The 57,671-nt window shown below is 41.5% G+C and carries 58 protein-coding genes and 1 tRNA gene (2 of these 59 only partly in view); 33 read left to right on the forward strand and 26 right to left on the reverse strand.

Features of this window, described 5'->3' with window-relative positions:
• Positions 1-522 carry the final stretch of an IS481 family transposase gene (locus ACMXI2_RS04805; protein ID WP_483777119.1) on the forward strand. Its footprint begins 531 nt before the window's first position, so the window shows 522 of its 1,053 coding nt (coding positions 532-1,053); the start codon falls outside the window, past its left edge; its stop codon occupies positions 520-522.
• Between the two features lie 173 nt (positions 523-695).
• Here the strand turns inward: ACMXI2_RS04805 and ACMXI2_RS04810 are convergent, their stop codons facing one another.
• The 3 genes from ACMXI2_RS04810 to ACMXI2_RS04820 all read right to left on the reverse strand — a co-directional run bounded on the left by ACMXI2_RS04810 (position 696) and on the right by ACMXI2_RS04820 (position 5,169).
• Positions 696-1,946, reverse strand: a complete 1,251-nt coding sequence (locus ACMXI2_RS04810; protein WP_483780565.1) for a TIR domain-containing protein — start codon at positions 1,944-1,946, stop codon at positions 696-698.
• A gap of 1 nt (position 1,947) precedes the next feature.
• The gene (locus tag ACMXI2_RS04815; RefSeq protein WP_483780566.1) at positions 1,948-4,476 is read right to left on the reverse strand and encodes a sacsin N-terminal ATP-binding-like domain-containing protein; all 2,529 of its coding nucleotides are present in this window, start codon (positions 4,474-4,476) and stop codon (positions 1,948-1,950) included.
• A gap of 498 nt (positions 4,477-4,974) precedes the next feature.
• A complete protein-coding gene (locus ACMXI2_RS04820) occupies positions 4,975-5,169 on the reverse strand; it encodes a hypothetical protein (protein WP_483780567.1) in 195 nt (64 codons plus the stop codon).
• A gap of 821 nt (positions 5,170-5,990) precedes the next feature.
• Between ACMXI2_RS04820 and ACMXI2_RS04825 the strand changes: the two genes are divergently transcribed.
• Entirely contained in the window at positions 5,991-6,542 is a 552-nt protein-coding gene (locus ACMXI2_RS04825; protein ID WP_483780568.1) for a hypothetical protein, read from the forward strand.
• 13 nt (positions 6,543-6,555) lie between these two features.
• Here the strand turns inward: ACMXI2_RS04825 and ACMXI2_RS04830 are convergent, their stop codons facing one another.
• Positions 6,556-6,765, reverse strand: a complete 210-nt coding sequence (locus ACMXI2_RS04830) for a hypothetical protein (protein WP_483780569.1) — start codon at positions 6,763-6,765, stop codon at positions 6,556-6,558.
• A gap of 18 nt (positions 6,766-6,783) precedes the next feature.
• Between ACMXI2_RS04830 and ACMXI2_RS04835 the strand changes: the two genes are divergently transcribed.
• The 20 genes from ACMXI2_RS04835 (at position 6,784) to ACMXI2_RS04930 (ending at position 24,655) form a co-directional block, all read left to right on the forward strand.
• Positions 6,784-6,969: a hypothetical protein gene (locus tag ACMXI2_RS04835; RefSeq protein ID WP_483780570.1), complete on the forward strand. Its 186-nt coding sequence runs from the start codon at positions 6,784-6,786 to the stop codon at positions 6,967-6,969.
• Entirely contained in the window at positions 6,966-7,448 is a 483-nt protein-coding gene (locus ACMXI2_RS04840; protein ID WP_483780571.1) for a hypothetical protein, read from the forward strand. The genes ACMXI2_RS04835 and ACMXI2_RS04840 overlap by 4 nt, the downstream gene beginning before the upstream one ends.
• A gap of 10 nt (positions 7,449-7,458) precedes the next feature.
• Positions 7,459-9,243, forward strand: coding sequence for a hypothetical protein (locus tag ACMXI2_RS04845; protein ID WP_483780572.1), 1,785 nt, complete (start codon positions 7,459-7,461; stop codon positions 9,241-9,243).
• 36 nt (positions 9,244-9,279) lie between these two features.
• A complete protein-coding gene (locus ACMXI2_RS04850) occupies positions 9,280-9,924 on the forward strand; it encodes a hypothetical protein (RefSeq protein WP_483780573.1) in 645 nt (214 codons plus the stop codon).
• A 33-nt stretch (positions 9,925-9,957) separates the two neighbouring features.
• Positions 9,958-10,674 carry a hypothetical protein gene (locus ACMXI2_RS04855; protein ID WP_483780574.1) on the forward strand — a complete coding sequence of 239 codons (717 nt, stop codon included), beginning with the start codon at positions 9,958-9,960 and terminating at the stop codon, positions 10,672-10,674.
• 8 nt (positions 10,675-10,682) lie between these two features.
• Positions 10,683-11,240 (forward strand): glycoside hydrolase family 24 protein, encoded by a 558-nt coding sequence (locus ACMXI2_RS04860; protein WP_483780575.1) that lies wholly within the window; start codon positions 10,683-10,685, stop codon positions 11,238-11,240.
• Between the two features lie 69 nt (positions 11,241-11,309).
• Complete coding sequence (locus ACMXI2_RS04865) at positions 11,310-11,687, forward strand: hypothetical protein (RefSeq protein WP_483780576.1); 378 nt, start codon at positions 11,310-11,312, stop codon at positions 11,685-11,687.
• A gap of 11 nt (positions 11,688-11,698) precedes the next feature.
• Entirely contained in the window at positions 11,699-12,187 is a 489-nt protein-coding gene (locus ACMXI2_RS04870) for a hypothetical protein (protein WP_483780577.1), read from the forward strand.
• On the forward strand, positions 12,180-12,494 hold the full coding sequence (locus tag ACMXI2_RS04875) for a hypothetical protein (protein ID WP_483780578.1): 315 nt from the start codon (positions 12,180-12,182) through the stop codon (positions 12,492-12,494). The genes ACMXI2_RS04870 and ACMXI2_RS04875 overlap by 8 nt, the downstream gene beginning before the upstream one ends.
• A 1-nt stretch (position 12,495) precedes the next feature.
• The gene (locus ACMXI2_RS04880; protein WP_483780579.1) at positions 12,496-13,293 is read left to right on the forward strand and encodes a hypothetical protein; all 798 of its coding nucleotides are present in this window, start codon (positions 12,496-12,498) and stop codon (positions 13,291-13,293) included.
• 6 nt (positions 13,294-13,299) lie between these two features.
• Positions 13,300-13,482, forward strand: a complete 183-nt coding sequence (locus ACMXI2_RS04885; protein WP_483780580.1) for a hypothetical protein — start codon at positions 13,300-13,302, stop codon at positions 13,480-13,482.
• A 32-nt stretch (positions 13,483-13,514) separates the two neighbouring features.
• Positions 13,515-14,213, forward strand: coding sequence for a hypothetical protein (locus tag ACMXI2_RS04890; protein WP_483780581.1), 699 nt, complete (start codon positions 13,515-13,517; stop codon positions 14,211-14,213).
• Between the two features lie 17 nt (positions 14,214-14,230).
• Positions 14,231-15,295, forward strand: coding sequence for a peptidoglycan-binding domain-containing protein (locus ACMXI2_RS04895; RefSeq protein ID WP_483780582.1), 1,065 nt, complete (start codon positions 14,231-14,233; stop codon positions 15,293-15,295).
• A gap of 32 nt (positions 15,296-15,327) precedes the next feature.
• The gene (locus ACMXI2_RS04900; RefSeq protein ID WP_483780583.1) at positions 15,328-15,711 is read left to right on the forward strand and encodes a peptidoglycan recognition protein family protein; all 384 of its coding nucleotides are present in this window, start codon (positions 15,328-15,330) and stop codon (positions 15,709-15,711) included.
• A 32-nt stretch (positions 15,712-15,743) separates the two neighbouring features.
• Positions 15,744-16,376: a hypothetical protein gene (locus tag ACMXI2_RS04905; RefSeq protein ID WP_483780584.1), complete on the forward strand. Its 633-nt coding sequence runs from the start codon at positions 15,744-15,746 to the stop codon at positions 16,374-16,376.
• A gap of 79 nt (positions 16,377-16,455) precedes the next feature.
• A complete protein-coding gene (locus ACMXI2_RS04910) occupies positions 16,456-16,674 on the forward strand; it encodes a hypothetical protein (RefSeq protein WP_483780585.1) in 219 nt (72 codons plus the stop codon).
• A 43-nt stretch (positions 16,675-16,717) separates the two neighbouring features.
• Entirely contained in the window at positions 16,718-17,371 is a 654-nt protein-coding gene (locus tag ACMXI2_RS04915; RefSeq protein ID WP_483780586.1) for a hypothetical protein, read from the forward strand.
• Between the two features lie 198 nt (positions 17,372-17,569).
• Complete coding sequence (locus tag ACMXI2_RS04920; RefSeq protein ID WP_483780587.1) at positions 17,570-18,406, forward strand: hypothetical protein; 837 nt, start codon at positions 17,570-17,572, stop codon at positions 18,404-18,406.
• A 72-nt stretch (positions 18,407-18,478) separates the two neighbouring features.
• The gene (locus ACMXI2_RS04925) at positions 18,479-23,218 is read left to right on the forward strand and encodes a strawberry notch C-terminal domain-containing protein (RefSeq protein WP_483780588.1); all 4,740 of its coding nucleotides are present in this window, start codon (positions 18,479-18,481) and stop codon (positions 23,216-23,218) included.
• A 9-nt stretch (positions 23,219-23,227) separates the two neighbouring features.
• Positions 23,228-24,655, forward strand: a complete 1,428-nt coding sequence (locus ACMXI2_RS04930; RefSeq protein ID WP_483780589.1) for a hypothetical protein — start codon at positions 23,228-23,230, stop codon at positions 24,653-24,655.
• 405 nt (positions 24,656-25,060) lie between these two features.
• Here the strand turns inward: ACMXI2_RS04930 and ACMXI2_RS04935 are convergent, their stop codons facing one another.
• The 5 genes from ACMXI2_RS04935 to ACMXI2_RS04955 form a co-directional block, all read right to left on the reverse strand.
• Positions 25,061-26,158 (reverse strand): nuclease/transposase family protein, encoded by a 1,098-nt coding sequence (locus ACMXI2_RS04935; RefSeq protein ID WP_483780590.1) that lies wholly within the window; start codon positions 26,156-26,158, stop codon positions 25,061-25,063.
• On the reverse strand, positions 26,109-26,951 hold the full coding sequence (locus ACMXI2_RS04940; protein ID WP_483780591.1) for an RNA polymerase sigma factor: 843 nt from the start codon (positions 26,949-26,951) through the stop codon (positions 26,109-26,111). Before ACMXI2_RS04940 ends, ACMXI2_RS04935 begins: the two co-directional genes overlap by 50 nt.
• Before the next feature lie 313 nt (positions 26,952-27,264).
• On the reverse strand, positions 27,265-27,495 hold the full coding sequence (locus tag ACMXI2_RS04945; RefSeq protein WP_483780592.1) for a hypothetical protein: 231 nt from the start codon (positions 27,493-27,495) through the stop codon (positions 27,265-27,267).
• A 2-nt stretch (positions 27,496-27,497) separates the two neighbouring features.
• Entirely contained in the window at positions 27,498-27,776 is a 279-nt protein-coding gene (locus ACMXI2_RS04950; protein WP_483780593.1) for a hypothetical protein, read from the reverse strand.
• On the reverse strand, positions 27,773-28,234 hold the full coding sequence (locus ACMXI2_RS04955) for a hypothetical protein (RefSeq protein ID WP_483780594.1): 462 nt from the start codon (positions 28,232-28,234) through the stop codon (positions 27,773-27,775). The genes ACMXI2_RS04950 and ACMXI2_RS04955 overlap by 4 nt, the downstream gene beginning before the upstream one ends.
• A 728-nt stretch (positions 28,235-28,962) precedes the next feature.
• Between ACMXI2_RS04955 and ACMXI2_RS04960 the strand changes: the two genes are divergently transcribed.
• Both ACMXI2_RS04960 and ACMXI2_RS04965 read left to right on the forward strand, forming a co-directional pair.
• Positions 28,963-29,199, forward strand: a complete 237-nt coding sequence (locus ACMXI2_RS04960; RefSeq protein ID WP_133812409.1) for a helix-turn-helix domain-containing protein — start codon at positions 28,963-28,965, stop codon at positions 29,197-29,199.
• A 181-nt stretch (positions 29,200-29,380) separates the two neighbouring features.
• A complete protein-coding gene (locus ACMXI2_RS04965) occupies positions 29,381-29,620 on the forward strand; it encodes a hypothetical protein (protein WP_483780595.1) in 240 nt (79 codons plus the stop codon).
• 57 nt (positions 29,621-29,677) lie between these two features.
• Here the strand turns inward: ACMXI2_RS04965 and ACMXI2_RS04970 are convergent, their stop codons facing one another.
• The 4 genes from ACMXI2_RS04970 to ACMXI2_RS04985 form a co-directional block, all read right to left on the reverse strand.
• On the reverse strand, positions 29,678-30,784 hold the full coding sequence (locus ACMXI2_RS04970) for a site-specific integrase (protein WP_483780596.1): 1,107 nt from the start codon (positions 30,782-30,784) through the stop codon (positions 29,678-29,680).
• A gap of 417 nt (positions 30,785-31,201) precedes the next feature.
• Positions 31,202-31,285 (reverse strand) — tRNA-Leu (locus ACMXI2_RS04975).
• A 79-nt stretch (positions 31,286-31,364) separates the two neighbouring features.
• The gene (locus tag ACMXI2_RS04980; RefSeq protein WP_483780598.1) at positions 31,365-32,324 is read right to left on the reverse strand and encodes a DUF5996 family protein; all 960 of its coding nucleotides are present in this window, start codon (positions 32,322-32,324) and stop codon (positions 31,365-31,367) included.
• 120 nt (positions 32,325-32,444) lie between these two features.
• Positions 32,445-33,158 (reverse strand): Crp/Fnr family transcriptional regulator, encoded by a 714-nt coding sequence (locus ACMXI2_RS04985; RefSeq protein ID WP_483780600.1) that lies wholly within the window; start codon positions 33,156-33,158, stop codon positions 32,445-32,447.
• Between the two features lie 94 nt (positions 33,159-33,252).
• Here ACMXI2_RS04985 and ACMXI2_RS04990 point away from each other — a divergent pair, with 94 nt between their 5' ends.
• The 6 genes from ACMXI2_RS04990 to ACMXI2_RS05015 all read left to right on the forward strand — a co-directional run bounded on the left by ACMXI2_RS04990 (position 33,253) and on the right by ACMXI2_RS05015 (position 38,082).
• Positions 33,253-33,657 carry a glycine cleavage system H family protein gene (locus ACMXI2_RS04990; protein WP_483780601.1) on the forward strand — a complete coding sequence of 135 codons (405 nt, stop codon included), beginning with the start codon at positions 33,253-33,255 and terminating at the stop codon, positions 33,655-33,657.
• Positions 33,658-33,659: 2 nt separating this feature from the next.
• Positions 33,660-34,256, forward strand: coding sequence for a methyltransferase (locus ACMXI2_RS04995; protein WP_483780602.1), 597 nt, complete (start codon positions 33,660-33,662; stop codon positions 34,254-34,256).
• 23 nt (positions 34,257-34,279) lie between these two features.
• On the forward strand, positions 34,280-34,561 hold the full coding sequence (locus tag ACMXI2_RS05000) for a hypothetical protein (protein ID WP_483780603.1): 282 nt from the start codon (positions 34,280-34,282) through the stop codon (positions 34,559-34,561).
• Positions 34,561-34,977 carry a DUF983 domain-containing protein gene (locus tag ACMXI2_RS05005; protein WP_483780604.1) on the forward strand — a complete coding sequence of 139 codons (417 nt, stop codon included), beginning with the start codon at positions 34,561-34,563 and terminating at the stop codon, positions 34,975-34,977. The genes ACMXI2_RS05000 and ACMXI2_RS05005 overlap by 1 nt, the downstream gene beginning before the upstream one ends.
• Before the next feature lie 53 nt (positions 34,978-35,030).
• Positions 35,031-36,707, forward strand: coding sequence for a SulP family inorganic anion transporter (locus tag ACMXI2_RS05010; protein WP_483780605.1), 1,677 nt, complete (start codon positions 35,031-35,033; stop codon positions 36,705-36,707).
• Positions 36,708-36,840: 133 nt separating this feature from the next.
• Positions 36,841-38,082 carry an aminotransferase class I/II-fold pyridoxal phosphate-dependent enzyme gene (locus tag ACMXI2_RS05015; protein ID WP_483780606.1) on the forward strand — a complete coding sequence of 414 codons (1,242 nt, stop codon included), beginning with the start codon at positions 36,841-36,843 and terminating at the stop codon, positions 38,080-38,082.
• A gap of 112 nt (positions 38,083-38,194) precedes the next feature.
• Here ACMXI2_RS05015 and gcvT read toward each other — a convergent pair whose 3' ends face one another.
• Together gcvT and ACMXI2_RS05025 are read right to left on the reverse strand one after the other, a co-directional pair.
• The gene (gene gcvT, locus ACMXI2_RS05020; RefSeq protein WP_483780607.1) at positions 38,195-39,286 is read right to left on the reverse strand and encodes a glycine cleavage system aminomethyltransferase GcvT; all 1,092 of its coding nucleotides are present in this window, start codon (positions 39,284-39,286) and stop codon (positions 38,195-38,197) included.
• A gap of 71 nt (positions 39,287-39,357) precedes the next feature.
• Positions 39,358-39,972, reverse strand: coding sequence for a methyltransferase domain-containing protein (locus ACMXI2_RS05025; protein ID WP_483780608.1), 615 nt, complete (start codon positions 39,970-39,972; stop codon positions 39,358-39,360).
• 164 nt (positions 39,973-40,136) lie between these two features.
• On the opposite strand from ACMXI2_RS05025, the gene ACMXI2_RS05030 reads away from it, so the two are divergent.
• Complete coding sequence (locus tag ACMXI2_RS05030) at positions 40,137-40,844, forward strand: Crp/Fnr family transcriptional regulator (protein ID WP_483780609.1); 708 nt, start codon at positions 40,137-40,139, stop codon at positions 40,842-40,844.
• 45 nt (positions 40,845-40,889) lie between these two features.
• Here the strand turns inward: ACMXI2_RS05030 and ACMXI2_RS05035 are convergent, their stop codons facing one another.
• The 10 genes from ACMXI2_RS05035 to ACMXI2_RS05080 form a co-directional block, all read right to left on the reverse strand.
• Positions 40,890-41,624, reverse strand: a complete 735-nt coding sequence (locus ACMXI2_RS05035; protein WP_483780610.1) for a YoaK family protein — start codon at positions 41,622-41,624, stop codon at positions 40,890-40,892.
• A 41-nt stretch (positions 41,625-41,665) separates the two neighbouring features.
• Positions 41,666-42,262 (reverse strand): methyltransferase domain-containing protein, encoded by a 597-nt coding sequence (locus ACMXI2_RS05040; protein ID WP_483780611.1) that lies wholly within the window; start codon positions 42,260-42,262, stop codon positions 41,666-41,668.
• Between the two features lie 409 nt (positions 42,263-42,671).
• On the reverse strand, positions 42,672-44,174 hold the full coding sequence (locus tag ACMXI2_RS05045) for a RagB/SusD family nutrient uptake outer membrane protein (RefSeq protein ID WP_483780612.1): 1,503 nt from the start codon (positions 44,172-44,174) through the stop codon (positions 42,672-42,674).
• Between the two features lie 28 nt (positions 44,175-44,202).
• Positions 44,203-47,340 carry a SusC/RagA family TonB-linked outer membrane protein gene (locus tag ACMXI2_RS05050; RefSeq protein WP_483780613.1) on the reverse strand — a complete coding sequence of 1,046 codons (3,138 nt, stop codon included), beginning with the start codon at positions 47,338-47,340 and terminating at the stop codon, positions 44,203-44,205.
• 384 nt (positions 47,341-47,724) lie between these two features.
• Positions 47,725-50,913 carry a PVC-type heme-binding CxxCH protein gene (locus ACMXI2_RS05055; RefSeq protein ID WP_483780614.1) on the reverse strand — a complete coding sequence of 1,063 codons (3,189 nt, stop codon included), beginning with the start codon at positions 50,911-50,913 and terminating at the stop codon, positions 47,725-47,727.
• Positions 50,914-50,951: 38 nt separating this feature from the next.
• Positions 50,952-51,824 carry a ThuA domain-containing protein gene (locus tag ACMXI2_RS05060; protein WP_483780615.1) on the reverse strand — a complete coding sequence of 291 codons (873 nt, stop codon included), beginning with the start codon at positions 51,822-51,824 and terminating at the stop codon, positions 50,952-50,954.
• A 52-nt stretch (positions 51,825-51,876) separates the two neighbouring features.
• A complete protein-coding gene (locus ACMXI2_RS05065) occupies positions 51,877-52,827 on the reverse strand; it encodes a 2-hydroxyacid dehydrogenase (protein WP_483780616.1) in 951 nt (316 codons plus the stop codon).
• Positions 52,824-53,312 (reverse strand): VOC family protein, encoded by a 489-nt coding sequence (locus ACMXI2_RS05070; RefSeq protein ID WP_483780617.1) that lies wholly within the window; start codon positions 53,310-53,312, stop codon positions 52,824-52,826. Before ACMXI2_RS05070 ends, ACMXI2_RS05065 begins: the two co-directional genes overlap by 4 nt.
• Before the next feature lie 25 nt (positions 53,313-53,337).
• Entirely contained in the window at positions 53,338-54,504 is a 1,167-nt protein-coding gene (locus ACMXI2_RS05075) for a mandelate racemase/muconate lactonizing enzyme family protein (RefSeq protein WP_483780618.1), read from the reverse strand.
• A 20-nt stretch (positions 54,505-54,524) separates the two neighbouring features.
• Positions 54,525-55,409, reverse strand: coding sequence for a sugar phosphate isomerase/epimerase family protein (locus ACMXI2_RS05080; protein ID WP_483780619.1), 885 nt, complete (start codon positions 55,407-55,409; stop codon positions 54,525-54,527).
• Between the two features lie 257 nt (positions 55,410-55,666).
• Here ACMXI2_RS05080 and ACMXI2_RS05085 point away from each other — a divergent pair, with 257 nt between their 5' ends.
• On the forward strand, positions 55,667-56,569 hold the full coding sequence (locus ACMXI2_RS05085) for an AraC family transcriptional regulator (RefSeq protein ID WP_483780620.1): 903 nt from the start codon (positions 55,667-55,669) through the stop codon (positions 56,567-56,569).
• Between the two features lie 74 nt (positions 56,570-56,643).
• Here the strand turns inward: ACMXI2_RS05085 and ACMXI2_RS05090 are convergent, their stop codons facing one another.
• The gene (locus ACMXI2_RS05090; RefSeq protein ID WP_483780621.1) at positions 56,644-57,093 is read right to left on the reverse strand and encodes a KTSC domain-containing protein; all 450 of its coding nucleotides are present in this window, start codon (positions 57,091-57,093) and stop codon (positions 56,644-56,646) included.
• Positions 57,094-57,288: 195 nt separating this feature from the next.
• On the opposite strand from ACMXI2_RS05090, the gene ACMXI2_RS05095 reads away from it, so the two are divergent.
• Positions 57,289-57,671: the start of an alpha/beta fold hydrolase gene (locus ACMXI2_RS05095; RefSeq protein WP_483780622.1), read on the forward strand. The gene runs 541 nt beyond the window's last position; only the first 383 of its 924 coding nucleotides appear in the window; it begins with the start codon at positions 57,289-57,291; the stop codon falls past the right edge of the window.

A 57,671-nucleotide genomic window follows, 5' to 3' on the forward strand; every position in this document is an offset into this window, starting at 1 on the left:
GGAGTTGGAAGAATCTACCAGCAAGCCTTTATTGATACCTACTCCCGGATTGCTTTTGCCAAGGTTTATGATCGTAAAAACGCTATTACTGCTGCGGATCTACTTAATGATCGGGTTCTCCCATTTTTTGAGGAACAGCAAGTACCAATGATGCGTATTTTAACGGATAGGGGATCCGAGTATAAAGGGAAGTACGAACATCATGAATATGAACTGTATTTAACTATTGAGGGCATAGAACACACTAAAACCCAAGTTCGAAGCCCTCAGTCCAATGGCATATGCGAAAGGCTTAATCGGACTATTAAAGAGGAATTTTACGTAGTAGCCTTCCGTAAACGTCTTTATACAACATTAGAAGAACTACAAGCTGATCTGGATGAATGGCTTGAATATTACAATAATCAAAGACCTCACAGCGGAAAATATTGTTATGGAAAAACTCCCATGGAGACTTTTCTTGCAAGTAAACACCTGGCTAGAGAGAAACAAATAAATGAGTTAACTTTAGCTACTACTTAACCAACAAAAAATCCCTGTACTGTCAGATCAAGTAGTAGCTATTACAATTAAGTGTGAATAGTTGGACTATGTTTGACAGAACAAATACATTTTTTTAAAACTGGATTTTAAGGGAAAGGCGCTACTCCTGCGCCATTCCCCTTGCTCCATTCCGGCAGAGTTTCAGAGAATGGCTAAGTTCTGACAGTCTTACCAGCGGGCGCATGTTTCTTGATATATGCTATTAGATCATTGTAATCCTTCATATCTTCCTTGCTAATGTTGCTTAGTATTATATCACTCAGTAGGGTTAAAAACTCACTAATATCCTGGGATATGGTCCTAGCTGTTCTCTTATGTCTATATTCCTCAAGTGCATCCTCTGCGTCAATGCCTTCTAGCTGTTTACTAAGGTCAGCGTAATATTTTTTCCAGTAATTGACATAAGGTAATCTGCTTTCAGCTTTAAAAATTTTAACATTATCCTCTAATACTGGTAGAAGTTTGGTTATGTAGGATCTGTCCTTCAATAAGTGTAAGACCTCAGTCATGCAAGCTGCCGATTTTAGATAAGCATCAGAAATTAACAGCACTGCAAAGTCATGGCCTCGGATTGACTCCATAAAAGTGGATAGACTATCCTTATAGCTCAGGTCATAGTCATCTCTTGTTACTTTAAACCCATTACGCACCAAAATCTCATGGAGCCTTTGTGCATTATTCTTTGTTCCCCAATTGTAAGAGATAAAGATCGATAATTGATTGTCTAGCTCGGCTTTCTTGACATTTGTTACATAACCACCTTTCTGCAAAAATTCTTCGATGCCAGTTTTATAGGCAATAAACCGCGTGCCAATACTGCGCACCAAATCGCTATCACGGAGATTACCAATAAGCATTTCTGCTTCCTCTGAGGAGATCATATCCCGAAAGATAATTGTTCTAACAGTGTTCAAATTTATATTATGCAATTCCTTGTTATCACAAAGAAACTGCAAAGTAGTATTTAACTTTTCGTTGGTTGTCATGTCCTTAGAGATATTAACAAGGTGGTTAATTACAATAGCCGACTTTACACAGCTACCATCTCTGAAAATATAAGGTTCTGCATTATAAGTTACCTCTTGGCTTGATTTTATTACTTTAATGGCATAAAGACGCTTATTATCATACGAGATATAGCCATGATCTATTTCCAGATCGCCAGGCATAATACTTTTTAAAGTATTATCCAATACGGTTTTTACATTAAAATCTGCACTGATACCTACAGGTGTTATCTTATTATTTTTATATTGAACACCCATAATTAGCAACCCTCCATTTGTATTAGCGAATGCACAGATAATCCTACCCAACGTATTTGTCGGTAGCATCAACGCATATTGTAGATTATTACTTTGTGGTAGGCCGAAACTGTCTTTTACAATTTGTTCTAAGCTCATTTTATATCGGGAATTTTTTAATCGCATTTTTCTTTATTATATACCCAAGGGTAATTTCACGTACTTCTTTCCCGTCATCCACCCATAATTCAGCATTTCCAAAATCCAAAGTGTCTCTTTCGGATTCATAGTAAATAATTACCTCATTCTTGTACGCTGGCCGGAAGACTATATCAACAGGCTCCCCCTTCTTTCTAATACCTAACAAAACAGTTTTTGCGGCATCTTTATCCAAGTCTCTAAGATCGTAGTCAGAGAGAGTGCCGAGGTGGTTGATAACGCGCTCACGCGCACGGTTAATATGCTGAATAGCATGAACCAGCATTTCATATGTAGCTACAGATTGATGGTCAAACAAACTCTTTAAGTCTACATTCTCCATTGCCTTCTCCCATTCTTCAAGAGATGTAATGCCAAGAGATGCAATAATTTCTTCGGTGATCGGTAAAAGGGATTTCCCACTGGCTTCTAGGCGTTCAAATTTCTGTCGCAAAGCTTCGGCAGAAGGAACTTGAAACCTGATAAGAAGATCACTCAGCTTTTCAGCTTTCTTGATGTTTTCAACTAACACGTCTTCATCATACAACATATGTTTATCCTTAACAATAGTTGGTATCAGGTTATGTGCATCTGCTTGATTTCCATTGATATATTGGAGAAGAAGATTTAATGCAGGTTGATACTTACGCATACTTTCCCTGCTCTGGGTTTTAAGCTCTACTTCTGAAATTAAGGCTGCCACGACATTACCTTGCGTATAAACTCTGTTATCGAAATCCAGTTTGATATTGTTATCAGCAAGGGTTTCCCGCACATCATTTCCAAAAAGCTTCAATATATCCAGAAAAGTGCTTTCTATTTTGCCAACTTGTTTATACAACTGGCCCTTCTTCGAAAAGGTTCCCGCTTGATTTGGAACAATCGCATGTTTATCCATTAAAGACGAAAATTGCTCTTCATCCAGTTTGAACATTTCAAATACCTGATTTATCCAAGTAATAGAATCAATGCCTTTGACGAAAGCGCTAAGCTTCTCTATAGTTTTATTTTCCTCTATGGTTGCGGCTATATTATAAAATGTTAATTTATTTTTTTCATTCCAATAGGTATGATACCAGAATTCTATCAGTGAACTATCCGGGAGTTGTTCAGGTATTAGGTATAAGCATAGATCGTAAAGTTTTAGCCGGGCTTCTTTTGTACTGGCTGCTGTAAACCACATCCTCTGTTTACCTTCACTATTCAACATTGAACTGAAGTTTCCAAGTGAGTCTTTTACAACATCTGAAGTTTCTAAAAGCTTTTTTAGCACATTTGACACATCTCTATCAAATAGCTCTTTGCTAGTCCTTTCTGCAATCTGGTTTTTTAAGGTTCCAAGCCTTGTCAACTCATGCAAGTTCTCCCACTTATTTGTAATAGCATGGTTAGTCAACTTCTTAAAGAGATCTACAGCTTCTCTGATATACTTCCAGTTTTCAACAGATTTTGCATGATCTGCATCATTGGCCAGGTTAAGTCCGTCTCTAGGGTTAGTTGGGTTAAAATTTGGATTGTTGATAATTACTGGGAAAGGGAATGATTCCGTACCAATTAATGGGAAATCACAGAATAATTTTGGAACCGTTGATGGTATATTCGTAATGCTTAATTTTGATATACTTTCCTCATATGGTATGACGATACTCGTCAGATCATTAGTGAAAACCTTGAAGTAATGGTGACCTACCTCCTGGGAATTCCTTAAGACTGTAATTTCAACTGTTTGAACAGCATCGGCTACATCGCTATGGCTATTTTTTATTCTTTTATATATTAGACCTTCTTGCTTTATTGTTACTGAATTGATGGAGTCTACAAAGCATAAGCTATAAGGAAGATTTGTTTTAAGGTCTGCAATGCCTTTTTCTGCCACTTCCAAACTGCGTTGCGTTTTTAGCGGAAAGATAAACCGCGTATTCATCCTCGTGGCATCGTAATCATCATAAGGAGTGTTTTTATCTAAATACTTTACTGACAAACCTGCTTTCGTTAGTGATCTGGCAATATCATCCTCATCTCCAGACCGATCAAGTCTTAGATCGAATCTATAATATGGTCCATCTTCGTCCTGATTTACGCCCTGAATATCTACTATATCTGAAAGTAGCTGGGTAGTAAGAAAGCCAGTACCAAATTTGCCGGTCTGTTTTCTTCTTCCATTGGCTGGCTTTTTGGAATCTTTTCCCGATGTTTGTTCTATAAGGTTTTGAATATTTTCCGCTGTAAATGGCAGTCCATTGTGCTTAAAAGAGATGTATTGCACTCCCTCTTTCTCCCCTTGGGCTATTTCAATATCGACTCCAGTATCTGCGCTGGCATCGCTGGCATTTTGAATTAATTCCCATACCCATCTCCTTACTGTATTGGGGGATTGGGATACTAAACCTTTAAAATCATCAATGTCCCTGTACATTTTTTTTGCGATACCCTGCGAATAGTTCTTTGTTTGAGCAGCCAAGAATCTTTCTTCAAATGTTTTAGTAGTCATGGGGTTAGGGTCAATTTAATGTGCAAAGTTATTTATAATTCTATTAACTACATTATATAATTTAAAATATGTGTATTTTACTATTTAACAATAATATAGAGCAAAAGGAAAATTTGAGATAGCAAAAGGAAAATATCTTAAAGCGGTTATATCTACCGTTCTACTCAGTTCGCCTGAAGAAAACTAATTATCGACGCCAGAAATGCGGCAGTAAAGACCATAGATAAATTAGGCGAGAATAATTGTAAAGTAGTGACTAAGGCCGGTCTAGAATATCAAGGCCAAATGAAAATATAGATGATAGTGAGCTTAGAAGTAGAATTGAATTTGGATGTCAATTCCACCCTCCTTCCTCCAGTTTAATTCCACCCTGTATAGTCAACTCACAAACTACTTTCCTTCCTATTTTATAAAAGTCATTTTGCTTGTGAAGGATACCTCATTAATGAGTCTGGAAAATAGGAATATCAATTCAAATGAAGATGTCCAAGCTTTGAATTACATGTTATCCGGTACACCTAATTTCTCAAAAATCATTTTTATCTGGGCAACAGTATAGTATCGCCCATTCCTTGGCCCTAATTCGGTTTCAAAAGGTTGTAACCAATGTTTAATTACACCCCGGCCAACACCGTAAATAATAGCTAGTTCCTTAAGTGAATAAGGAATAATGCGGATACGCTGGTTATCCATAAAATAATTTTTTAGAATAAGAATTGTGTACGTCTTGTTAATGGCGCATATAAATGTGTAAGGAGCTATATTTTATAGAAGATTAACTACCTGGGATTGGCAGCTTACTACTGGAACATACAATCATGGTATTTAGTGTCAATCCATTTTGTTGGCGGCTGCGGATAAAGGATAACATGGTCAGAAAATTAATGGGTGAGATAGGCTTACATACGAATTTTAGGTTCTATTGTAGGATAAAGTGACGGTTATATTTTCTATAATCGTTTTAAACGTGATTAAGGTAGCATTATTTTTTTTATTCCCCTATTAAGTCAGCGGCAATAAGAGAAATGATAAGTTTGATCTATTAATATAGGATGTGGTTTATTACAAATAAAAATACGCTAGAATCTCCAAACTTCTTGTTAAAAAAAGTATAATCCGTTTGTAGTAAGGGCTATATTATCCATCATTTTATCTTGTCAACTACATGATGCCGAAATAAGCGAAAATCCATAAACTCAATATATCAATCCTTTCCTAGTGGACCTTAATAGCCTTTCATTACTTTTAAAGGTGGATTTATTTATACTCAAATAATCGGCCAAAAAACCTGAATGATCATGAATCATTTTTGATTAAAACTGAATAAATGTTGACTAGTTATTGAAAATGATCAATATCGATTGAAATTAAATCAAAGTGAGCAAAACGATTTAAAACATCGCAAATCGTACTAATCCTCTCAAATCCTACTAATAGTGCAATAGTGAAGGATAACCATGCCCCCATCTTTGTAACATGAAACACAGATTTTTAACCCGATAAAAAAAGATCTCATGGTTACGAAGGTTATTCGCATCTCAAGAAAGTTGATAAGCACTGAGGTTAAAAATGTACCTCATGAATCTGAAATGCTTACCGATGCTGCTTGGCAGTTTGCTTATGCACTTTTATGGCAGCATCAACAGCTTTCATCTTTTGAAGTTAGTCGCAGCAGATTCCATATTTCCAATTATCTTAAACGAGCGCCCGACCCAATAAAAGCCTTCCAACACTTTTGCGAACGTGTTGCACTTGCAGAAAGGTATATGTCTGCGGGAATATTAACTAATCCACCAATCCCGTCAATTTGGCTCAATCCTAAATATGAACATGGGATTTCTGAAACTTTCTCTCTGTTATCTGAGCTTAACCACAAACGTGAAGATGTACCCGGATACATGGATCAGATATTTATTATTGCGGAAGGTTATTCACAGTACGTTCTACGCCCTTCCGCTAAAATATTCAGAAGGTGCCGGCGGAAGCTATTAAACCTTGGTGCATACGGAATGCTTCAGCACTATTATAATGCAACATTGCAATCACATTACTTAATCAGACCCTAGTATGAGTGTGCCTTCAATGTCCTTTGTAGTTCAACCATGCAGTATGAAGAAACTCGCAGAATTGTATGGGGTTCACCGGAATACTTTTACCAGGTGGTTGACCCCATTCCAACAGGAGATTGGCCCCCGCTGCGGATACTATTATACTATCGCTCAGGTTCGCACTATCATATCTCGATTGGGGATGCCTGGTAGTATCATATTGGATTAATGCTTTTATCAAAATTTAATTATTAAAAATATGAGGACAGAAGCTAATGGACAATTCAATAACGTCCTTCTTACCGGAACAATCATTTTGGCAAATGTCAATATTAATGGAATACTGGATTATGGCTTAAAAGCGCTGGTAGGTGGCGCTATCTGGCTCTGTTACAAGGTTACCGCTGACTACATTGATCGTAGACAAAAAGGGAAAGACAAATGACCTCATTAAGCAAAATTCTTGCTGGAACAGCAATTGGAGCAGGTATTATAACTGGTCTTAGTTATTTTTCTAACATGCGTCGTGCTCAGGTTCATTTGGAGGTTATTCCGAAAGCCAATATCCATTCACTAAGCATTACAGGGCTTACCATAAGGGTGGATGCAGTTCTTAAAAATCCTACAAAGGCAAAATTCAAAATTAAGTTTCCGTATATCCGCATAACATATAAGGACACTTTATTAGGAAGTAGCCAGGTTATCGATAAAGACATATCTATTCCGGCTTATGGTGAAGTTGTCATTGATAATATTATGGTCGTTGTGCCTCCTATTAGTTTCTTTTCGGTAGCATACAATGTAATTAAAGCCCTAAATGCGAAGGAGCCAGTAACAATTGTTGGTAAAACCATAACGACTGTAGATCTAGGGTGGTCCCGCATACCATTCGAAAGTACAGCCAGTATTGTACTGAAAAAATAAAAAATAGAATATGCAAGCATTAAGGAAACGACAAATTAAAAGTGGTCTTACTTATGATGCATTATTTCCTCCGGCTATTGGTGAAAATCAAACCATAATGGTAAATGCAGGGGTTGATGATAGTATAGCCCTTATTCCAAAAGTTGTAAAAAGTACCTTATCACAGACTAGTGGAATAGCTCAAAAATTAAAAGGCGAAAATCTACTTGAAACATGCAGAAATATTTGGGAGTTTGTGTATGGTCACATTGCATATCAGAAAGACCAGGAAGGCTATGAACAAATACGCAGCCCTGCAAGAAGCTGGCGGGATCGTAAGACAGGCGTTGATTGTGACTGTTACACAACGTTTATAAGTAGTATTCTCAGCAATTTGGCGATCACGCATACATTGCGCATTACTAAATATTCCCGCGACTACTTCCAGCATATTTATCCAATCGTTCCAACTGATAGTAATCAATATATAACTATAGACTGTGTTACAGATCAGTTCAATTATGAAGTTCCATTCTCTGAAAAAAAAGATTACAATATGGATTTACAATATCTCAACGGTTTCGAAGGGCCAGATCTATATAGCAGTAGTAACGACTTTATTCTAAACGGCAGCTCCGGCATAGGTGAGCTTGGCCTATTTGGCAGAAGGAAGAAAAAGAAGCAGGCGGCAGAAGGTGCTGATGCTCCTATTGATCCCAATGCTGTACCTGGTTCTGGTGTGAAAAAGAAGCGCGGTTTGAAAAAGCTATTCAATTTTGCTAATAAAATAAACCCGGCCACTGTCTTATTGAGAAATGGCTTATTGGCTTCTTTGAAATTGAACATCGGCAAAGTGGCAAGCCGGTTACGGTGGAGCTATATTTCACAGAATGATGCGGTAAAAAAGGGGATTGATCCTGCCGGATATGTAAAGCTCGTTCGTGTAAGGCAAAAGCTTGAAAACATCTTTTATGGTGCTGGCGGCAATCCCACCAATATGCGCAAGGCCATCCTAAAAGGAAAGGGTAACAAAGACAAGGCTGTACTTCTTGGCTTTGGATTAGGAATGTTAGCACCCGACTTCGGGGTGGAGAACTTGACCCTCTATACTCCTTTGCCACAACTACTTGGTCTTGACATTTACAATTCTGAAAATGTTGATGGAATGGAAGGATTTGAAGGACTGGGTGAACTGGGTGAGCCGATCACTATGGCATCCGTAGCTGCTGCCGCCGCTGTTATCGCGGGTATTGTAAAAGCTTTAAAGCCAATTGGTGACTTATTTAAAGGTAAAAAAGGGGCAGCTGTCGATGACTTCCAGGAGGAAGCAGTTGCTTCAGCAGAAAATGAAGTATCTGATGCCGCTAAAGCTGCACCCAGTATAAAGCCAACATTTAGTGCTGAATCGAGCGACAGTATTCCTACTTCAGTGGCTGTATCGCAACCTTCATCTTATGCTACTTCTGATTCTACTGCTGCTGATACATCTATGGATCTGTCTGAGGACGTTTCGGATACAGCGGGAAGCAGTAATAAAGTAGTTGCTGCATCTACAGCCGCAGCTGCTAGTTCGTCTGGTAGTAGTTCTACCGATGGAACCGATAAATCAGGAACTTTTTGGCAAAAGAATAAAAAATGGTTGCTTCCGGTGAGCATCGGTGTTGGGGGTATCACACTTATTGCGATTGGGGTTAAAATGCTAAAACCTCATCCGGGTCCATCCCCCCGCCCAATGCACGGTATTCCAGCGAAGAGGAAACCATATCGGAGAAAGCCAGTTAAGCATAAAAAGAGGTCACCCATCTCACTTCTGTAGTAGTTATCTCTTTCATTACGGATAAATCAAATAATTATGGCAAATCATAAAAAGAACCGTTATACCCAAATAGCGCATAAAACCGCCATCATAGGTTCCTTTCAATCCAAACTTGAGACGAAAGGCAATATTAAAAACTCGCTACTTGAAACTGGTAAGGATTTACTCATTGGTGTGCTCGGCGGAGGAATAGTTGGGGCAGCTATCGGTAAGCCATCCCTGTTGATTGGTTTAGGGGTGACTGGTTTAGGGCACTATACCAACAACCGGCTTGCCACTCTTTTGGGAGTGGGTCTAATGGCATCTAATGGATTCCAGACTAAAAGCACTGTGGCTGGGCTGGATGGTATGGATGGCATAAAAGATCGTCTGCAAGCGTACAAAGATAGCTTTGCTCAAAAGCTGTATTTGGACAAAGTTCTGAAGAAAAAGGCAGAGGGGGTTAATGGTATGGGGCAGTTGCAATATTTTAATTACGGTGACTATAACCCCCAGTTAACTGGCGAATCCTATTATTCAGATGATTTAAATGGTGGGCTTGCAGCATTAGATAACATTCAGCAACAAATTGAAGATGCTGGAATGGCAAGGCTGCAAATGGGAAACCGCCAATTTGATTTAGAAGGGTCTGATGATTTTGAGGGGATTGGAATGGCGGATGTAACCGACTATAATCTTTAAACAGAGTATTCATTAACTATTAAAAAATTATTTATGCAAGGACTTGAAGCAATTGAAGAGTATAACAATCAGGGAGCCTTACTTGGTCTTGATGGCCCGGATGGGGATGAGCTTTTAGGTGCACTGAAGAGAATGAATCCGGTTGCCCGCCAGCGTACCATCAATAAATTAGCGAACACCGGTGCTCCCTCCCGTGGATCACGCGCTGAAATGGAAAAGTTCTTCGGCGAACTTCCCGTAAATGTCAAAGAAGCTTTGGTCAAAGGTGAGCTGCGCCTAGCGGATACGGTGATCTATAGCATCAAACCCGTCAATTCAAAAACTATAAAACTCTTTGAAACGCAGGATGACAAGGAAATTGGACTGAGAAATATCAGTAATGCGAAGCTACCAAAGAATCAAGCTCTTTTGGTATCGGGTATTATTGTGCTCGCAGGAACTGCCACCGATGGGTCAAAGGATAAGATCATTGCTACCGAATTTAAGGGGTTAGAAAACTTTCCTGCCATTGCAAATGGTGAATTTGGCCTTAAAAGTAATAAGAAGCAGATCGTGCCGGAGACATCAAATGCTGTCTTTAAAACAAGTAACTACCACTACGTGCCTGTTGGCTATTACAAACTTGCCAATCCCAGGGTAATACATGACGATGTGCTGGTGGAAATGACTGTGGAACTCGGCAGTCAGGATGGTATTCCACCAAACACTTATCTGTACGTTGGATTGCATGGGACTATCACCACACCATAATAAGTTTTATGCCCCGGTTTTTTAAACTTTTGATTATTGGGCTTGGACTCCCCACTGTATTGTTGATTCTTTTTAAAAAAGGTTTTGCAAACAATAAATCTTATCCCATGATTCATCCCAATCCTGAATCGAATAATTTAAAAGCTTTTCTGTTGATGCTACAACACGCAGAAGGCACCATTGGAGCAAATGCCTATCGTATGCTTTTCGGTGGCGAATTATTTACTGATTATTCCGTACACCCTAACCGGGCCGTCCGAAAATCAGGTATAACCAGTACCGCTGCCGGTGCATACCAATTCCTTTTCCGAACCTGGTCAAGTTTGAAACAGCAGTTAAAGCTACCAGATTTTAGCCCGCAAAGCCAGGATGCTGCTGCCATGGAACTAATTCGGCAAAAAGGTGCCCTCCCCGATGTTCTAGCTGGCAGGATCTCTATCGCCATTGTGAAAGTGCAGAAAATTTGGGCATCCTTGCCTGGTGCTGGTTATGGTCAAAGGGAACTAAGAATGGAAGAACTACTAAGATTTTATGAAAGGGCTGGCGGCACACTTATTTTTTCATGATCGATGTTGACTAGGCAAATGCAATCGAGATTTCTTTCTCTACTGCTTTTACTAATAAACCATCACTATATGACAAGCATTATTAAAAAACGATACGATTTGCAGGTCAGTTCGCCAGAGAGGATCTTTTCTCAAACATTTGAACTTGATAAAAACATTATTTCCATCAAAGGGATTCTGCTAACATCAAATAAAGATGATTTGCTTTACTATCGCGGTTCCCAAAGGATTGAAATTAATAAGTTTGAATTGTTTCCGGAAAATTATGAAAGTAAACTTTTGATGAGCGGAATTAATTTATCTCCCAGTCTGAGGTACTATGATCTTGGTACAGTCCCAGTGGGCAATGGTCAGTTAAAAGTTGAGTTCAAAGATTCCCTGGACAGCCGGACATTTTTCGAACCATATAGAGTTACTGTGTATTTAAGCTGTGAACAGAGCGAATAAAACCATCCGCCATGAAGAAGTTAGCCGCAACCGTTGTTAGCCATAGTATTCCTATTGAACGTAGAGGACAACAGATCTTCTTTCAGATTAACCTTCCACTTGATATCGATAGGATTGTTGGAATAGAGACAGCTATTCGTATAGTAGAAGGGATAAAGATCCAGTATTATAAAAGCATGGGGGCCGGAACACTATGGCTTCAAAGCGAAGGCAAAGCTGATGTTTGCTATTGTCTTTATGTCCTGCCAGAAAGAATGTCAATGACCACAACTGACCTGGGCTATACTGCTATTCAGGCGGGTTTTAGAGAAGGAGGACGGATTTTGGGTGATGCTATTGCTCAATCGGCAGGTTGGAAACCAGACCCAATTGATTTACCTGGTTGCCGAATGTTTTACGGCTCATACATAGATACTCTAGGAATACAGTCATCCACAGACGTTATCTACCACCTTTCCATACATATCTGGGTCACGCTTAAAAATCGGAAAAATGAATAGTGAATTATTAATGGATTATATCAAGCAACGCTGCGATGAACTGGGAATTAAGCAGTATAACTATCGTTTGCGCCACTATGTTCTTGCGCCGCGGGGGAAAACGTCCATTAGTGCTGCCAATCAGCTGTTCATTTTAACCGAACCAACAGAGATGGTGCTTATTAATAGCGATAGCGGTGTATATGATTTAAGCACAGGGAATAGCAATGAGTTGCAGTATGAGCATAAAGGAGAGATAACGATGCAGAACTATTCCTCAGTAATTAGGCATATCATATTTGTCCAGGTCATTCCTAAAACTTTGTAAAATGCCACTGATCCAGGAAAAATATAGCCAGCCCCGCATTGATGCTATACGCCGTTATCTCCAAAGGGAATTTGACAAGGAGAAACCCAGGGATTACGAAGTCATTGTTGATGGCATCAAAATAACTACGCGTACCAATGAGATAAAGGAGTTTGAAGACTATGAACAGGAGATAAAGGATGACACACGAAATATCAGCATCCTTGTTTATGATGGTCCTGGCACTAATCGGAACACCCGTTATTCTTTTTCTTTTGACGGATCAGGCGGCACGCTTTCCGGATTAGGCGAAATTGATCAGATTATATCTCAACGGTTAAGTGAAAAGGACCGTGAGTATGAGTTACAACGCCTTCGGGAGAAACTAGCAGCCACGGAACAGCAGTTGGGAGAATCGGAAGAATTTGCGGAACAACTGGAACAGCGTATCCGGGACATGGAACAAGCAAGGTATACGAACGCTGTTTCTTTGGGAGAGGTAGCATCAGCTTTATTATCTGGAATATTACAGAAGAATGCGGGCAAAATACCTATGGGACAATCCCTTGCAGGCTTATTTGGTGGTACTCCTGCTCCTTTACCAGAGGCTGCACCCGGTCACCCTGATTCCGTAACCTTTGAAAAAAATGCTGGTACTGACCATGATGAACAGACAAATGCAAGAATCGCGGTGATTCAGCGAATGCAGCAGCGATTAAATGAAGAACAATTGGTTGCCATGCTCTCCATCATCGATTTTCTAAGTGAAAATCCCGACAATATTTCAACGGTAATAGAATTATTTCAAACTGAAAAATAAACCATTATGAAAAAATATCAATATCAGATTACTATTGAAACTTCCTCCGAGGCCGATGCCGACCAGAAAATTAAATCATTGTCGGTTCTCGCTTCAAAGCTAACGGTGAAGGAACTCACGAAACTTGCACACGTAATAGCAAATGACCCTGCAAAGACTGCCCTTGCCAAGAAATACCTGGGGGTGTAATTACAGAAATTGATTCTTAAAACTCCTTTCACATGAGTTATGCTCAGGAAAACGATAACAATGGCCCAGATAATATCGGCCTAACAACCAGGGAGAAAATTCAATACTCTTTAGTCGGTATTGTGCTCTTAGGCGGTGCTGTTATCCTGGCCAGGAATCTAATCAAAACGGGGATTTCCCGAAGTGAGCAGCGCTTGACTATGGAGGAAGGGAGTGCACCAGCATTGGCAAAGCAAATAAAGATGGCGTTTGATAATGATGGTTGGTGGGGTACAGATAAAGATGCTCTCAGATCGGCTGTAATTGCCGTGCCACATAAAGCTGCTTTCAGGGAGGTTATTAATTCTTATCAGCGATTATATGGACGCTCGATGATGGCCGATATGCAAGCTGAGTTAAAAACAACCGAGTATAATGAGATGCTGGCTATTATCAGTGCAAAGCCGGATGGTAGTGCAAACAATAGCCCTTCTTCCACTTCTCCCTATCAGTCATGGGCAAAACGGCTTAAAGCAGCTTTTGATATCAAATATGGCTTATTCCCAGGTACAGATGAGGAGGCTATAAAAGCAGTTTTCATTGAGGTGCCCACGCAAAGCGCATTTCAGCAATTGAGTATTGTTTACCAAAATATGTATGGAAGTGATTTAGTAAAAGACCTTAGAGAAGAACTTGAGTTTTGGGAATATGCCCCAATGATGCAGCTGATAGCTTCTAAGCCTCGTACTTAACAGTCAAATAGAAAAAAATGGCGATACAAAAAACTAAAGCGGCGAAAAAGCCCAAAGCCACAAAGCTCCTATTAGTCCAGGCCAAAGGCCGGAAAAAGACAGGATCCTCTAATATTGTTTTAACTATGTTAACACTCGGTGCTGTCGGAATCACTGGATACTTCTGTTGGCAGTATATCAAACGGAAAGGAAGAAAGTCCACCGGGTCAAGTAATGATTCCTTTTTTAAGCCGCAGGATAATACAACCCTGCCAAATACAGACAGCATATTTACACCACCGCTTTCTCCAATAAAAACTCCTTCTTCTTCATCCGGCAATTATAATCCCATAATTGATACCTCAGTTAATATCCCGGCGAAAACGTATCAACCGACTACTACTAATAGTGCGGAGAAAGACGCATTTCCTTTAAAAAAGGGTAGCAAGGGTGAAAGGGTCAGGTTACTGCAGCAAGCTTTAATTAAAAAAAATGGTTCCTCTATCCTGCCTCGTTATGGTGCTGATGGTAGTTTTGGATCAGAAGTGATAGCAGCACTGAAAAAATTAAAGCTGCCATCTACTGTCAGTGAAACATTGTACAATGTATTAACCCAGGACAGCAGTGCGGGTGCTACAAGTGGGTTCGATGCCGATGCAATTGCAAAGAATATTTTTACTTCAACTCAAAAGAAAGATCTGACCGCAGTATTATCGTATTTAAAAAAGATCAGCTCTGTTTCAGAGTATCAGTTGGTCAATACGAAGTTTCAGGAGTATCGGCTGAATGGTGGGGTACGCAAAACTTTGGTAAATGGCATCTTGTCTACATTCCTTGCCGAAAGCCAAAAATCGCAGATCAGGTACGAATTTGTAAGAATGGGATTGCGCTATGATGGAACGAAATGGAGCTTGTCGGGCCTTGACGGTATGACCATTGCCACTAAAGAACTCGCTACGATATGGATTAATGGTAAAAAGAGTATAACTGTTCCCGCAAAAATGGTATTGGGTGTTGAAGTCAGCCGCAGACTTGATTATACCCTCTTTGAAAATAATAAAAAGTACTTCTTGGTACAAACCCGTTCTGTAACCTATATGTAATCTCCATTTTTCATTCTTTAAAAAATGACATCATGCCAAACAAACATAATGTGAAGTACATCGTAGTTCACAGCACAGCAACAGATATGCGTCAGTCTATAGACGTTTTTAAACTTCCATATCATTTCATTATTACGCTCTCCGGAAGATTACTGAATCTCAACCAGGTAAATGCAAAGGATGGTTGCGTTGACATTGCTTATGTTGGCGGCATTGATAAAAAAGGAAATGTCCAGGATACACGCACTGCTACTCAATGTGACTGTATGTTCAACACGTTAGTATTGTTATCTGAACAGTTTCCCGATGCACGCATTATCGGTGCAGATGAGCTTTACGGCGTAAAGGAGCAACCTGGTTTTAATGTAAAATCCTGGCTGCAAGAGTATATTCCCGTCACGCTATTGGCCGCATAATTCCCTCACCCTCTCAATTTAAATACATTTTTATGTTAGAAATTATCAAGCAGGCCCTTGTAATAAGGGGCTATAGGGTGTTCCAACGCCCCTACGAGCTTAATATCGTTGGTATTCGTTCCTCAACCCACATACCAAACGCCTTTGATGATAGTATAAACGTATTTTTTGTCGATTCCACCGGTTCATGGCAGTTTATGTCATTTCCGGCAACCACAGATCCAGGTCTGCCGTATCTGAAAAATCCTATTAATGGCAATGGGGCCGCCATTCTTAAAGCTGGTCAATACATCGCTTCATATGCCATTGGGATGCATAGAGGTTTGTATTTGGCGCTTGTCCAGCGTGCGCCTGTCACTGTTATTCGTGATTATAACAAGGATGGAAAGTTGGATTTCAGCAGTGGCAGAGAAGAAAAAGGTTTATTTGGCATTAATATCCATCGTGCACAGGAAAAAGGGAATACCAAAATCGTAGAGGGATTTTCAGCAGGTTGCCAGGTATTCGCCAATTCTGGAGACTTTCAGCAGTTTATGCAGTATTGTGAAGCACATAAAAAACTATACGGCAACACCTTCACATATACTCTCCTTCAAATTGACCAATCGGCTCCGGATCTTTCATCTCTTAAATCTGGTATGGGAAAAAATTCATTATCCCATTAGTTGCAATTTTAGCGGCTGGTGGGATAGCTTTTGCTTCATATAATATTATCCGTATCAATTCATCTTAATATCAAATATCATGAAACAGATATTTCAGCAATTTTTTAAAGATAAAAACGGATGCTATAGCATACGGGAAATCGTAGTAGCACTGCTTTTACTTGCTATGCTAATAAGTTGGGTAGCCCAACAGTTCTTTCAAAAGGATGTGCCGGAACACATGTTTTACACGTTTGCCAGCCTTGTAGCAGCAGGCTGCTTTGGTTATTCTATTGAGAAAAAGGTAGTTCAGCAGTAATATCTAATCCCGATACGCTCTCTCACTAAAAAAAAATATTTTCATGAATCAAGCTCAATTTATTAAGTTATTGTTGATTGCCATTGGTTTCCTTGTCGGGATTGGTGTAGGCAATATGGGTTTCTTCCACACTTCTATATCTCCTTCCTTAGTTATAGGTACCAATCCGGATTCTATCAAAAAAGAGGTTGCTGTCAATGATGCTGTATACCGCAAAGATATAAATGCACTGAATGTAAAAGATAGTATCCTTACCCAACAAAAGCAAAGCACCAATGTAGCATTGCGGCAGAAGAAAGTTAAGCATAGTCATTTGATCCAGAAGGTAAATGCCGAGTTGGATGAATATAAAGCACCTTCAGATAGTGCTTTTAATAGCACGCTTCCCGAAGAAATAAAAATAAGTATAGCTGAACTGTTGAGCAGTGATTTTGAAAAAGATAGCCTTCATATGCAAATGGTTGATGTTCTTGAGCAACAAGTAGAGGTGAAGGATAGTGTTATTATTGTTCAGGAAAATCAACATCAATATCTGGAGAATAAACTTAATGAAAGTCTATCCAATCAGAAAGTACTGTTTGATAATAATTTATTGTATCAGGAAGAAATTAAGCGGCATAAAAAGAAAAACAGATTGCTTTCTGCTGCAGTTCTGTTGTTAGGGGGAATCACTGCTGCTTCTTTGTTACATCATTAATATAAAAAGCAAATGACCCGCACTGATAATACAATTGTGTCTGCCTCCTCCTTGTTGACTTCCTTACTTTTTTATTTCTATGCAAGGGAAGCCAGAAAAGATACTGGTCCGTATGTGATGATTGGAGCATTCGTTGGTTCTCTCATTGGCGAAGTAGCAATTGATACTTTTAAAACTAACCCTTAAATCATTTGGGATATGACTGTTCAAATTTTAAACTACGGTGCCTTTATCCGTATTTCAATTGATAGCAGTATACTTTTAGTTGCAAAATCACAGGTAAAGATTGTTGAGGTTATCCGGGATGATACCATTCGTATCAATATAGGAGAAGGACCACTAAAGGAAATTCTTATTAGATTATACGATGTTACTTTTCCTGCTGGATTAATTGATATTGCAGCTTTGCGCGATTATGTCAGTCATTTGTTAGATACTGGTAGCAAGTTTGAGGATGATGTTTTGATATACATGCAGAATCAGATAAATGAGCTGATTGCTATAAAACAACAGTTTAATGTTGTGAATGGGTCCATGCAGGTAGATTTAGGTTATCAACAAGCTCAATTAAACGCCCTGGTCGCAATTGATAGTATACTTACAAGGACTAAGGAGATGTATGAAAAATTTTTAGACAACCAGGAGAAACAGACGGAGGAGTTGAAAACCCACTCTACTTATTTGTTATCTATTAATAAGGACGTGACTTCAATAAAGGAAATATCAGCCCAATCCTTTATTAAGCAAGAGGAAATGACTGTAGAAATCAAACGGCAAACCCAAATGATGGTCGCATCAGGGAGTTTAAATACTGATATTAAATCAATATTGGAACATTCCATCATTAACCAGGACGTGCAAACAAGTGAGATTGTTGGCCAAACCCAAGCTCTATCTAATATTTTAAGTGTTGTTGGTAAGACAGAAGGTTACAATAAATCTATGCTCTCCAATCAAACAGCGCAGTCCGCAGATTTTCTGGCGATGAAGAACCTCCTGGTTGAAATCAGAGATGTACTAAAGAGTAAGCCATAATACAGTAATAAGACAGCGGTGTTTAACGCTGATATATGCCGATGATACTTTACGTTTTGTTATAAAGGTAGTATGATGGATAGTAAAAAAGCAGCATTTGTTCAGCAGGTAAAGGTAATTTTACTCGATGATGTGGCACGCTCACATAATAAATCCAGTATTGAAAAACTGGCTGGCAGCTTTGGCATTTCTGATAAGAATGAAACTAAGGAACTGACTGAACTAGCCATTGTGAGTGTCGCCCGCTATATGGCACATCAAGGAGGGTTGAGCATCTATGAACGCTACCAAAATATAGTCGGCTTATATAATAGGCAGGTGAATTTATCACACCGCACCTCCCAAAGTATTCTACTGCAACAATATTCCACCCCTGCCCCAATCGGCTATCTAATGGGTATTTTTTGTGGCTTAGATTCACTTATTCAAAATGGAGGGTATGCTTTTGAACCATCTGCCGGAAACGGCTTGTTAACGATTGCTGCTGCCGCACAAAGAGTGTATGTTAATGAAATTGACGATTTGCGGCGCAGTAACCTACAAACCCAGGGGTTTGCCAATGTATGGAACAGGGACGCAACCAAATCCTTCTATGATGTGGCTAACACCTTCAATGCAGTTCTTACCAATCCACCGTTTGGTATTTTGAAGGCTCCTGTATGGTTTGATAATTATAAGATCAATAGTTTGGAGCATCTTATGGCATTGCAGGCGCTGGAAACAATGATTCATAATGGCAAAGCTGCAATTATTATAGGTGGTCATACTTCATGGGACACAGAAGGACGCATTCAGGCAGGAAAGAATCGGATTTTTTTCAACTTTCTCTATAGCCGATACTACGTAAAAGATGTAATTAATATCAGCGGTAAAAGGTTGTATTCGCGCCAGGGAACTTCTTTTGATGTAAGATTAATATTAATATCCGGAAGAAAACCCCACCCGGAAGGCGCAGCTCCACTATATCATCCCATGCTGGATTTCACCGTAAATAGTTTTGACCAGTTATTTACCCGTGTTTCCGAAGCAATGGATAATCCTCTTATGCATGTCAACGGCTCTCTGAAAAATAATATAGCTATGAAAAGGCAATCGTTGGAACAAGAGGCTACGGACCTGCTTGCGTTGCTGGACGATGCAGCACTGGGCGCACCTTATATGCCAGCCTCGGAAGCGTGTGTTGTTTTGGATACTCAGGTTCCGGACAGTATGGCATTTGAAACCCAGTCGGCGGTTGACCGTATCCGTCAGGCGGTGGGAGGCGATATGGATAACTTTGTACGTCACCGCCTCGGCTACGGTACCAAAGTGGACTTATGCCGTGCTCTTGCTGCTGAACAGATAGATGCAGTGGGAATGGCAATTTATAATATTGAAGCCCGCAATCAAGGATTGATCATAGGTGATCAAACCGGTATTGGTAAAGGACGTGTTGCCGCAGCTATTATCCGGTATGGCGTGCAACAGGGTTTAAAGCCTGTATTTCTTACGGAGAAAGCCAACCTGTTTTCAGACATATATCGTGACCTGGTAGCTATTGGTAGCGGGCATTTACAACCGTTTATTGTTAATGCGCGGGAAAGTAAAACGGACATCAAGGATGTAGATGGAAATGTTGTTTACCAGGCATTACCTGCTCCCGCTCAGCGGCTTATTTTTGAATCACAGCTACTTCCACCCAACTGTCATTTTGTTGTGGCTACCTACAGTCAGTTTAATAGTGTTGACCGAAAGCCATTGAAACCCACATTTTTGCGGTCAATCGCCAATGATAATATTTTCATCCTGGATGAGGCTCATAACAGCAGCGGTAGCAGTAATACCGGAAACTTCCTGCAGGGCATTATCGCTGTAACCCGTGGGGTTGCTTTTCTCTCGGCAACCTTCGCCAAGCGGCCGGACAATATGCCAATCTATGCAATGAAAACCGCCATCAGCGATTGTACCATGAGCAGCGAGGAATTAGTAGATGCAATAACCCGCGGCGGAGTGGCATTACAGGAAGTCCTTTCAGCCCAATTGGTTGCAGAAGGGCAAATGCTCCGGAGGGAACGTAGCTTTGAAGGGGTTGAAGTAAACTATATCTCATTGGATGATAAGTCTGAAGAGCATCGGGCTATAGCCGACAATATTACTGGTATCCTGCGTGACATAATAGATTTTCAAAATACCTACGTAACTAAAGTAGTCAAAGTGCTAGATAAGATTGCGGCGGCAGAAGGCAAGGAAGTGGGGGTGAGGGAAGGTACAAGCCAAGCCGGTGTTGATAATCAGCCCTATTTCTCAAAGATCTTCCAAGTAATTAACCAAATGCTTTTCTCTCTAAAGGCTAAATCAGTTGCGGAACGCGCCATCATGCGCCTGCGGGAAGGTAAAAAGCCTGTTATTGCATTTGCGTCAACAATGGGATCATTTATCGAAACACTGGAAGATGGTAATGGGATGCCGGTGAGTGATGGCAGCGTTATTAATGCAGATTTTTCAGAAGTATTAAAGCGAGGGTTGGACGGTGTGTTACGGTATACGGAGAAAGATGTAGCTGGAAATTCTGTGCATAAACGATTTGATCTTTCTGAGTTGCCAGATGGGGCAAGCGGTTACTATGGTGATATTTACCAGCGTATCGAAGAGGTATCAACCGGTATCACCATCAGTCCAATTGATGTGATAATACAGACCCTTGAAAAGGCCGGTTATAGCGTGGCAGAGGTAACTGGGCGTAAATATCACCTGCAACTAAACATGGAAACAGGTATGGGATTGGTGTTATCCCGGCGGAAACTTAATACTAATGATGCGTTCCGCCGGTTTAACAATAACGAAGTGGATATATTGATGATAAACCAGTCCGGTAGTACCGGTGCATCTGCCCACGCCATAGCTACATCAAAGGTGGCAGCCAGTGAGGTCCGCCAACGAGTGATGATTGTTCTCCAGGCGGAACTGGATATTAGTACTGAAGTGCAGAAACGGGGGCGAATTAATCGCACCGGGCAAATACTCAAACCCATTTATGACTATGTTACCTCCGCAATACCAGCAGAAAAGCGGCTAATGATGATGCTCCAGAAGAAGCTGAAATCATTGGACGCGAATACTACCAGCAATCAGAAGCAGTCAACAAAAATATTGGATGTTCCTGATTTTCTAAATAAATACGGTGATAAAATAGTAGAAGAATACCTGCAGGAAAACCCTGATGTTAATGTGATGCTCGATGATCCACTGCATTTGCTCCGTGCCAGTGCGGATAGTGATGGCGATAGTAGTGGTGATGGTAGCATGGAAAATGCTGCACATAAGGTAAGTGGCCGCGTAGCGGTGTTATCTACTCAAATGCAGACTGATTTTTATAATGAGGTGGCCGAGCGATACAATGAATACATATCTTATCTTCAGCAGGTTGGCGACTATGACCTGGAAGTAGAAACAATGAACCTGGAGGCAGAAACAGTAAGCAGCCGCGTGGTGAAATCAGGGAACGGCAGCGCAAGTGCATTCGGCACTGATAGTGTATTGGAAGTAGTTAAGGCCAATGTATTAAGAAAACCATTCAATCGCGCAGAATTGGATAACCTGCTGACAGAAACATTGAAGGTTGGTGATCCTCAATCACAGACAAATGCGCTAATAGATAGTTTCTTAAAGGATTGGAAAGAACGGCTGGACGGCGAGCTGGCTGACAACGAATTACATTATCAGAGTTTGCTTGCTGCCGCAAAAGATACAAAGAAGAAAACGCAACTAGAACAGATTGCTGAAATAGAAGAAGCCAAAGTAGCCAGTATTAATCGCATTGAGGCAAAAGCAAACGGCAGAAAAAACGCGCTGCTTACTATTTTTAAATTCTTTTATCCTGGCCGTGCAGTTATTTATTCTATTGCTAGTTATGGCATGGGTACAGAATTAGTTCCGGCGGTTTTCTTAGGATATGGTATCGACCTGAAAAAGAAGAATCCCTTCGTTCCTTCGCAGGTAAAGCTACGCTTCGCTATTGCCAATAGCAGTAAATACCTTGTTATTCCGGCATCTTTTACGCAACAGATTCTTGCAATTCAAGGCGCCAGCGGTACACGTTCCCAACCTGAAAAAACAGTACTATTAGATGAATGGGAATCACAAACGAAAAATGCCAATGTGAATCGAAATATCAGGCATGTAATTACGGGTAACCTTTTGCAAGCCTTTAGTGACTTTAAAGGAAAGCTCGTTAGTTATACAACCGCCGATGGTCAAACAAAGAAGGGGATTTTAATGCCAGAGCATTGGGATGCTGGCAAGGAAGTGGCAGATCGAGTAACTGTTCCGATTATCAACGCGTTGCCTCTGATAAAGTCGATTGTTCATGGTGGGCATATGATTACCAATAATGGATTGTCCTTTTTTAAGCAAAATAGGCAATACAGGATTATCGTAGGTGGTAGCCATGCACGCGGTGGTGATATATATCTTGATAAAGATCTGCTTCCATTGGTAGCCGGAAACAATTTCCAGAAAACAGCTGATAAAATGGTTGCAATGGTTGATGAAGATAGAATTACAGACGTTGTACAGGTGCTTCAACGAAACCACAGTTTATCTATGACCATCAGCAATGTCCAATTTCAACACTTAGAGAAACAATCATCCGGCATCTACAGCTCCCGATCTATTATATTACCACCACCTGTAGATCGGGATGCTGAAATACAGGCAGCGAATAATCAAAGTACGGAAGTCCGCGATGATGGAAAAACGGGAACTACTATTATTTCCCTTCTTGAATTAGAAGCAGAAGCCCTGGAACTGGAATTACAATTACTGGCAGCCTAAATAAATATTATGTTTTCACCGAAGAATTATTATCAGAAAGTTAAGACGGTAGATTTCAGTCTGCTTCCTGAAGCTCTCAGGAAGGGCCACGAGTATGTAGGTAAAGCAACCGACGATGGACGAAACTGGGATAACTACCTTCAAAGTGCCAGCATCAAGAGGGTGATAGATGTGTATTTTGATAAACTCTCCTCTGTGCTCATGGCACAGGAAAAGAAGTCGTCTCCGAAGGCGCAACCGGCCAAAGCGAAAGCCAACAAAAAGAACGTTAGCCCGGAGGTAAATGTTACTATTTCAGATATGCACCTGGTATCAAGGACTTCTGAGGAACTACGGTTTATACGTCGTTTTGTTAACTTAAATGAAAAGATGCAAACCAAAGAGCAAATACTTAAATTTATTAATTCTCTTCAGAAGGCTATTATAGAAAAGCGTATCCGAAAAACCTCGCCCTGGGCTGAACAGATCCGTTATATACAGGATAGACTGGTAGATACGTATAATTCGATGAAAGCAAAAATCACCTTAGTGTTTAAACCGGAGACGGTAGAATTATTCAAACAATTTGTTTCCGGTGAAAAAGTACTTCCATCTGTATCGTTTATTAAGCGTTATATAGGAATGCACGAAAAGCCAGGCGTTAAGTTAAAGGCTACCGCCTTGCTTAAACAAATTGACATAGCCATAGATAGAGGCGTCATTGGTAGCGATGATCCATATCATCATGAATTAGCAGCTATTAGAAAACACTTATACGATTTCGTTTCGGCCAGCAGCATAAAGGCGCTGAGGATTGAGATGCAAACTTTAAAAGGTTTACAGGGAATACTGTCTGGTTGTAATTGCCCTCCATCCGTATTGAACGGGTTGGACCCTCTACCGCAGGTGATGAATAGTATGGACTTTGCAAATGTGAAGTTCTCCTCTATCGGCCTGCAGGGTAAGTGGAGGGATTTTATAGGTGATCCTTCACCAGGATTTACCGCGATGGTATCAGGCAAGCCCAAATATGGAAAATCGAGCTTATGCGTTGATTTTGCCGGGTATCTTGCACGCAATCATGGTCAAGTTTTATATGTTGCAAAGGAAGAAGGACTCAACCGCACCTTGCAGGATAAGCTGGAGCGGGTAAAACATCCCAATCTTACCATATCATCTACGCTACCGCCGGATTTGAGTCCTTTTGCCTACATCTTTTTAGATAGTGTAACCCGGTTGGGATTGACACCAGATGATCTTCGCAGGCTTAAAGCTGATAATCCCTTGAAAAGTTTTATTTATGTATTTCAGGTCACCAAAAGCGGCATGTTTCGTGGTGGTAATGACTTTCAGCATGATGTTGATATAGTGGTTGATGTACCCCAAATAGGAAAAGCCATACAATTCGGCAGATATAACCAGGGGGGCGAGATGGACATTTTTGAACGAGCGGCGTAGCTAAGAAAATTAGGCAATGTGGAAACATTGCCTTTTTGATCATCAATCGTTGTTTTAATCATCGATCGGTTCGTATGAAGAAATGGTTAATACTGTTTCGAGTAAATTGTGGATATTCCAGATCAGTAACCAGATCGCCCACGTTGTAGAACTAATTGAGTAGATCCAAGCCTATACCAGCCTATAACCAGATCGCCCATATTGTAACATTCCAATAAAAGAATTTTTCACAATTGCGTCCTTTATAAGCTATTAGACAACTGACTCTTGTTGTAAATACCAATTAATAATGAGAGATCAGTAGTACAAAAGGAATGATCCAGATTATTAGAGATTTAGTGAGTGCATTTAGCCTCACTCTACGGATGTACAAGCACCCTCAAATTAGATAATGAAATATAGAGGCTATTCAACCAAAATCTTTATACCAACCTTCTCTGATTTATACTTTATCTTTTCTTTCAGACCAAAATAACCCCAGTTTCTTAGAAGGAAATGATCTTCCTTAGCTTCCATCTCTTTCTCCGTTTGATTTACCAATATCAATGTTCCCACACCCAACTTTAAGCATAGCTTTATTAGCCTCCTACTATAAACGTGCATTTTCTGATCGATATACCGATGTTCCTTATCTGCAAATGATGTCAAATTTTGTTTCTTTCTGGATAACCCATTGCTTGATCTATTAAAGCTTACCGCTTTTTGTGCTCTTCTCCTGCTTTGCTGAATCGCTACTCTTCGATATAGATAATCTTCCTTATATCCAATCTCATATCTATTCTTTCCAATGGTTACAACGATTGGAACCTCTAAGCTTAGTTCGGCTTCTGCAATGATGGAGGACTTAACTTCATCTATAGTGTTTTCTATTTTGAAAACCGCATGAAGAAAAATCTTTCCCTTATCAAAAATAATTGAGCTTGTCCCAAGACTGTATTGCCCACGCATGAAACGCTCCCACATTATGGGTTTGTCGTCAACGTCTTTTCCAAAGTAGGTGTTGAAATGCAAACCAAAAATTGTAAAGGAATAAAAATTCCCTTTATCTGAATGTCTTATTCCTACTATATTTCGCGGAGGAATAGGGATGGGAATTGTTTTCTTATAATTCCTTAACGACCTGTCTCCATTCTGATATTGAACCCTTTCAAGATTATATTGAGTAACTAATAGGTTATTCAGTGCGGCAAGGATGTTCATTGGTAGCTCTCCCTTGAAATTCCTGCTTAATACCTGGTATGTAGTGTTTACCCGTGAAGTTGTAAAAATACCATCACTATCTCTGCTGATATCACAAAGCTTTACTTTCGTATTATCATTCAAATAAAATATCTCTTTTATATTATCCTGAATATACTGATGGGTGAAGATGTAATTCGCTGCCTTAAAGCAGATAAATCTCCATTTATATAACGCTGTCCAAACCCTTTCGCGCTCGGTTTTATCATCACTATCAATTAGCAATTGTATTTTTCTTGTAATGACTATGTCTTTTGGAGGCATGTTTTCTCATTTGATTTGACAGTTCATTTATTTCTGCATAAATCAGTATCACATCTTCTATGGGCATATTTAGCTCAGTACTAATCCTATCAAAGCCGAACCTATCCATTTTTCTCATGTGGTAAATCCTCATTTGAATAGCAGATAAATTGGGGATCGGATTGAAGGTATCATCAGGCTTTATTTTAGTTCGAAGGGGCTTTTTTAATAGAAATGACCTTAGCGTATCTGTATTTTTCCGAATTATGTTAGATACGCTCTGATGACTATTGTTGAACTTTCGAGCTATCTGTTTTTCAGACAAACCTTGATGATAGAAAAGGGTCATTACTTTACGGTCATAGTCTGGTAGATGTTTTATGGCGACATCAATTTGAACAGCTCTGTCAGATAGAATGGCCGATAGTTCCTTTTCACTCCGGTCATGCCAGGTGGAGTTTACAAAATTACTATATGCAATATCTTCATTGTACTCAACAAAATATATTCTGGAACGATGCTTTCCGGACCTTGATGCGTAGTAGCGGGCACGTTCCCATCTCATTACAAGCCTTAAAAAAAAGAACAGGTGGAATAGAGACGTTACTTTATCACGGAAATTCCATGCTCTTAGAAAGGCATCCTGAATAATTGATCCTATAAGAAAGGTATCGTTATCTAATTTCCTTCCATAGTAACGTAAAGGCTTATTCATGTTGTCATATAGGTATCTCAATCCACATTCATCTCCTGCTTTGAAGAGTTGAAAGTAGTAAGTATTAGTTTCGTTTGCGATTAGTATGTTATACCCCATATTTCAGAAAGATTGGGTTAAGTACAAGAGCTTTTGAAGAAATGATACCGAATGGTGGCTCTACTCTCCATCTTCTGTCGGTTCCAGTGTCACATATAACCCAATGATGAGCTTAGAAAGCAGCCGATGGAAGAGAAGGATATCGCTACGTTTTCTATAGTCGCAACCATCAAGCACCTCACACGATAGTGCATAATGCAAAATAGTCCACAGCATATCTTCAATATCTCCGATTTTATAGAAGTCAAAAAAGTAAAGTATATCGTCGTAACATTCAGATAAGGGAGGTTTGTTGAATAGCATAGCATTTGAATTATTTCCTCTTAATATTTTTCAGATGGATAGCCTGTCCAAAGTAGATTAATATAGCGTGTAGTTCTTCTCCGCTAAGCCTATTCACTATGGCAGCTTCTCTTAGTATAACCAGGCTGCCATTAGAGTAGTTGGTATAGAACTTTTTTAAAAAGGCTATCCTGTTGGCCTTGACGCCAACGCGTTTCGCTACATATTCAAAAGAAAGCTCATTATTGGGTACTGACTTCATTTTTAAGATTTAAGGTTGTCTTTTAAAATTCTCATATATACTATCACTGTAAAGGAGTACACTTCTCCGAGGTAAGTCATTTCTTCTCTCAAGAGGTTTGTTTTGAAGTTTGAAACAAGGGAATTGTCAACGTCATTGCAGGCAAATTGGAAAAGCTCAGTCACTTTTGCCAGCACTTTAAACAGATCTTCTATGCGCAGTTGTAATATCAACTGGCCTATTGGTGTATCCTTTACCTTGTTATATTTTTCTTCAATGGCTAATGCCAGTTTCATACTCATAAGCTAGGATTTATGTTATCTATTTGAATATGTTTATTCTTGTCTATAAGGTTTAATACATTACTTGATGTCAATGGATTTAGAAGGTAGTTTTTACAGCCAGAAATGAGTAAGGAATCAATGATTGCATGTGGCTGATCTTTCAGGGTGTCATCAAATACAAGACATATAGGCAAGGGTACGCCGCCTGCTTTTAGAACTGATCTCAAATTGTATGCATGTTTAAAGTGAACAAGGATGAGATCAAACCTATACTTTTTGTGGTAGTGAACTATGCTCTTGGTATTGCCAATTCGCCAGGTTATCAGGTGATTCGTAGTTAGTTCGTTGCTAATCTTTTCCATTGAATCTTTGGATGATTCAACCAATAAAATCTTACCTTTATTTGATGGCTTTTTATTTGTATTTCCAAATACCCATTGAAGAAGGGTGAAATTATTAAAGAGTAACTGTTTCATGGTAGAGGAACTTTATTTTGTACTGAATAAAGTATTGTGGACACTAGTTGTTAACTGAATAACTTTGTAATAATAGAGAAAGGTAGATGATAGGTCTATCAGCAAACCTGCTGGAGTTTCTATATACAGGAAAGTACAGCCATTAGGTAGTGATGTAATATTACATCGGGCTTCACCTAAAGTAGGAAATTCCAGCTGCGACAAATCGCTACTTTTTTGGCAATAGCTTAGCTTATACATAAATGGTGATTATGTGAGAATGAGGGTTTGAACAGGTGCTAGACTATGTATTTGGGAAACTAGGGGGGGATAATAAATAAGAGGTACATGCTGGAAAATTATTTGTTTAACAAAAACGCGTTTATAGCGTAGAACCATTCCGCCTCCAGCAAGGCCGTAGGAAAAGCCTATGGGACATGGCGAGAATGGCCCACGCTATAAACGCGCGAGCCGCCTCTCTTCGTTGTCCCATCATCTTTTGAATTTCCTACGTTCGCTGGATGGACAAATTGAAGCAGCATCAAACAAATAATTTCATTCGAGGTCTGCTAAATTATTATTATGATCCAAATATAACAAAATAAAATAAAAAACCTCTTAATTGAATGGTTTTATTTAAATGGATTTAATTAATGGTATTATTTTAACTGTTTTTATTTAAAGGTATCTATTTGAAGGGAATATTTTTGATACACCTTTATTAAATTACACCTGATTAATAGAAAAAGATGGCAAAAGAGAAGATTTCCTTTAATGAGCAACTAGGTAGAAGAATGATTGTACTACGTAAGCGTGCAGGTTATAGTAATGCCGAAAAGTTTGCATTTGCAAAAGATTTGGGAAGAAGTCAATACGGCAAGTATGAAGCAGGCAAAACCTCAATTACGTCTAATGTGCTTAAAAGAGTTATCGATGCTTTAGGCGTAACCGTATCCGAGTTCTTCTCAGAAGGATTTGACGATTAAATGAGCGTATTATCTTATTATATAGCCAGAAGGAAATTTTCCTTCTGGCTTTTTTATGGCCTTAAACAAATTGATTTTACCGATTTCAGCAACATCTTTCCGATTTCAATCAAATGTGCAACAGTGCTTTTCTCTGGTGTTTTAGTTTCGTTTCATATTACTACACATTAAATAGCTTGATATGATAAAACGAGAAGAATTAATCACCATGAAGGCTATCGCTATATGCTTTAAACCTTTCTTAAAAATAGAGGAAGCGTTAATATTTTGCAATTTAGGGCGTACACAATTTGCCAAAAGAAGTGAGGGCTTTGGAATCTATAAAAATAACAATGGCTACTTCAAAAGGGAGGATCTTGAGAAGATGATGGCAGGAGAAACGCCCCCGTTTGAAGATGTTATGAAAAAATTCAAGCGATAGCTTTATTAACTTTTTGATTAAAGGGCTGCTTTACTTAGTAAGGCAGCCCTTCTGCTTTTAATTTGATAAATTCAGGAAGAAAGGCATTAGCTCAGGACTGGGCAGATTATTAATAGTTACCGTTTGGTCTTTGGGTCTATGTCGTTTATAGGTTTTTCTAACTTGATCCGTGGTAGTATGTCCCATTAAGTAGGCTACAGTCGCATCGTCCACATTCTTATCCTGTAGCAAAATAGAGAAACTCAATCGAGCACATGACCAGGTAATATGCTTATCAATGCCAGCATCTGCCATCCAATTCTTTAATATTTTATTACACCCATTTGAGGATGGAAGCCTGAATACCCTATCTGTGGCTTTAAAATTTTGCAGCCTGTTTTTCCGTTTCTCCAAAATTGCCTTGGCTATTGGATGTAGCGTGAGCGTAACAGGGAATCCTGTTTTTGCTTGGATGATACGAGTGATTAATGTATCCCCCTTTATATTTGGCCAATCCAACAAATCAACATCAACGTGTCTAAGTCCTGAATAGCAGCTTAAAATAAATGCTTCTTGTACCTCTTCATTCGTACAGGGTGTTTGTAGAAGCTGGATATATTCCTCAACTTCCAGGTTTTCTTTTAATCTCTTGCTAGGATTAGATTTGGAGTTGACCTTATCCGTTGGATTCACTTTATAATATCCGTCATTTGTCGCTGCCTTTAAAACCCATTTAAATCTGGCATAATAGTTCAGTGGTGTTTCTCCTGTAAAATTGTCCAGAAGGTATTGCCGGAAGCGTTTACAGAAGTTTTCATTGATGTCAATGGGTGCAATAAAATCAACCTTGATGAAATTCTTAAATTGTTTAAGGCTGTTAGATAAATGTCTGTTCCCTTCTCGTGTGTTCACCTTTACGTATTCTTCATAGTATTCCAAAAAGTTTGCTTTAAACTTATGAGAGGGAATAAAAGCACTACCAATGGCTTGCTGCTCGATGGTTAGCTGGCTTTTTTTAACTTCTATTAGGGACAGTGCTTGTTTGTTGTGATTCTTTTCTATCTGGTCTTTAGGGTGTGTATAAATAAAGATCCCAGTTGTAGGGCGTTGACCAGGACCGCGTCCATAGTCGTAGTAGAATGTGATTTTATCTCCTTTCTTACTTAATCTTTGTAGCATGTTCATAGGTTCATGTTTTTAGGATTACAAAAACAATAGCACAATAAATGCGCCGTGGTAGCTAGTTTTGAGGCGTTTTTGCATGAACTTTTAGAACAGAGAATAAGTGTGAAAAAACGTGAGTAAAAAACTTTAATAATTTTTTCCGTGCATACTGTCAAGGATGACAAACTGGCTAATGCGCGTCTGACAAGGTTTAGAAAGAGTTTGTCACTCGTACTTTGACTGGAAGAATTATTAGATCGCTTTTTTCGTAAACACAAATACAGATTATTACCCTGTAGTAGGTGAATAAATTGGTGTGTCATTTGGTGTGTCAATTGTGTGTCAACAATAGTGGGAGAAAGCGTGAAAAAGCGCGAAAATTGACACTTGACAAAATTAAAAAAGGCTTGTAAGTCAATTACTTACAAGCCTTCTACGTGCCCAGAACTGGATTCGAACCAGCACACCCTTGCAGGCGCTGCGACCTGAACACAGTGCGTCTACCAATTTCGCCATCTGGGCAACTGATATTGTGTCAGGGGTTGCAAAGATAAGCAGCTAAAACATTTTACCAAATATTTCTGCAAAAAAATACTGAAATCTATTTGAAGCACCCGTATGCAACTTCCAAACGGGAAAGATCGCACTCCAGCGTTGCGCGGTCCCAATGGCCTGTGTTGGCCGCCGCTTCATAGGTGGATTGCATGAACGCCAGCAACGTTTCCTCCGGATTTTCGGCCTGTTGTACTAGTTCATAAGGCAGCATAAATTCCCCCATCTCCTGGCTGTAAAAGGCGCCGGCGGGTTGAACGGGTTGTTCGCTGAAGGCAGGGGGAACAGGGTAGCAGTAAGCATAAAAAACGGCATGTGGGTACTGTTCACTGCCAGGCCAGAATCCACAGGAACTCACCTCTTTGGAGTAAGCTTCCCGCATTACCGCCGCAGGCATATTAGGCGCTTCCCCCTGGTGAGGAGGCGCATCCCTTCCGGAGAACCGGGTTACTGCCAGGTCAAAGGCGCCCCAGAAGAAGTGGACCGGGCTGCATTTGCCGGTGAAGCGTGTTTTGAAACGGGTGAAGATATTGTGGATCTTCACCAGGGCCTGCCAGAAGTCCTCCATTTTCTGCCGGTCGTACGACTGATGAACTTCATCTTTCTCAAACGGAATGGCGTTGGCAATTTCGCTTGGCATTGTGTAAATGGTTACGTCAATATCCAGTGCCTTCAGCTTTTCAAATAATGCGTTATAAAAGTCAGCCACTGTTCTGGGGCGTAGTTCCAGCGTTTCTTTTTTACCGGTGCTGGTAATGATAATCAGCTGATGCTGCATGAAGTTAAAGTCGATCTGGAATATGCCACGCTGGTATGGCACGCTCCCGGTGCTGAGCCCATCCGGACTTACATACAGCGTTACATGCCACGAGTGATTTAACCACGGCATTTTCCGGAGACGGATCTTTCCCACTATCTGTGTCCACAGGTGCACGGTAGCTAACGTATCTTTCCAGTCGTTGTAGGTGAGCACAGGCCACTGATCCTGTTTGGGATTGGCATTTTGCATAACGAATGATTGAAGGGTAAGAAGTTCAGTGACTATTTAACAAAAAGGAAGCAGGGAATGTTCTGTCCGGAAAAGAGGGTGGGAGGATGATTCATTGATTTAAACCAGGAGCTGAAACGGTTACACATTACCACATCCGGATACCTTTATAAGTTGCCTGATATCCTTGATGCAGATTTTTTTGCTATGTGAGGTTAAAATGCCGGCCGACTTAAATTCTGTCAGAAACCTGACAATATTCTCTTTACCGGTACCAACCATGTTGGCAAGGTCACTACGGGAAATATTGATCATAATATCTTCGCCAGTGGCTGTTTCTTCCTTAAATCTTTCGCGCAATACAATTAATGTGATCGCCAGTCTTTCTTTAACAGAGCGCTGCGCAAATATAGAAATGCTGTTTGCCAGTACAGTGAATTCATGACTGAGGATTTTGAGCAATCTGCGTGGCAGTACGTTGGACCTCTCCATAATATCCATGAAATCTTCTTTGGGGATGAAGGCAATGATACTTTCCTCTATCGTAGCAGCGGAGTCTGGATAACGCTCATCCGCTAAAATAGCATGATATCCGATTAATTCGCCTGCATTGGCAACGTATATAATCTGTTCCCGGCCATGCTGGTCTACCTGGTACTTTTTAACTTTCCCTTTTTTTATAAAGAAAATACCGGAAGCAACAGCTCCCTGCCTGAATATTATTTCCCCTTTCCCATAACGCTGTTCCTGCATATGGGAATGAAGCGCTGCATATTCATCTTCAGGCAGATTACTCAGGATGGATTGAGATTTGAAATTCCATTTATAGATGGGAAACAGACCTTCTAAACTCATAGCAATGACCCACTGGGCGAAAAAGTGATTTTTTGCAGTTTTTTAATTGAAAAGTATCAATGAAACCGAATACCATCAAAGGTACCTTTGCAATATGAAAATATCAACTATTTCCCGTCCGAGGATTAATTTCACAGACAACCATGAGTGGATTGATTTAAATGGTAGTGTTGGTTTTGTAGGTGTATCTGCACATAGACTGAAAGAAATTAAGAATATAGTTAATATAATATGGCATAATCCCAAAGGCATTATTGAAAAAGGAACCATTATTGCTGAAATCCACACTGCAGATGAGATTATTCCTGTACATGCGCCGCTTAGCTGCAAATATCTTGGCAGGAATCAAAAACTTTCAGGAAATCTAAACCTTGTATTGGAAAGTCCACAAGACAACGGCTGGATTTTTTTCGTTACTCCGCTGAAATTCTACAACCAGGAATCACTTCTTTCTCCGGAAAACTATCAGAAATTAATACGCTCCAAAGTTGCTAATTAGTCATGGAAAACACGTTGATGAAACCAGCCTGGTATCTGACAGATGCATCCTTCGACTGGCTGTTTCCGGAAAGGATTCAACAAATGTCGAAACGGCATTGGACTCCCGTGGGAATCGCCAAAAGCGCCGCCGCCTTCCTGGCATCTGAAGGAGGTGGAAAGATTCTCGATATAGGAAGCGGTGTTGGAAAATTTGCACTCATCGGCGCTCATTACTATCCCGGATCAATTTTTTATGGCGTAGAACAAAGAAGTGAATTACATCATTACGCACTGGCAGCAAAAGAATACACGAAAACAGTTAATTCGGAATTTATAAATGGCAACTTCACACAGGTTAATCTGGCAGATTATGATCACTTCTATTTTTACAATGCCTTCTTTGAAAATTTAGACGCCAGGAACCGAATAGATCAGCAGATTGATTATTCCACCAGTCTCTATCAATACTATTCCCGCTATTTGTACAGGGAACTGGATAACAAACCTGCAGGAACCAGGCTGGTAACCTTTCACAGCCTGGAAGACGAAGTGCCTCCCGGGTATAAGCTGATGGATGCATCTAAAGATTTTTTATTGAAAATGTGGATGAAGAAATGATATAAAACATAATACACCGGAACATGACAATAGATAAATATGTAGCCACAATAATTGACCAAATCAGGGTGGCAAAAAATAACGCAGAAGTGGAAGATGTTATCCAGGTATCTATCACTAATATGAGGGAGAAGAAGAAGAATGGATTTATAGTACAACGATGCCTCAACAAACTGGAGGCAGCATTGGAAGAGATTCCACCGCTTGAATGTAGCAGCGAACAATGGAGCTGCTACCGTTTCGCACTTATTTGCATCAGAGATACATCCGTTAAGCAGGGAACTCCAGACCAGAAAATATTGTGATGAAGAAATCCAATTTTATTGCAGGCATTTTAAAGAATAAATGTCCCCGTTGCAGAAAAGGAAAATTGTTCAAAAATGATAATCCTTACGAACTAAAGAGAGTCCTGGATATGCACGACAACTGCCCCGTGTGTGGCCAGCGGACGGAACTGGAAATAGGATTCTGGTATGGAACGGGATATGTGAGCTATGTGCTGGCTGTGATGTTCTCCGTGTTTAACCTAATATGGTATTGGCTGATTTTTGGTATAACCTGGAGAGATAACAGCATCTTTAATTGGCTGATCGTTAACGGGATTATACTAATGCTTTCAATGCCTATATTAATGCGATTGTCCCGGACGCTATACCTCACCTTCTATGTGGGCCATGATCCTGAAGCTGAAATACGGAAGCGAAAGGAGGGAGTGCTGTAAGCGCCGGATGTTTTCGCCACGCCGCCGGAAGGTGCATGTTTTAAGTATTCTTTATGTTCATACCTAAACTACTCGAAACATTAAAAGGATATACCCGCGCACAATTTGTAAAGGATTTACTTGCAGGGTTAATTGTTGGTATCGTTGCATTGCCGCTCGCTATTGCATTTGCCATTGCTTCCGGAGTATCGCCGGAAAAGGGGCTTTATACTGCGGTTATTGCAGGCTTTATCATTTCAGCGGCAGGCGGTAGCAAAGTACAGATAGGCGGCCCTACCGGCGCTTTTATCGTAATAGTGTACGGCATCGTGCAACAATATGGAATTAATGGTCTTATTATAGCCACCTTTATGGCCGGCGTTATCCTCATTATGATGGGGGCCGCACGTTTAGGGTCTGTGATAAAATTCATCCCGTATCCGCTTATAGTAGGATTTACCAGTGGGATTGCACTGGTAATATTTTCCTCACAGGTAAAAGATTTCCTGGGGTTGAATATAACAACAGTGCCATCGGATTTTATAAAAAAGTGGATGGTATATGGTCAGCATATTTCGTCAGTTAATTATTATTCCCTGGCTGTTGCTGCCTTTACAACATTGGTTGTTTTTCTATGGCCTAAAGTTACACACAGGATTCCCGGCTCATTGATCGCCATTATTGTTTCAACCCTGGTAACCACATTATTGCATTTACCTATAGATACAATCGGCAGCAGGTATGGTGGGATCCCCGCTTCATTGCCTTCGCCATCATTACCCCGCCTGGATTTTGATACTATCAAACTGCTGATACAACCAGCCTTTACCATCGCGTTGCTGGGGGGGATTGAATCATTACTTTCAGCAGTTGTTGCTGACGGCATGATAGGAGGGAAACATAAAAGCAACATGGAACTGGTTGCCCAGGGAGTTGCCAATGTATTCTCTTCTGTATTTGGTGGAATCCCTGCTACCGGCGCAATTGCAAGAACTGCCACCAATATCAGGAACGGTGGCCGTACACCGGTTGCAGGGATTGTTCATGCGCTTACACTATTGGTGATTATGCTTTTTGTTGGCCGGTGGGCCGCCCTTATACCAATGGCAACCTTAGCCGGTATCCTCGTGGTTGTTACCTACAATATGAGCGAATGGGAGAATTTCATCGCTATAACCAAAGGCTCGAAAAGTGACGCAGCTGTATTGATCGTAACCTTTGTGCTCACGGTTATTATTGACCTTACTGTTGCCATAGAAATAGGAATGATATTGTCTGTATTCCTGTTTATGAGAAAAATGGCCCAATTCAGCAATGTGAGTATCATAACAAAACAGTTCAATGGCGATAAAACCAACGAAGACCCTTTATCTATATCAAATTTTACGCTGCCTCCGGGAGTGGAGGTATTTGAGATAACCGGCCCACTTTTCTTTGGCGCTGCATATAAATTTAAAGATGCCAGTAAAATCATTGAAACCATCCCACAGGTGTTGATCATCAGAATGAGACAGGTGCCCGTTATTGATGCTACCGGTATTCAAACCCTTAAAGACGTAAATAAAGATATGAGGCACCGTGGTACAAAACTTATATTATCGGAAGTACTGACTAAAGAAGTATATGAAGAACTGAGAAAAGCACGGTTGCTGTTCAATATCGGAAAGGCAAATGTAGTAGACTCCTTAGACAAAGCAATTCAAAGAAGTAAAGAAATAGTATCGGATAAACACGTAAAAGAAAGTAACTAAATTATCAATATCAGGAACCAACCGTTTATGATTTGATCATTAGAAAAAGAAGGGGTACATCTGCGCTCCTTAATTTTAATACACTTTTCAGCGTAATTTTTTAAATATCATTTAAATAATAAAAGTTGTCAAAATGGATATTTTTGAGAAGCTAGTTAAGAATCCCGGACCTATCGGAGAACATTCAGAACGTGCACATGGTTATTTTGCATTTCCGAAACTGGGTGGGGAAATCGGCGCACGGATGAATTTCCGTGGCAAAGAAAAGATCATCTGGAGCCTGAACAATTACCTGGGCCTGGCAAATCATCCCCGGGTCAGGGAAGTAGATGCCGCTGCGGCAAAAACGTACGGACTGGCCTCTCCAATGGGCGCGCGCATGATGAGCGGTAACACCGATTATCATGAACAGCTGGAAAGTGAACTGTCCTTATTTGTAAATAAAGAAGCCACCATCCTGTTAAATTATGGATACCAGGGTATATTAAGTGCGATCGATGCGCTTTGCAGCCGCCGCGATATTATCGTTTATGATGCAGAATGCCACGCCTGTATCATTGATGGATTAAGACTACACCCCGGATACCGGTACGTTTTTAAACACAATGACATCGCGGATTGTGAAAAACAACTTCGCCGCGCCAAAGAAATGTTGAAAACAACCGGTGGAGGAATACTGGTGATAACGGAAGGCGTTTTTGGAATGGCGGGCGATCAGGGCCGGTTGAAGGAAATTGCAGCACTGAAGCAACAGTACGAATTTCGTTTATTGGTTGATGATGCACATGGCTTTGGAACAATGGGTAAAACCGGCGCAGGAACCGGAGAAGAGCAGGGCGTACAGGATCAGATTGATCTCTACTTCTCTACCTTCGCAAAATCAATGGCCTCCATCGGCGCATTTATATCCGGGCCAAAAGCAATTGTCAATTTCTTAAGATATAACATGCGGTCGCAGATATTTGCCAAATCCCTTCCTCTCCCTATTGTAATCGGCAACATAACACGCCTGGAATTACTGCGAACCGAACCGGATTTAAGGGAAAAACTGTGGGAGAATGTTGAAAAACTCCAACAGGGACTCACGGAAAGAGGATTTAACATCGGCACTACAAATTCGCCGGTGACCCCTATTTATTTACAGGGAGATATTCCTGAAGCAACTGCTATGTGCCTCGATCTGAGAGAAAACTATCATATCTTTTGCTCCATAGTAGTATACCCGGTGATACCCCGCGGACAGATTATTTACAGGCTTATTCCTACCGCTGCGCATACAGACGAGGATATTAAACTGACTTTAGATGCCTTTAGTGAGGCAAAGCAAAAACTCGACGACCTTAAATATAATGTTGCTGAAATTCCGCTTGTTTAACTATGCTCTCCATAGCGGGCATGCCATTTAATCAACCACCATCTGAGCGTCGTGATAATGTATTTTATCACGGCGTTCAGATATTTATACTGGTGAAGTATACCTCCGGGTATTATCTTATCCCGGTTTTTATAAATGGAAGTCGGCTGATTTTTGCAGGACACATTTTGCTCCTTATCTCTATGAAAATAATGTTGTCTTCGAAGGCAAAATCACTGTCAACATAACCTAATCCAATAGCTTTCTTTAAGGAAGGCGACTGAGTGCCCGAAGTTACCCCTCCAATGGGAACGCCGTTTTTACTGTATATCTTATAACCATGCCTGGGAATACCTTTCTCTGTCATCTCAAATCCAACCAACTTCCGGGCAATTCCGCCAGCCTTTTGCTTTTGAAGCAGCCTGTGGGCTGTAAATGACTTGTCGAATTTAGTGATCCAGCCCAGCCCCGCTTCCAGCGGAGAGGTTGAATCATCAATGTCATTGCCATATAAACAATATCCCATCTCCAAACGTAAGGTATCCCTGGCGCCAAGACCAATGGGCTTTATACCAAATTGTTTCCCGGCATCAAAGATCTGGTGCCAGAGCGTTTCCGCATCTTCATTAGGAAAATACAATTCAAAACCACCGGCGCCTGTATAACCGGTATTAGAAATAATGACATTACCCACTCCTCCGAAGGTACCTATTCTAAAACCATAATAGGGTATCCCGGATAGATTAACTGTAGTGAGTTTTTGCAAACAGGGCAGTGCCATCGGTCCCTGTACCGCCAGTAAAGATATTTTTCCTGAGATATTATCTACCTCCGCATCGAAAGTATTTTTCAGCTTAACCCAACTGAGATCCTTTCCTGTATTTGATGCATTCACTACGAGCATATATGTAGTTGCATCCAATCTATACACAAGCAAATCATCCACTATTCCTCCCATATCATTGGTCAGGCAGGAATATTGTATTTTCCCGTCATCCAGCCTGGAGGCGTCATTAGTAGTTACCTGCTGTATTAAAGACAACGCTTCCGGCCCTTTGATAATAATCTCTCCCATATGGGAAACATCAAATACGCCAACACCTTTTCTCACAGTTTCATGTTCAATATTTATTCCTTCATATTGAATTGGCATGTTGTAACCGGCAAATGCCGCCACTTTAGCCCCCAATTGCTTATGAACATTTGTCAACGCTGTATCTTTCATTTGTTTTTCTATTGTACAAGATTTGTATACTGTCCGGCAGAAAGTAGGTGTATAGTATCTAAAGATAACTTTTATAACTTAACCCAGAATTTTAGCAAATGGTCTATATCCGTACCTACAATATGATATCCATGCGGGGCCTCTGTTTCGGCGCAGTGGTAGGTGGCAAGCCTTGTACCCGCCGGCATTTTTTCGAGCTGGTTATACAGATACCTGTTATATTGATTATACAAAGACCTTGAATAAGTTAGTTTATCATCTATTTTGTAAGTGCCGGGAAGATTTTCATAAAAGGAATTGAAAAAGTAAAAATGATCATACTGGCTGAAGTCCAGCTCCGTTAAATTGCCATACATGCAGGTAACATTGTTAAGCCCCACCATTTCTTTTGCAATGAAAGCATAACGTACCAGGTCACTTCGCTGCTCAATGCCGTAAAAGAAAGCTTCCGGGTTGTAGTAGGCTCCTGCCAGGCAAAATTTACCCGGCCCGCTGCCAATGTCCAATATCTTCACACCCGGTGCGGCAGCCAGGAATTTAGATGCTCTCTGAACTACCTTTAAGGGAGTCCAGTGCCTTTGTGCCAGTGCCTGTATGTAAAGGGGATAAAGATGATGAAAGTTAGCATCTGATTCAAACCACTTATCTGAATGTCCACGTAATGAAGTTGATGATGTTAATGACATGTATGATGCGACGGTTTACAGTTGAAATATTGACTTGCAGATAACTTTATCTCCCTGCTTCAGTCATAGCCCCAAAGGTATCTATCATTCAATATCGCTGCGGTAAAATTTATCACCCTAAAAAGTGAGTTTTATCAATTTTAAAAATGTTAATTTCGTGTGCTATGAGTATCAAGGGTATATTTCCAATAGATAAATGGGATTTCAAGAGTGAATCCATCCTTGCCGACCTGCCGCCAGATGTTTATGAGGTGCTGGTAGCTCATAAAAGTGAGCAGATATATAAAAAAAACGAAGTGCTTTTCAGGGAAGGATCATATCCATCCGGCATATTTTATATAACCAAAGGAAAGGTCAAGAAGTATAAAGTTGATAACGACGGTAAAGAGCAGATCATTTACTTAGCCAATACAGGGCAGCTGATCGGGTACCACGCCATTTTATCGGAAGACCGGTATCCGGACTCTGCAGCCGTAATAGAAGAGAGCACTATAGCATTCATTCCCAAAGAGGATTTCCTCAATGCGCTCGACTATTCCCCTTTACTGAACAACAGGCTGCTCAAAACTTTAAGCCATGAATTTGCGGTATTGGCAAACAGCCTGACCATGTTCGCCCAGAAGACCGTAAGAGAAAGACTGGCACTGCAATTAATCGTTATCCGGGAAAAATATAAGGAGAATTATGTAGAAGGGGCGCCGATAGAAATAAACATAAGCCGTGAAGACCTGGCCAGTCTTGTAGGCACCGCCAGGGAAAATATCGTAAGAGTATTAACTGAATTCAAGGAAGATAATATACTGGAAACAAAAGGAAGAAAAATTATGATAAAAGATGTTGGTAAATTGATTAAGATAGCCAATTATAAATAGATGCAGCCAATCAATAATCAATGTACCGTCAGCTGCTTGTGTCAACTACTTTTTATCCTGTATCCTGATACGATGTACCATTTTGGATAACCTCACCCGGAAAGCGTCATAGAACATCGCAATAACCAGCACTGCAGCCGGTAAATAAAAGGTAACATACTTAAATTTCAGGAACATATATCCCCCCGCAATTCCACCTGTCAGGAAGAAAGTGATGATAACAAGCCGCAGGATAATTTTTTTCCTGACCGTTGCAACGCTTTTGCCGGAAGCAGATATCAATGTGTACAGGTCAATACCAAGATCTGTGAACATGCCGGTCAGGTGTGTAGTTCTAACCACATACCCGGAAATTGTGGATACCAAAGCGTTTTGCATTCCCATTGCAAATAACAGGCTGCCGGCAAAGTATTCTGTTTTGATAATAGAATGATCAAAGGTAGATCCAAAGCTGCCTACCAGCACAAGGATTATGATCTCGCATATGATAGGTATTGCATAACCAAATCTTTTGTTCTGCCCTATTTTGCCGGTACAGAAACTTGAGAAAAACGCCCCGGCAAGAAAAAGTACCAGCCATAAACCAACCATTCGTGCAGACCGGAGGTCGCCTGTTGCCAACTTATGCGCCAACAAAGCCGCATGGCCGGTTACATTGGTGGTTAGCACCGCAAAAGCAAAGAAACCGGCTGCATTTACTACTCCGGCAGTAAAGCATAAAAGTACGGCGAGCCGTAAATTATGCCGGTAGTTTCTTTTTCTTCCTATATGACGCAGCATCTGTTAGTATTTTCACAGGCACCCCCTGCGTAATCTTCCGGTTATCTTTTTATCCACATTTTTAAAAGAAAATCTACTGTAGCATCTACAAGCTGATAACTGGGAGGGATTTCGTCTTCCAGGCTATGAAATGTCACCAACCTGGTACCACTGGGTTTGCTGTCCAGTCCTTTGAACATATAACGTGTATAATAGTTATACAGGCTCGTGGAATATTCGGTATCCTGATCTATTTGTCCCTCATCAACAAGGTTTTCAAAGAAAGCATTATAAAAGTAAAAGTGATCAAATTCGTTAAAATCTATCTGTGTAAAATTACTGTTGATAAATTCAACATTCTGTGATGCAGTCCGTTCCCTGGCAGCCTGCGCAAAATGATACAATTCTTTTCGTTGCTCTACTCCATAAAATGTAGCTTCCGGAAATTTATGTGCCCCGATAAGGCAAAATTTACCAACACCACTCCCTATGTCAAGTATTCTCTTTCCGGTTCCGGAAGCCAGGAACTTGGCTGATTTTCTCGCTACCTCTACAGGTGTCCAGTGCCGCTTTGATAATTGTTGTATTCTTTCGGGATACAACCAGTCAAATGCCGCGTCACTCACATACCACGTTGGCCCGGATATAATATTTTCCATATTTATTGCTGACTATTTTAGAAAGAACAGGTTGCTGATTAGCAAAAAAGGTTAACCGGAAAAACAACTTCCGGGAGTATTATTTGTGGGGCAAAGTTACGGGAAAATCCCTACGTTTTAATTGATACTTTTCAGCTGAAAAATTGCAAAAAGTCACTTTTGGGGAGAATATGGGGGTAACTTAAAAGATAACGTGGAAGAGCTATTACCGGTTTCTGTTTTAGGGAAGTGTAAAAAAAAAGACAGGTTGTAAATCCAATGACTTACAACCTGTTTTATACGTTGGGTTGTTCCACCCAATAAGTTGGTTTATAACCGGGGCCTTTTTTCAGGAACTGCCTGCAATAATTTGGGGTGATGCAGGCAGTTCCTGAAAGATGAATTGGTTAAACTATTTGGTACCTTCAAATTAATATCCTTTTGTAGGTATCAGATTGGGGTTATTTCTCAGCTCCGTACTTGGTATCGGAAATAGAAGTTCTCTTTCCGTTAGAACCGGGCCGTAAGAAAACTTGTGACCTACATAGTTATCAAAGCCTTTGGTACTTATGTTAAATGCTTTACGAAGGCGTGCCATATCGAACCAGGTGATATTTTCAAAACACAGCTCATACCAACGCTCCCGCCAGATGGATTCCCGTAATTGATCTTTTGATAACCCTGCCAGTGCCGGTAATTTTGCCCTTGCCCGTACCTGGTTAACCGCGTCATACACTTTTGCGCCCGGACCGCTTACTTCATTGGCGGCTTCGGCATACACCAGCAATATATCGGCGTAACGGATCAGCGACCAGTTAAGATCGCTGTTGGCAGTGGTTGTTTGTGCCGTCACGTCAAAAAGCTTGTATATAAAATATCCTCCCAGATTTACCTTTAGGTTTCTATTGTCCTGGTTGGTGAATTCGGTAAAAAAGAACTGGCCTTCTTTGGCACGCAGGTCTGCAGCATCATATGATTTTACAAAGTCGGCCGTTGCATAAATACCTCCTGTTTCAGCAGAATAGGCAGAGATATTCTTGTTGTAAGGAATAATGAGCGATTGCCAGGATCCGGGAATAACCTGTGTTTTATATTGGATCATAAAAATGTTTTCCTCTATATTTTTCTTTGCCGGATTATGCAAATCACCATAAGTGTCAAATAGCCTGAATTGTTTTGAATCCAATACTTCTCCTGCTTTTTTCGCTGCCAGGTCAAAATAAGCAGCTCCTTTTTGCAAAGGGTAGCCGGCCATCGTGAGATACACTTTTGCCAGCAATGATTTTACAGCGCCCAAAGTTACTTTTCCGCTGGCATCTCTCCAGGGTAATCCGGCGCTCTCCGCTGCTGTTAAATCATCCACAATTAATTTATAAACATCTTCCGGAGCTGCCTGCATGGGCCTTAGCTGATCCGATTTCAAATCAACGGGCTCAGTAATTAAGGGTATATTACCAAACATTTGTACCAGGTTGAAATAATACCAGGCCCGTAAAAAGTGAGCCTCACCCAACAGGCTTTTGGCTTCTGCTGCATCCATAGCAATGCCTGGTATTTTGGCGATGGATAGATTGGCATTACTGATACCCTTATAGTAATTTTTCCAGTAATTCTCCCCGTAGGCATTATCTGCAGTGTTGTGCAGGTCTTTTATAAAATAGCTGTTAACAGCCTGTCCAAGATCAGTGGCGGCCTGGCCGGTAGCAAATTCTGTCATGGTCCAGGGGCCGCCGTTGAAACCGCCGTCCATAGGATCCCGTAAACTGGCATAGATGGCGTTTACGGAACTTCTTGCATGCTCGGGCTTTGTAAAATAAGTATCTTCTGTATAGTTGCTGGGATCTGTTTCATCTAAAAATTTCCGGCAACCGGTTATCCACAATGCACCGGTTGTTAATACCAGCAGTCCGAATCTTATTATTGTTGCTTTCATAGTTTTTTCATTTGAAGTTTATTATGAATTATAACCCCACGTTCACCCCCAGCATAAATACCCGTGGCTTTGGATAATCGTACAATGTTAGTCCCTGGTCAAAAGGAGAGCTGGAATTGGAAACTTCAGGATCGTATCCTTTGTACTTCGTGATCAGGAAGAAGTTTTGCACGGAGGCATATACCCTCAGGCGGCTGAGTTTTAAAGAAGAAACTGTTGTGGATGGGAATGTATATGCCAATAGTAAATTACGGCCACGGATAAACGAACCGTCCGTTACTTTGTGGCTGTCGTTATTAGTGGTGTAATACGCGTTGATAGGGCGTATTTGCGCAATAGGTGTATTTTGGTTTGTTTCCGTCCAGGCGTTGAGCACGGTTTTATAGCTATTGGCAATGCCTTGCCTGTCTTCGGCTGAATGTATGCTTCTGTCTAATACATCGTTGCCGTACATAAACTGCAGGTCTACTGTCAGCGACCAGGATTTATATTGAAAGGTGTTCAGAAAGGTGCCATACCCGTCAGGTATGCCTTTCCCGATGATGGTCCGGTCCAGATCATTTATGATACCGTCATTGTTGATATCTTTATATTTTACATCACCAGGTAGCATATTGTATTTCTTTGCCTCGTCAGCTTCCTTGCTGCTCCAGGTGCCGAGATGCACCCTTCCGAAGAAAGAACCAACAGGTTCGCCTACCCTGATGATCCCATTACCAGAGGATATATCGCCATTAGCTAAGGCAAGTACTTTGTTTTTATTGACGGAGATGTTAAAGGTAGTATTCCAGGAAAAATGATCGGTTTTAATGTTGGTTGTATTGATCCCAAACTCAACTCCTCTGTTTTCCATACTTCCTACATTGGAGAAAATTTTATCACGTCCGCTGGTATATGGTAAAGGAGCATCCAACAACATGCCATCCACTTTTCTGCGGTACAGATCCAGTTCGAGATTTAGCCTGTTGGAAAATAACCCGAGTTCAAGTCCGAAATCAACCTGTTTTGTTTTTTCCCACTGTAAGCCGGGATTCGCAATACGGTCAATACCAACACCGGAATTACGTGCGCCATTGAAAATTACACTATAATTTCCCATGCCCGCAAGCGCCCTGTAGGCAGGTATTTCAGAGTTACCTGTGGCGCCATAGCTGGCACGGATTTTTAAGTTGGATATAGCAGCAATACTCTTCATGAAGTCTTCTTCTGTTACTCTCCAGGCAAGTGCGGCAGAAGGGAAAAAAGCAAACTGGTTATCACTTCCAAATTTGGAAGATCCATCCAGGCGGCCGGTAAAGGTGACTAAATACTTGTTGCGGAAACCATAATTGATACGGCCAAAATAGGAGTTCAATCCATTCGCCGTTCCTATTGAAGACGGAGGCTGGGGACTGGATCCTGCACCAAGATTGTAGTATTTGTAGTATGAGTCTGTGAAGCCCTCTGTACTCGCCTGGTTTTCAAAGCGATCAATATGTTGCCAGGATACCCCTGCCATAGCATTTAAAGCATGTACTTTTGAAAACTGCCTGTTGTAGGTAAGGTAGTTCTCAAACTGCCAGGAGTTGTACCGGTTATTATTAATGAATGCATTTCCATTGTCAGAAATGTATTGCATTCCTTTTGCAGCAAAATAATCTTCCCGTTGGTTAATGATATTAACGCCAATTGTCGATCTCAGTTCCAACCCCGGCGCCAGGTGAATGTTTGTATACATATTGCCAAGAAGCGTTTGTGTGTGCAAAATGGAGATCCTGTCTGCGGATACCCTTAAAGGATTATCGCCGCCCTCCATTCCCGGATAATCCCTGTTGCTGGCCCACGATCCGTCGGCATATTTTACGGGGATAATAGGTAGCGCTTCCAATACCTGGCGCATCATGGTAATGCCGCCTCCATCAAGTTGGTCTACCTGTTTTTCCCGCTGATCCGTATAGCTCATTGTACCGCCAATTTTTAACCAGTCCTTTATCTGGCTGTCGTACACCACACGGCCGGCATACCGGTCCTGCCAGGAGCCCCGCGCCAGTCCTTCCTGGCTGCGGTAATTTAAAAAAGCGCCTATGCTTCTTTTTTCGTCGCCATCCGTAAATCCAAGTTGGTGGTTCTGCGTAAAAGCTTTTTGAAATGCTTCATCCTGCCAGTCTGTATCATATAAAGGGTTTCCCTGTGAATCAAATAGTTGGGGATTGGTGCGTTTGGTTTTGGGATCGGTGTATTTTGTTCCTGTTGCCCATCCAACGGGATCGTATTTTTGAGCGTTTGCATAAGCCAGGTCTTCTACGGCCAGAAATTCTTTTGAATTGAGTAGCGCCAGTTTTTTAGGCAACACACCTATACTGAAATCGGGATCATAGGTGATCCTTCCACCGGCAGAAGTGCCTCTTTTGGTGGTAACAAGGATAACACCATTGGCGCCCCTGGCTCCATAGATCGCTGTGGAAGAAGCATCCTTCAGTACTTCGATGGAAGCAATATCATTGGGGTTGATATAATCAATCGGCGTACTGCCATTCCTCAGACCCACCGGATTCAGTATCACACCATCTATTACATATAATGGGTTATTGGAAACGCTCAGGGAACTGGAACCACGGATACGGATGTTGGTTCTTCCACCAGGCCGCCCTGAATTTGAAGACACGTTCACCCCGGATACACGGCCGGATAAACTTTGGTTTAACGAGGAGGATGGACGTTCCTGCAGCGTTTCAGCTTTAACGGTACCAACCGCCCCGGTCAGATCTGATTTTTTAGTTGTTCCATAACCTACCACCACTACTTCGTCTATCTTTTTAATTTGCGGAACAAGTTTAATCAGCATATCCGTAGAAGTAACACTAACCTCCTGGGTAACATAGCCGATATAAGAAACGATCAGCACTGCATCGTCAGGAATACCCTTGATGCTAAAGTTCCCGTCACCATCGGTTGTTGTCGCCTTATTGGCATTCTTTACTTTAATGCTCACCCCGGGTACGCCCACACCATTCTCTTCCAAAACCTTACCACGTACATCCATGAGCGATGGTGGTGAATAATTAAGCGTTGCCTGATTTTTTGCATGGAGCTGCATTACTATTCCCATGAATAAGGCAAAGGTGGCATAAATGATTTTTTGGCGCAATGCCGGCATTTTAAAAATCACCGTGGAAAACTGTTTCATAGTAAAAATGTTATTAGGTTAATTTGATAGTATCCTATTATTCCAGAAACATTTGTTAAGTAACAGATGGATAGATGCCCGGGCAGTAGCAATGACTGCCTGTGCTGATAATAACGTGTTATAATGTGGGTGCTGCTGAAGTCGTTGTACAGTGAATGCTACCTAAGTAATATGATTTTTTGGTTGAATGCTTTTGTTACATCGATGTGGCTACGGTAACTATTTATAGTAGTTAGAAATCCTAACAATATTAAATATACAAAGCGAAACTTCCTTGTAATATTTTCGCTTTGTGATATAGTAAATTAACAGAAGAGCGTAAAACAGGAAGATGAAATAACATGCCGGTTTTCTCCTGCGCTTTAAATAAATGATCCGGACCTGTTATTTCTTTTCCATAGGATGCTCTTTAAGCAGTTGTTCGGAAGAATAGAAGTCTTTTTTATTTTCTATCTCCTTCCTTATTTGTTTTACTTTGTCCGGCGAAACAGGTGTTCCCTTGTTTCCGAATGAATTCCTGACATAGGTTAACACGGCGGCAATCTCATCATCCTTCAGTAACCCGCCAAAAGGCGTCATGGGAACCTGGCCGGTATATTTTTTATTGTTTATCTCTATCGGGCCTAAGAGCCCTTTCATCACCAGCTTGATTAGCCGTTCATCATTTCCTGTTACCCACCTCGAGCCGGCAAGAGGAGGGAAGCCGGAATCAGGAAGTCCTTTGCCGTCCGACTGATGACAGGTTTTACAATATCCTTCTATAGAATAAATTTTCTTTCCCTGGTTAAACAGTGCCAGGTCTGTGCCTTTCAGGTTTGTATTGCCCCCTTTCTCTTTTCCCTTTTTTACATTTTCCCCATTGAGATGTGCCACTGCGGTTTCATACGCATGGATCATCCATTCATCCAATGGCATTTTTTTCGCTGCTGCTAAAATGGGCAGACCTTTTTCCTTACCAATCCATGAAGCGGCTACGATAGCCATCAGGCGTACACGGCTGTTTTCATCTCCTGCTGCCTGCATTAACAGTTCTGCCTGGTCCGGAACCTGGTGCCCTGTATACCGCAACACCTGTACTGCTGCAGCTCTTGCATGATAATCTCTGGCTGTTAATACCTGTTTTAAAAGAGGCTGATCCACTTTATTCATTCCCCAGCTCACCCAAAGTCCTTCGAGTAAATGATGCTCATACCGCGGATCTTTTTTATCCAGGTGGGATACCCAGGTTTGCAGTTTGGGAAGTACGGCTGAAGCATCGCGTCCTCTCAGTTCCCGGCGGGTTCTGTAGCGGGTTCTGTACTCCGGTAATTTAAGGTTGTCCAGGAGTTCTTCTATTGGCGCTCCTGCTATATTTGCTGGTTTCACCAGTGGTCTCGACGGATAGGTAATGCGGTATACTCTCCCGTGCGAGTGATCCCGCAACGGATCCCGTGCATTATGCTGCATGTGCCCGATCAGGATGTTATGCCAGTCGATCACGTATAATGATCCATCGGGAGCAAACTCCAGGTCTACCGGCCGGAAATTGGGATCTCCGCTTACCAGCAGGTCCATACGGTGATGACTTTTATAGCCTGTTCCATCGTCCTGCAGCGTATGTTCTTTTGTTCCGAGGAATCCTATGGTATTGTTGATGAGGAAGTCGCCCTGCACGTCATCCGGGAAATGCCGGCTGGACACGAATTCAAGACCGGATGTTGGCCGTACTTTATGTTTATCTTCTATCAGCTGGATGGATTTATGCGTAGCCTGACCATACCTGGGCAATACGGTTCCGGGAAGCATCCAACGTACATCCGGGCTGGATGTTTCTGCAAAGAATGGCTGTCCCCAGTCATCAAATGCAATGCCCCAGGGGTTTGGAATAGAAAGCTGTGCAGTACGTTCCAGTTTCCTGCGGCGTGGGTCATACCTGTAAAAGCCGCCGTTGGATGCACGAATAGTTCCGTAGGAAGTTTCTATATGTGTATGAAGAAAGACGCCTTCTCCGGAATAGATCGCTCCTGAAGGATCTACTGTAAATGCGTGACTGCTGTGATGTGTATCATGATCGTCAAATCCGCTGAGCAGGATCTCTGTTTTGTCTGCTTTATCATCACCATCGGTATCTGTTAACAATTTAAGGTTGGTCCCCTGGGCAACATATACTCCTTCTGCTGCTATTTCAAAACCGATTGGAAGGTGCAGGCTATCTGCGAATACCGTTTCTTTGTCGGCTTTGCCATCATTGTCTGTATCTTCAAGAATAATAATTTTATCATTGGGTTTGGCATCTCCCGGCTTATAATGAGGATAACTCGGCATCACCGCCACCCATAGCCTGCCTTTATTATCAAAAGACATCTGCATTGGCTTGGCCAGGTCCGGGAAGTGCTCTTCTGAAGCAAAAAGCTCAACCTTGTATCCCGGTGGAACCTTCAGCTTGCCTGTTGCTTCCTGCCCGCTGAGATACCGGAGGCTCCCATTTTTAGCAGGGTTATAGTTGGTTTTAACGGGGGGCAATACTTTGGTATTTTTATCGGCAGCCGCCATATCCATCTTCTCACCTTTTGAAGCGGCGAGCCAGATTGCGGTATCCCTGATCGCTGTCATCTCGCGGATTTTTTCTATTTCTGCAGGATAATTATCCGGTCCGTAAGGATCATACCGGCGACCAAATACATGTACTCCGTTTGGTATTTTATAGTCGTTGAGCCACATCCAGTTCTTTTCCATTACGGCGTCGTGCACCAGCTTTCTGTTGCTTTCCGCCCCGGAGGGAGCATTTCCAAAGATCTGGTCTGCCAGCAAACGCCCCAGCTTTTTATAGCCTTCTTCATTCAGTTGTGAACCGTCGATAGTCAAAGGCATCTTCGCATCCTGGTACCATTTTTTGGAAGGCGTGAATGCATCAACAAATAATACATTATTACGGGCGGCCACTTCCTTCATCGCCTGGGTATACAAGGCAAGGTTTTCATTTTCTTTCCTGCCATCGGGGAGATCATATTTGTCAGAAAGATTTTCGAAAGCAATGGGTGAAACAATGGCCAGTTGCGGCGCTGAGGTGCCATTGTATTTTTGCTTCAACGTCCATTTTATAAACGCATCCAATTCTGCTTTATAATTATCCAACCCTTCATTTCCATCAAATGATTCATTATAGCCGAAAAAGGCAATGATTACATCTGTTTTGAGCCTGGTGAGCCATTGATCAGGCGTCTCAAAGTGCCCTTCGCTCGGGCCTTCTATTGTTTGAACCTGGCTGTCCAGTACGGGACGGAATTTCTCTGCACCGGGAAATGCCCAGGGGGAGTTCCTGCCGGCATGCGGCCGGAAGCCGGGCGTTTCGCCACCATCGCACATATTGCGGATGTGTAGTTTATACTCCGGGTAGCGGAGATACAGCTCCGTTTCAAAATTATCATAATTTATCATTCTCGATCCCAGGTTGTTACCGATCAGGGATATATGGGAGGTCCCGGAAATAGTAAGCGGAGCGGCTACTTCGGATTTACAGGCATGAAGTATCATTATCGCCAATACTATGGGAATAAGAGGCGCATAAATGCCGGTTTTTAATAGTCTGGGCATCTTAGATAAATTTAGCTGAATCAGGAAACGTGGTATACTTATTTGGCTATGCGGTAGGGAACCTGGATATTCATGTTGCCTTTCCATTTTCGTGGAACTTTGAGTCCCAGCTCATAATGAATGGCATTGATTACGAGGCGCTGAAAGGGTTCCTGTCTGAAATCTTCAGGGTGGCCCAGGGTGGTCATAAAAACCCGTCCGCCGAAAGCATTGGTGCCGGTCCAGGCAACGGGGTTTTCAATAGCTTCTTTATCGGGGTTGACGGCCTTTCCCATCAGTAACCAGGTAGAACCTTTCACCGGATAATCCGGTAAAACGCGGTACAGCCACGAGCGAACATGAAAATTCGTTGCAACGCCCGTGAGTATAAGATTGTTGGCTTGTTCAGGTATGATGCGTACGTCTGTACTGCTCTCATGTCCATAGTGGGTATGTTTGGCAGCGCCGCCCCATCCCGGAGGTGCATTCAATGCAAATTCTCCAAAGGCATTCCATTTTTCACTGGCATGTCCCTCCGGAAAATGGAATGCATGAGTGGTTGTACGGAAACCCATCACAGGCTTGCCGGATTTCAGGTAAGCATCTATATGGGCAAGTTGTTCGGGAGGAAGCCTCCGCCAACGCAGGAAGAAAACAGCCAGGTCTGCGTGTTTTAATGCCTCAAGCCCCGGAATATTTTCTTCACTGTTATAATCAGGAGATGATTTGAGAACGATCGTTTTCATGCCGTAATCTTTCTCCAGCGCGGCGGCGATTACCGGCATGGTTTCTTCGCTGCTGTACTCATGATCACCGGTCACGAAAACAACCAGTGGCTTTTTTACCGCTTTGGAAGATTGCGCAAAGAGCAAGCCGGTACATGTAATACTGGTGCTTACCATAAACAATAAGCAAACGCAATTTTTTTTCATTTGAACAAAGATTATTAATGACCGTTTTTATGCGATTCAACCGGGCTATATGTCAGCGCAACGCACTGCGGTTATAGATGCTGCCAGGTTCCGGGCTCCTGCCAGTAAGCGCTGCCACTACATTATTGATGGTGAGCAGGCATATCTGCTGATAGGTGGCCGAAGTAAGACTGCCGGTATGAGGCGTAATGATTGCCCGTGGATGATGTACAATATCGAGGCTCTCAACCGGCGGCTCATCAGGCAATACATCTGCAGCAAAACCAGAAATCACCCGGGAGTTTAATGCCTGTAATAATGCCGGATGGTCAATAAGTGCACCTCTTGCCGTATTGATCAATAGTGAACCAGGTTTCATTAAACGCAGTTGTTTTTCTCCTATGATCTTACCTGTTTCGTTATTAAAAGGAAGGTGAAGACTAACTACATCTGAGTACCGTAATACATCTTCCATCGGCATATATTTATAAGGCAGGTCCTGAACAGATTTACTCCAATACAGCACCTCCATCCCAAAAGCTTCTCCAAGCCGGGCTACCCGTTTTCCTATATTTCCCATCCCCAGCACGCCCAGGGTTTTGCCGCTCAGCTCATCTCCTGTATATTGATTGCGCCAGTTCCAGTTGTTTTGTTTCACTTGCGAAACCGATTCATACATATTGCGCATCAGCATCAGCATCAGGCTCAGGGTATGCTCCGCAATAGTTGCGGCGTTACTGCCCGGTGCATTAATTACCATGATCTTTCTTACTGTTGCTGCAGCTACATCTACATTATCCAATCCTACGCCGCACCTGGCTACCACCTGTAAATGCGGGAAGGCATCTATGAGCGGTTTATTGATCAGGCCTTTCCCTCTTGTAATGATGGCATGGATGTCCTCATTGTTCAATATCTTGTTTAAACTGGCTTCATCGTATCCTGTGAATACATTCACATGCTGCTGAAGAAAGGCGAATGCTTCATCTGCAATGGTTTCAAGCAACAATACGTTTTTTCTCATTTGTTGTGATATAAAGTGGCATCATCAGATCTGTATCCTCTGAAGTCATTTCTGTTTGAAACATACAGCCCTTCTTCATAGAGTTCATCGGTAAATATCCGGGAGTCTACTTCAGCTCCTGGTATGGAAGATATTTCCACAAGGTTACCGGCAGGATCACGCACAAACATCTGCATGGCGCCGTCAGGCAGTTTTCTCACCTTTCCCCAGGGATTTATATCAATTGCATGGAGTGCTTTCATACGGAAAAAAAGACTGCTGAAATCGTCTACCTGCACACAAACATGCCCACGGAAGGAAGTATGGTCTTCCCATTCAGAGATATGCAGTTGCTGCTCTTCGTTGAACTTGAAAAACATAACAGGGTAATCAAACCGGAAGGCGGCAAGCGGCTCCAGGCCTAATTCATGCTGATAGAAATGACCTGCTTTTTCCAGGTTGTCTACAATCAGCGTTACGTGATTAATTTTAAGTGCTTTGGCCATAAATAGTTATTTACAAATACCACTTCTAAACTTTTTGTTTATACTGCCGTACAAAATCCCAGTCGGGGCTTACACCCAATCCCGGCGCTGTGGGCGCCTGGATAGAGCCGTTTGTAACGGTAATCTGCTCCTTCACCAGCTCATACATCATAGGGTTTCCTCCCAGTGAGAACTCAATAATAGTGGCCGAAGGCGATGCAAATGCTACGTTCAGTCCCGCCATAAAAGAAAAGGCAGAACCCCAGCAATGCGGCGCCAGCTCCAGCTGATGTACGCTGGCGAGATGCGACACACGCACCGCCTCCGAAATACCGCCAATGATAGCCGCATCCGGCTGTATTACATCAATTGCTCTTATTTCCAGCAGTGCATTAATGTCAAAACTGGTATATTCGCTTTCTCCTGCTGCGATAGGAATATGTGTGGAAGCCCTTACTTCTGCGGTCCCTCTTTTATTATCAGGACTGATGGGTTCTTCAAACCAGTACAGGTTACAGTCTGCTACTCCACGGCAAAATTGCTTCGCTTCCGGAACACTAAAGGTACCGTGCGCGTCGGCCATCAATTTTATATCCGGCCCTATAGCCGCCCTCGCGGCTTTTACCCTTTCAATACTGTTTTGTACTGTCTGGTCCATCACGCCAACGCGCATCTTAACACTCCCAAATCCTTTATCTACATAGCCTTTCAGTTGTGCGCCAATGTTGTCTGCATCTGCCCAGCCACCACTTGCGTATGCCGGCATCTTATCCCTGCAGGCGCCACCGAGCAAATCCATTACCGGAACCTGCAGCATTTTTCCTTTCAGATCCCACAAGGCGGTATCAATGCCGCTCATGGCTGATATGGTAAGGCCTCTTCTGCCGAGGATAGGAAATTTCCGCCCTCTCAACAACGCATAGTGATCCCGTGTGCCGTTGTACATCTCCTCCCATAAACGGGAAATATCTTTGACATCCTTACCCAGTAAAGCAGGCTTCAGTTCATTTTCAATACAATTTACAATGGAAGCACACACGCCCGAAGATCCAACCGCTGCTTTGGCTTCTCCAAACCCCTGAAGACCGTCATCTGTAGTTATCACAACAAGCGTCATGTCAAAATTGGCCAGCAATCCATAGTCTGAAGTATGTTGTTTTTCTTTGGGAACCGGACAGCGCAACCAAAATGCCTCTACATTAGCTATTTTCATCTGTTAGCAGTTGACTTCTTTTAAATAAGTTTTGATAAAGTATTAAATGATTGAGTGGTGAGCATAGTATAAAACGCTTCTGTAACAGAAGCGCTGCCGTGGTCTACCAGGAATTTCGCCTGCTCAGCAGATAGGTTTTCCGGGTTTTCTTCAATTGAATCCGGGTACGGATTGGCCGGCGTACGATCCAGTGATGCACAAAATTCTACGGAAAGCACTTCATTATAGTTTATTTCCTTCAGTGTATCGATGATCTTCCTCCAGTTGAGGTGACCCATTCCGGGCGCCATCCTGTTGTTATCCGCCACATGAAAACCTGCCAGTTTCCCCTTTGCCTTTTTAATCGCCTCAAACATATCTGCCTCTTCGATATTCATGTGAAAGGTATCCAGGCAAACGCCACAATTGGGTCCTGCTGCCTCTGCCAGCGCCAGTGCCTGATCGGCCCTGTTAATGAAATAGGTTTCAAACCTGTTGATGGGTTCAATGCCTATCCGGATGCCGGAAGCCTCGCTGTAGTCGTAAATTTCTTTCAGCGCATTAACGGCCCATTTCCATTCTTCGTCAGGCCGTCCGTCAGGCACAATTTTTCCAACTGTACATGGTACAACAGCTACCATATGGCCATCCAGTTCCTTTACCATTTTTATTACGTCCTTTACATACTGCACCGACCTTGCGCGCTGCGCCTCATCCCTGGCAAGCAGGTTACGGTCTCCCAACATCAGTGTTACAGCTCCCCAGCAGGACAAACTATATTCCTGCATTAGTTTTCTTAGTTGCTTCGTATCATAATGTTCGGGTGTTCCGGCAATTTCAAGTTGGGTATATCCCAGCGCAGCAACTCTCCGCATGGTAGTTTCTATCGTTTCAGACCGCATCCAATTATGTATCCCTAGTTCCATAACGCATTAATATATAAAAGTGGAATAATGTATTTGCAGGTGATTTATTTGTCCATCATAGAAGAATGGACAACAGTATGGCACAAACTTGTTGGTTTCATGACGGGAACGTTTTTTAAAAAAATCATTGTTTCACAAACTTATTCAGACTTCCATTGAAATAAAAGTACTTCATTTGCAAGATATCAATACTATATTTACCATATTCCTGTTTTTTTGCTTTAGAAAATAAATAGTGTACTAAAGATAAAGACGTTATGAAAGTTTCTTACCGACACATTTCTACTCCGGAAGATGCCAGTTTCGTAATTAAAGAATTCTGTCAACCCCGGTTCACGAATACATTTCATTTTCATCATGGGCACGAATTAATCCTGATTGTAAAAAGTGCGGGCAGAATGTATGCAGGAAACAAGGTGATGAATTACAATGAAGGAGAAATTTATATGTTCGGGCCGGGTTTGGTCCATTGCTTCTGCAATAATAGTTCACCTGTTGGCGCCGACGAAATAGCGCATGCTATTATCGTACAGTTTACAGAAGATTTTGTTGGTAAGGATTTTTTCGAAAAACTGGAATTGAGAAAGATAAAAGAACTGATGCAGTTATCCCAGTATGGAATAAAATTTAATAAAATATCGGCTGCTGTTAATGCCTTGTTTTTTCAATTTCAGGCCAATCAGCAAATGAAAAACCTGATCATACTTTTACAGATCCTGGATGAATTGTCATTACAGGGCAGGGAGAGTGTGCAGCTACTAACAGATGATCCCGGGAAAACACGTTATAAGGACGCAGATTCAAAAAAATTAGAACCCATATTTAAGTATGTATTGGAAAATTACCCTAATCATGTAGATAGCAAATCTGCCGCATCTCTTGCCTGTATGAATGAAGCCGCGTTTTGCCGCTACTTCAAAAAAAGGACCACTAAAACATTCTCACAATTTGTAAATGAGATAAGGATTAGTCATGCTACAAAGTTGTTAATAGGCACAGAAAATGGTATTTCTGAAATATGCTATGCCTGCGGTTTTGACAATGTTTCCTACTTTAACAGGCAGTTCAAAATCTACCAGGGAAAATCTCCCAGGGAATACCGCAAGGCATTTATAGAAAGTAATGTAAGCACACCGAGTTTCCGGCCTACAGGGAGTTAAGTTGTTCCTTTGACGCCAATAGCAGGTAATCTGCCAGTTTCATCATCCGGGCAATCTAAACAGGGGAAGCAATACTACGCTTCAACCGCCTTGCTCACCTTACGATACACAAACTCATGGTAAATATGCCTGCGGCAAAATCTGCCCGGCGTATCGGAGTTAATCAGCTTAATGTATAATGCTTTCGGAACGTCGAGGTATTCATAGCTGCTGCCATCTTCAAAGTGAAGCTGGAGCGTCTGTTTCTGGTAGGAGAAATCCACCAGTGTAGAAGCAGAAATGGTGGCTGTATATTGCGGTAAAGCAGCGGCAATTGTTTCGGGCGCTATGCTCACTAAAAAATGATAAGCTTCAATCAACTCTTTACTCTTTGCTTCCGCTTCCAGTTTCTGTTCTTCTGCCAGGCCCTCAAATTTATCAGGATGCCACTCCTTCATTAAATTCCTGTAGATCGTTTTTAATTCTTTTACTTCAGTAGTTTTGGTAACGCCCAGTAACTTCCTGTAATCAACTATTTTACTCATAATGTATTTATTCAAAAAATAAACAGGCTGATCATTATGAGCAGGCTACCATTTATCTTACCCCGAAAAACGGGCAAAGTTACGCTTTTTTAAGCTCCCGGCAAGGATTTATTTAGTCTTTGCAGTGGCGGCTTCCAGGGGTATTAGCGCACTATATGCATAAAATCCCCTATTTTAATGTTGAAAAACCATCTTATGAAACTATTGTTATTGTTAGCCATGTTGCTGTATTGCCTGCCCATCCATGCACAGCAATTGGACTCCCTGAAATATCCCAACGGCTGGCTTTATTATCACGTTTATGGCAAAGGTAGCCCGGTAATAGTGCTGTCCGGTGGTCCCGGCAATTCCTGCCTGCAGCAGGAAGAAGTGGCGATTGAGCTGGGAAAGCATTACAGGGCCATTTTGCCGGAGCAACGGGGCACCGGCTTGTCTATCCCCGTACCGTTCGATTCTACCACTATCAACCTCAAAGCCGCCGTGGAGGATATAGAACGGCTGCTACAGAAGGAGGGTATCAATAAAGCCATTGTTTACGGCCATTCCTGGGGCGCTATGCTGGCAATGAGCTATGCAGC

The sequence above is a fragment of the Chitinophaga sp. G7 BAM 1005 genome, assembly GCF_057126945.1.

Bases quoted from the DNA above. Each gene is read 5' to 3' on its own strand.
- ACMXI2_RS04810 (WP_483780565.1), bottom strand. From the start codon at position 1,946: ATGAGCTTAGAACAAATTGTAAAAGACAGTTTCGGCCTACCACAAAGT.
- ACMXI2_RS04815 (WP_483780566.1), bottom strand. From the start codon at position 4,476: ATGACTACTAAAACATTTGAAGAAAGATTCTTGGCTGCTCAAACAAAG.
- ACMXI2_RS04820 (WP_483780567.1), bottom strand. From the start codon at position 5,169: ATGGATAACCAGCGTATCCGCATTATTCCTTATTCACTTAAGGAACTA.
- ACMXI2_RS04825 (WP_483780568.1), top strand. From the start codon at position 5,991: ATGGTTACGAAGGTTATTCGCATCTCAAGAAAGTTGATAAGCACTGAG.
- ACMXI2_RS04835 (WP_483780570.1), top strand. From the start codon at position 6,784: ATGAGGACAGAAGCTAATGGACAATTCAATAACGTCCTTCTTACCGGA.
- ACMXI2_RS04840 (WP_483780571.1), top strand. From the start codon at position 6,966: ATGACCTCATTAAGCAAAATTCTTGCTGGAACAGCAATTGGAGCAGGT.
- ACMXI2_RS04845 (WP_483780572.1), top strand. From the start codon at position 7,459: ATGCAAGCATTAAGGAAACGACAAATTAAAAGTGGTCTTACTTATGAT.
- ACMXI2_RS04850 (WP_483780573.1), top strand. From the start codon at position 9,280: ATGGCAAATCATAAAAAGAACCGTTATACCCAAATAGCGCATAAAACC.
- ACMXI2_RS04855 (WP_483780574.1), top strand. From the start codon at position 9,958: ATGCAAGGACTTGAAGCAATTGAAGAGTATAACAATCAGGGAGCCTTA.
- ACMXI2_RS04860 (WP_483780575.1), top strand. From the start codon at position 10,683: ATGCCCCGGTTTTTTAAACTTTTGATTATTGGGCTTGGACTCCCCACT.
- ACMXI2_RS04865 (WP_483780576.1), top strand. From the start codon at position 11,310: ATGACAAGCATTATTAAAAAACGATACGATTTGCAGGTCAGTTCGCCA.
- ACMXI2_RS04870 (WP_483780577.1), top strand. From the start codon at position 11,699: ATGAAGAAGTTAGCCGCAACCGTTGTTAGCCATAGTATTCCTATTGAA.
- ACMXI2_RS04875 (WP_483780578.1), top strand. From the start codon at position 12,180: ATGAATAGTGAATTATTAATGGATTATATCAAGCAACGCTGCGATGAA.
- ACMXI2_RS04880 (WP_483780579.1), top strand. From the start codon at position 12,496: ATGCCACTGATCCAGGAAAAATATAGCCAGCCCCGCATTGATGCTATA.
- ACMXI2_RS04885 (WP_483780580.1), top strand. From the start codon at position 13,300: ATGAAAAAATATCAATATCAGATTACTATTGAAACTTCCTCCGAGGCC.
- ACMXI2_RS04890 (WP_483780581.1), top strand. From the start codon at position 13,515: ATGAGTTATGCTCAGGAAAACGATAACAATGGCCCAGATAATATCGGC.
- ACMXI2_RS04895 (WP_483780582.1), top strand. From the start codon at position 14,231: ATGGCGATACAAAAAACTAAAGCGGCGAAAAAGCCCAAAGCCACAAAG.
- ACMXI2_RS04900 (WP_483780583.1), top strand. From the start codon at position 15,328: ATGCCAAACAAACATAATGTGAAGTACATCGTAGTTCACAGCACAGCA.
- ACMXI2_RS04905 (WP_483780584.1), top strand. From the start codon at position 15,744: ATGTTAGAAATTATCAAGCAGGCCCTTGTAATAAGGGGCTATAGGGTG.
- ACMXI2_RS04910 (WP_483780585.1), top strand. From the start codon at position 16,456: ATGAAACAGATATTTCAGCAATTTTTTAAAGATAAAAACGGATGCTAT.
- ACMXI2_RS04915 (WP_483780586.1), top strand. From the start codon at position 16,718: ATGAATCAAGCTCAATTTATTAAGTTATTGTTGATTGCCATTGGTTTC.
- ACMXI2_RS04920 (WP_483780587.1), top strand. From the start codon at position 17,570: ATGACTGTTCAAATTTTAAACTACGGTGCCTTTATCCGTATTTCAATT.
- ACMXI2_RS04925 (WP_483780588.1), top strand. From the start codon at position 18,479: ATGATGGATAGTAAAAAAGCAGCATTTGTTCAGCAGGTAAAGGTAATT.
- ACMXI2_RS04930 (WP_483780589.1), top strand. From the start codon at position 23,228: ATGTTTTCACCGAAGAATTATTATCAGAAAGTTAAGACGGTAGATTTC.
- ACMXI2_RS04935 (WP_483780590.1), bottom strand. From the start codon at position 26,158: ATGCCTCCAAAAGACATAGTCATTACAAGAAAAATACAATTGCTAATT.
- ACMXI2_RS04940 (WP_483780591.1), bottom strand. From the start codon at position 26,951: ATGGGGTATAACATACTAATCGCAAACGAAACTAATACTTACTACTTT.
- ACMXI2_RS04945 (WP_483780592.1), bottom strand. From the start codon at position 27,495: ATGAAGTCAGTACCCAATAATGAGCTTTCTTTTGAATATGTAGCGAAA.
- ACMXI2_RS04950 (WP_483780593.1), bottom strand. From the start codon at position 27,776: ATGAGTATGAAACTGGCATTAGCCATTGAAGAAAAATATAACAAGGTA.
- ACMXI2_RS04955 (WP_483780594.1), bottom strand. From the start codon at position 28,234: ATGAAACAGTTACTCTTTAATAATTTCACCCTTCTTCAATGGGTATTT.
- ACMXI2_RS04960 (WP_133812409.1), top strand. From the start codon at position 28,963: ATGGCAAAAGAGAAGATTTCCTTTAATGAGCAACTAGGTAGAAGAATG.
- ACMXI2_RS04965 (WP_483780595.1), top strand. From the start codon at position 29,381: ATGATAAAACGAGAAGAATTAATCACCATGAAGGCTATCGCTATATGC.
- ACMXI2_RS04970 (WP_483780596.1), bottom strand. From the start codon at position 30,784: ATGAACATGCTACAAAGATTAAGTAAGAAAGGAGATAAAATCACATTC.
- ACMXI2_RS04980 (WP_483780598.1), bottom strand. From the start codon at position 32,324: ATGCAAAATGCCAATCCCAAACAGGATCAGTGGCCTGTGCTCACCTAC.
- ACMXI2_RS04985 (WP_483780600.1), bottom strand. From the start codon at position 33,158: ATGAGTTTAGAAGGTCTGTTTCCCATCTATAAATGGAATTTCAAATCT.
- ACMXI2_RS04990 (WP_483780601.1), top strand. From the start codon at position 33,253: ATGAAAATATCAACTATTTCCCGTCCGAGGATTAATTTCACAGACAAC.
- ACMXI2_RS04995 (WP_483780602.1), top strand. From the start codon at position 33,660: ATGGAAAACACGTTGATGAAACCAGCCTGGTATCTGACAGATGCATCC.
- ACMXI2_RS05000 (WP_483780603.1), top strand. From the start codon at position 34,280: ATGACAATAGATAAATATGTAGCCACAATAATTGACCAAATCAGGGTG.
- ACMXI2_RS05005 (WP_483780604.1), top strand. From the start codon at position 34,561: ATGAAGAAATCCAATTTTATTGCAGGCATTTTAAAGAATAAATGTCCC.
- ACMXI2_RS05010 (WP_483780605.1), top strand. From the start codon at position 35,031: ATGTTCATACCTAAACTACTCGAAACATTAAAAGGATATACCCGCGCA.
- ACMXI2_RS05015 (WP_483780606.1), top strand. From the start codon at position 36,841: ATGGATATTTTTGAGAAGCTAGTTAAGAATCCCGGACCTATCGGAGAA.
- gcvT (WP_483780607.1), bottom strand. From the start codon at position 39,286: ATGAAAGATACAGCGTTGACAAATGTTCATAAGCAATTGGGGGCTAAA.
- ACMXI2_RS05025 (WP_483780608.1), bottom strand. From the start codon at position 39,972: ATGTCATTAACATCATCAACTTCATTACGTGGACATTCAGATAAGTGG.
- ACMXI2_RS05030 (WP_483780609.1), top strand. From the start codon at position 40,137: ATGAGTATCAAGGGTATATTTCCAATAGATAAATGGGATTTCAAGAGT.
- ACMXI2_RS05035 (WP_483780610.1), bottom strand. From the start codon at position 41,624: ATGCTGCGTCATATAGGAAGAAAAAGAAACTACCGGCATAATTTACGG.
- ACMXI2_RS05040 (WP_483780611.1), bottom strand. From the start codon at position 42,262: ATGGAAAATATTATATCCGGGCCAACGTGGTATGTGAGTGACGCGGCA.
- ACMXI2_RS05045 (WP_483780612.1), bottom strand. From the start codon at position 44,174: ATGAAAGCAACAATAATAAGATTCGGACTGCTGGTATTAACAACCGGT.
- ACMXI2_RS05050 (WP_483780613.1), bottom strand. From the start codon at position 47,340: ATGAAACAGTTTTCCACGGTGATTTTTAAAATGCCGGCATTGCGCCAA.
- ACMXI2_RS05055 (WP_483780614.1), bottom strand. From the start codon at position 50,913: ATGCCCAGACTATTAAAAACCGGCATTTATGCGCCTCTTATTCCCATA.
- ACMXI2_RS05060 (WP_483780615.1), bottom strand. From the start codon at position 51,824: ATGAAAAAAAATTGCGTTTGCTTATTGTTTATGGTAAGCACCAGTATT.
- ACMXI2_RS05065 (WP_483780616.1), bottom strand. From the start codon at position 52,827: ATGAGAAAAAACGTATTGTTGCTTGAAACCATTGCAGATGAAGCATTC.
- ACMXI2_RS05070 (WP_483780617.1), bottom strand. From the start codon at position 53,312: ATGGCCAAAGCACTTAAAATTAATCACGTAACGCTGATTGTAGACAAC.
- ACMXI2_RS05075 (WP_483780618.1), bottom strand. From the start codon at position 54,504: ATGAAAATAGCTAATGTAGAGGCATTTTGGTTGCGCTGTCCGGTTCCC.
- ACMXI2_RS05080 (WP_483780619.1), bottom strand. From the start codon at position 55,409: ATGGAACTAGGGATACATAATTGGATGCGGTCTGAAACGATAGAAACT.
- ACMXI2_RS05085 (WP_483780620.1), top strand. From the start codon at position 55,667: ATGAAAGTTTCTTACCGACACATTTCTACTCCGGAAGATGCCAGTTTC.
- ACMXI2_RS05090 (WP_483780621.1), bottom strand. From the start codon at position 57,093: ATGAGTAAAATAGTTGATTACAGGAAGTTACTGGGCGTTACCAAAACT.